Origin of the sequence: Streptomyces sp. NPDC048565, assembly GCF_040650935.1 — a bacterium.
GTDB lineage: Bacteria > Actinomycetota > Actinomycetes > Streptomycetales > Streptomycetaceae > Streptomyces.
The window spans coordinates 102,604-154,424 of record NZ_JBEZIH010000022.1 but is presented as its reverse complement, the minus strand read 5'-3'; the positions used below and the strand labels follow the sequence as shown (position 1 = coordinate 154,424).

Annotated in this window: 48 protein-coding genes and 4 pseudogenes; 19 read left to right on the top strand and 33 right to left on the bottom strand. The window is 68.8% G+C overall.

Annotated elements, in window-relative coordinates; all coding sequences use genetic code 11:
• Positions 1 to 180: 180 nt before the first annotated feature.
• The 8 genes and pseudogenes from AB0C75_RS25425 to AB0C75_RS25390 all read right to left on the bottom strand — a co-directional run bounded on the left by AB0C75_RS25425 (position 181) and on the right by AB0C75_RS25390 (position 7,137).
• On the bottom strand, positions 181 to 1,425 hold the full coding sequence (locus tag AB0C75_RS25425; protein WP_362894004.1) for an MFS transporter: 1,245 nt from the start codon (positions 1,423 to 1,425) through the stop codon (positions 181 to 183).
• A gap of 90 nt (positions 1,426 to 1,515) precedes the next feature.
• Positions 1,516 to 2,118: a TetR/AcrR family transcriptional regulator gene (locus AB0C75_RS25420; protein ID WP_362894009.1), complete on the bottom strand. Its 603-nt coding sequence runs from the start codon at positions 2,116 to 2,118 to the stop codon at positions 1,516 to 1,518.
• A gap of 464 nt (positions 2,119 to 2,582) precedes the next feature.
• Positions 2,583 to 2,945, bottom strand: a complete 363-nt coding sequence (locus tag AB0C75_RS25415) for an ATP-binding protein (protein ID WP_362894003.1) — start codon at positions 2,943 to 2,945, stop codon at positions 2,583 to 2,585.
• Positions 2,946 to 2,992: 47 nt separating this feature from the next.
• Positions 2,993 to 3,310, bottom strand: a pseudogene (locus AB0C75_RS25410) (site-specific integrase); the annotation flags it as partial.
• 273 nt (positions 3,311 to 3,583) lie between these two features.
• The gene (locus AB0C75_RS25405) at positions 3,584 to 4,099 is read right to left on the bottom strand and encodes a hypothetical protein (RefSeq protein ID WP_362894002.1); all 516 of its coding nucleotides are present in this window, start codon (positions 4,097 to 4,099) and stop codon (positions 3,584 to 3,586) included.
• Between the two features lie 43 nt (positions 4,100 to 4,142).
• Entirely contained in the window at positions 4,143 to 5,735 is a 1,593-nt protein-coding gene (locus AB0C75_RS25400) for a hypothetical protein (RefSeq protein ID WP_362894001.1), read from the bottom strand.
• A complete protein-coding gene (locus AB0C75_RS25395; protein WP_030774108.1) occupies positions 5,732 to 6,061 on the bottom strand; it encodes a helix-turn-helix transcriptional regulator in 330 nt (109 codons plus the stop codon). Before AB0C75_RS25395 ends, AB0C75_RS25400 begins: the two co-directional genes overlap by 4 nt.
• Positions 6,058 to 7,137, bottom strand: coding sequence for a site-specific integrase (locus AB0C75_RS25390; RefSeq protein ID WP_362894000.1), 1,080 nt, complete (start codon positions 7,135 to 7,137; stop codon positions 6,058 to 6,060). The genes AB0C75_RS25395 and AB0C75_RS25390 overlap by 4 nt, the downstream gene beginning before the upstream one ends.
• Positions 7,138 to 7,426: 289 nt before the next feature.
• Between AB0C75_RS25390 and AB0C75_RS25385 the strand changes: the two genes are divergently transcribed.
• Positions 7,427 to 7,630, top strand: a complete 204-nt coding sequence (locus AB0C75_RS25385) for a hypothetical protein (protein WP_362893999.1) — start codon at positions 7,427 to 7,429, stop codon at positions 7,628 to 7,630.
• Positions 7,631 to 7,744: 114 nt separating this feature from the next.
• Positions 7,745 to 8,026 carry a hypothetical protein gene (locus tag AB0C75_RS25380; RefSeq protein WP_362893998.1) on the top strand — a complete coding sequence of 94 codons (282 nt, stop codon included), beginning with the start codon at positions 7,745 to 7,747 and terminating at the stop codon, positions 8,024 to 8,026.
• A gap of 25 nt (positions 8,027 to 8,051) precedes the next feature.
• On the opposite strand, the gene AB0C75_RS25375 is transcribed toward AB0C75_RS25380, so the two are convergent.
• Positions 8,052 to 9,242 carry a tyrosine-type recombinase/integrase gene (locus AB0C75_RS25375; protein ID WP_362893997.1) on the bottom strand — a complete coding sequence of 397 codons (1,191 nt, stop codon included), beginning with the start codon at positions 9,240 to 9,242 and terminating at the stop codon, positions 8,052 to 8,054.
• A gap of 714 nt (positions 9,243 to 9,956) precedes the next feature.
• Positions 9,957 to 10,829: a helix-turn-helix transcriptional regulator gene (locus AB0C75_RS25370; RefSeq protein ID WP_362893996.1), complete on the bottom strand. Its 873-nt coding sequence runs from the start codon at positions 10,827 to 10,829 to the stop codon at positions 9,957 to 9,959.
• A 188-nt stretch (positions 10,830 to 11,017) separates the two neighbouring features.
• Here AB0C75_RS25370 and AB0C75_RS25365 point away from each other — a divergent pair, with 188 nt between their 5' ends.
• Positions 11,018 to 11,779: an SDR family NAD(P)-dependent oxidoreductase gene (locus tag AB0C75_RS25365; RefSeq protein WP_362893995.1), complete on the top strand. Its 762-nt coding sequence runs from the start codon at positions 11,018 to 11,020 to the stop codon at positions 11,777 to 11,779.
• A 217-nt stretch (positions 11,780 to 11,996) separates the two neighbouring features.
• Here AB0C75_RS25365 and AB0C75_RS25360 read toward each other — a convergent pair whose 3' ends face one another.
• Positions 11,997 to 12,788, bottom strand: a complete 792-nt coding sequence (locus tag AB0C75_RS25360) for an alpha/beta hydrolase (protein WP_362893994.1) — start codon at positions 12,786 to 12,788, stop codon at positions 11,997 to 11,999.
• A 958-nt stretch (positions 12,789 to 13,746) separates the two neighbouring features.
• Here AB0C75_RS25360 and AB0C75_RS25355 point away from each other — a divergent pair.
• The 4 genes and pseudogenes from AB0C75_RS25355 to AB0C75_RS25340 form a co-directional block, all read left to right on the top strand.
• Positions 13,747 to 14,094: an ArsR family transcriptional regulator gene (locus AB0C75_RS25355; protein ID WP_362893993.1), complete on the top strand. Its 348-nt coding sequence runs from the start codon at positions 13,747 to 13,749 to the stop codon at positions 14,092 to 14,094.
• A gap of 137 nt (positions 14,095 to 14,231) precedes the next feature.
• Complete coding sequence (locus tag AB0C75_RS25350; RefSeq protein WP_362893992.1) at positions 14,232 to 15,239, top strand: zinc-dependent alcohol dehydrogenase family protein; 1,008 nt, start codon at positions 14,232 to 14,234, stop codon at positions 15,237 to 15,239.
• 116 nt (positions 15,240 to 15,355) lie between these two features.
• The gene (locus AB0C75_RS25345) at positions 15,356 to 16,369 is read left to right on the top strand and encodes an NAD(P)-dependent alcohol dehydrogenase (protein ID WP_362893991.1); all 1,014 of its coding nucleotides are present in this window, start codon (positions 15,356 to 15,358) and stop codon (positions 16,367 to 16,369) included.
• Between the two features lie 218 nt (positions 16,370 to 16,587).
• Positions 16,588 to 16,710: pseudogene (locus AB0C75_RS25340) on the top strand (alkene reductase); the annotation flags it as partial.
• Positions 16,711 to 17,389: 679 nt separating this feature from the next.
• Here AB0C75_RS25340 and AB0C75_RS25335 read toward each other — a convergent pair.
• From AB0C75_RS25335 to AB0C75_RS25320, 4 genes are all read right to left on the bottom strand, one after another.
• Complete coding sequence (locus tag AB0C75_RS25335; protein ID WP_362893990.1) at positions 17,390 to 17,920, bottom strand: hypothetical protein; 531 nt, start codon at positions 17,918 to 17,920, stop codon at positions 17,390 to 17,392.
• Between the two features lie 130 nt (positions 17,921 to 18,050).
• On the bottom strand, positions 18,051 to 18,608 hold the full coding sequence (locus AB0C75_RS25330) for a TetR/AcrR family transcriptional regulator (protein WP_362893989.1): 558 nt from the start codon (positions 18,606 to 18,608) through the stop codon (positions 18,051 to 18,053).
• 418 nt (positions 18,609 to 19,026) lie between these two features.
• Positions 19,027 to 19,671, bottom strand: coding sequence for an NAD(P)-binding domain-containing protein (locus tag AB0C75_RS25325; protein ID WP_362893988.1), 645 nt, complete (start codon positions 19,669 to 19,671; stop codon positions 19,027 to 19,029).
• A 47-nt stretch (positions 19,672 to 19,718) separates the two neighbouring features.
• Positions 19,719 to 20,531 carry an inositol monophosphatase family protein gene (locus tag AB0C75_RS25320; protein WP_362893987.1) on the bottom strand — a complete coding sequence of 271 codons (813 nt, stop codon included), beginning with the start codon at positions 20,529 to 20,531 and terminating at the stop codon, positions 19,719 to 19,721.
• 126 nt (positions 20,532 to 20,657) lie between these two features.
• Here AB0C75_RS25320 and AB0C75_RS25315 point away from each other — a divergent pair, with 126 nt between their 5' ends.
• From AB0C75_RS25315 to AB0C75_RS25305, 3 genes and pseudogenes are all read left to right on the top strand, one after another.
• Complete coding sequence (locus AB0C75_RS25315; RefSeq protein WP_362893986.1) at positions 20,658 to 21,602, top strand: LysR family transcriptional regulator; 945 nt, start codon at positions 20,658 to 20,660, stop codon at positions 21,600 to 21,602.
• A 108-nt stretch (positions 21,603 to 21,710) separates the two neighbouring features.
• A pseudogene (locus AB0C75_RS25310) lies at positions 21,711 to 22,723 on the top strand (transposase); the annotation flags it as partial.
• 276 nt (positions 22,724 to 22,999) lie between these two features.
• On the top strand, positions 23,000 to 23,287 hold the full coding sequence (locus tag AB0C75_RS25305) for an antibiotic biosynthesis monooxygenase (protein ID WP_362893985.1): 288 nt from the start codon (positions 23,000 to 23,002) through the stop codon (positions 23,285 to 23,287).
• A 654-nt stretch (positions 23,288 to 23,941) separates the two neighbouring features.
• Here AB0C75_RS25305 and AB0C75_RS25300 read toward each other — a convergent pair.
• Positions 23,942 to 24,793, bottom strand: a complete 852-nt coding sequence (locus tag AB0C75_RS25300; protein WP_362893984.1) for a hypothetical protein — start codon at positions 24,791 to 24,793, stop codon at positions 23,942 to 23,944.
• Between the two features lie 255 nt (positions 24,794 to 25,048).
• On the opposite strand from AB0C75_RS25300, the gene AB0C75_RS25295 reads away from it, so the two are divergent.
• Together AB0C75_RS25295 and AB0C75_RS25290 are read left to right on the top strand one after the other, a co-directional pair.
• Entirely contained in the window at positions 25,049 to 25,408 is a 360-nt protein-coding gene (locus AB0C75_RS25295) for a DUF6204 family protein (protein WP_362893983.1), read from the top strand.
• Positions 25,338 to 26,066: an NmrA family NAD(P)-binding protein gene (locus AB0C75_RS25290; RefSeq protein ID WP_362893982.1), complete on the top strand. Its 729-nt coding sequence runs from the start codon at positions 25,338 to 25,340 to the stop codon at positions 26,064 to 26,066. The genes AB0C75_RS25295 and AB0C75_RS25290 overlap by 71 nt, the downstream gene beginning before the upstream one ends.
• Before the next feature lie 158 nt (positions 26,067 to 26,224).
• Here AB0C75_RS25290 and AB0C75_RS25285 read toward each other — a convergent pair whose 3' ends face one another.
• The 3 genes from AB0C75_RS25285 to abc-f form a co-directional block, all read right to left on the bottom strand.
• Entirely contained in the window at positions 26,225 to 27,421 is a 1,197-nt protein-coding gene (locus AB0C75_RS25285; protein WP_362893981.1) for a macrolide family glycosyltransferase, read from the bottom strand.
• A gap of 61 nt (positions 27,422 to 27,482) precedes the next feature.
• Positions 27,483 to 28,136, bottom strand: a complete 654-nt coding sequence (locus tag AB0C75_RS25280) for a CatB-related O-acetyltransferase (protein ID WP_362893980.1) — start codon at positions 28,134 to 28,136, stop codon at positions 27,483 to 27,485.
• Between the two features lie 48 nt (positions 28,137 to 28,184).
• Entirely contained in the window at positions 28,185 to 29,804 is a 1,620-nt protein-coding gene (gene abc-f, locus AB0C75_RS25275) for a ribosomal protection-like ABC-F family protein (RefSeq protein WP_362893979.1), read from the bottom strand.
• 154 nt (positions 29,805 to 29,958) lie between these two features.
• On the opposite strand from abc-f, the pseudogene AB0C75_RS25270 reads away from it, so the two are divergent.
• A pseudogene (locus AB0C75_RS25270) lies at positions 29,959 to 30,454 on the top strand (TetR/AcrR family transcriptional regulator); the annotation flags it as partial.
• Between the two features lie 268 nt (positions 30,455 to 30,722).
• Here the strand turns inward: AB0C75_RS25270 and AB0C75_RS25265 are convergent.
• On the bottom strand, positions 30,723 to 31,880 hold the full coding sequence (locus AB0C75_RS25265) for an epoxide hydrolase family protein (RefSeq protein ID WP_362893978.1): 1,158 nt from the start codon (positions 31,878 to 31,880) through the stop codon (positions 30,723 to 30,725).
• Positions 31,881 to 32,024: 144 nt separating this feature from the next.
• A complete protein-coding gene (locus AB0C75_RS25260) occupies positions 32,025 to 32,972 on the bottom strand; it encodes an aldo/keto reductase (RefSeq protein WP_362893977.1) in 948 nt (315 codons plus the stop codon).
• Between the two features lie 86 nt (positions 32,973 to 33,058).
• Here AB0C75_RS25260 and AB0C75_RS25255 point away from each other — a divergent pair, with 86 nt between their 5' ends.
• Positions 33,059 to 33,700 (top strand): TetR/AcrR family transcriptional regulator, encoded by a 642-nt coding sequence (locus tag AB0C75_RS25255; RefSeq protein WP_362893976.1) that lies wholly within the window; start codon positions 33,059 to 33,061, stop codon positions 33,698 to 33,700.
• A 530-nt stretch (positions 33,701 to 34,230) separates the two neighbouring features.
• On the opposite strand, the gene AB0C75_RS25250 is transcribed toward AB0C75_RS25255, so the two are convergent.
• Positions 34,231 to 35,682 (bottom strand): amidase, encoded by a 1,452-nt coding sequence (locus tag AB0C75_RS25250; RefSeq protein WP_362893975.1) that lies wholly within the window; start codon positions 35,680 to 35,682, stop codon positions 34,231 to 34,233.
• A 116-nt stretch (positions 35,683 to 35,798) separates the two neighbouring features.
• Between AB0C75_RS25250 and AB0C75_RS25245 the strand changes: the two genes are divergently transcribed.
• Entirely contained in the window at positions 35,799 to 36,422 is a 624-nt protein-coding gene (locus AB0C75_RS25245; protein WP_362893974.1) for a TetR/AcrR family transcriptional regulator, read from the top strand.
• Between the two features lie 253 nt (positions 36,423 to 36,675).
• Here AB0C75_RS25245 and AB0C75_RS25240 read toward each other — a convergent pair whose 3' ends face one another.
• The 8 genes from AB0C75_RS25240 to AB0C75_RS25205 form a co-directional block, all read right to left on the bottom strand.
• Positions 36,676 to 36,990 carry a hypothetical protein gene (locus AB0C75_RS25240; protein WP_362893973.1) on the bottom strand — a complete coding sequence of 105 codons (315 nt, stop codon included), beginning with the start codon at positions 36,988 to 36,990 and terminating at the stop codon, positions 36,676 to 36,678.
• A gap of 343 nt (positions 36,991 to 37,333) precedes the next feature.
• Complete coding sequence (locus AB0C75_RS25235; RefSeq protein ID WP_362893972.1) at positions 37,334 to 37,672, bottom strand: DUF6233 domain-containing protein; 339 nt, start codon at positions 37,670 to 37,672, stop codon at positions 37,334 to 37,336.
• Between the two features lie 3 nt (positions 37,673 to 37,675).
• Positions 37,676 to 38,029 (bottom strand): hypothetical protein, encoded by a 354-nt coding sequence (locus tag AB0C75_RS25230; protein WP_362893971.1) that lies wholly within the window; start codon positions 38,027 to 38,029, stop codon positions 37,676 to 37,678.
• 184 nt (positions 38,030 to 38,213) lie between these two features.
• Positions 38,214 to 42,431, bottom strand: a complete 4,218-nt coding sequence (locus AB0C75_RS25225; RefSeq protein WP_362893970.1) for a trypsin-like peptidase domain-containing protein — start codon at positions 42,429 to 42,431, stop codon at positions 38,214 to 38,216.
• Between the two features lie 61 nt (positions 42,432 to 42,492).
• Entirely contained in the window at positions 42,493 to 42,834 is a 342-nt protein-coding gene (locus AB0C75_RS25220; protein WP_362893969.1) for a CU044_2847 family protein, read from the bottom strand.
• Between the two features lie 238 nt (positions 42,835 to 43,072).
• Positions 43,073 to 43,645: a hypothetical protein gene (locus AB0C75_RS25215; protein ID WP_362893968.1), complete on the bottom strand. Its 573-nt coding sequence runs from the start codon at positions 43,643 to 43,645 to the stop codon at positions 43,073 to 43,075.
• Positions 43,627 to 43,866: a hypothetical protein gene (locus AB0C75_RS25210; protein WP_362893967.1), complete on the bottom strand. Its 240-nt coding sequence runs from the start codon at positions 43,864 to 43,866 to the stop codon at positions 43,627 to 43,629. Before AB0C75_RS25210 ends, AB0C75_RS25215 begins: the two co-directional genes overlap by 19 nt.
• Positions 43,867 to 43,868: 2 nt before the next feature.
• Positions 43,869 to 44,909, bottom strand: coding sequence for an NADP-dependent oxidoreductase (locus tag AB0C75_RS25205; RefSeq protein ID WP_362893966.1), 1,041 nt, complete (start codon positions 44,907 to 44,909; stop codon positions 43,869 to 43,871).
• A 115-nt stretch (positions 44,910 to 45,024) separates the two neighbouring features.
• Between AB0C75_RS25205 and AB0C75_RS25200 the strand changes: the two genes are divergently transcribed.
• Entirely contained in the window at positions 45,025 to 45,915 is an 891-nt protein-coding gene (locus tag AB0C75_RS25200; RefSeq protein ID WP_362893965.1) for a LysR substrate-binding domain-containing protein, read from the top strand.
• Positions 45,916 to 46,117: 202 nt separating this feature from the next.
• Here the strand turns inward: AB0C75_RS25200 and AB0C75_RS25195 are convergent, their stop codons facing one another.
• From AB0C75_RS25195 to AB0C75_RS25185, 3 genes are all read right to left on the bottom strand, one after another.
• Positions 46,118 to 46,498, bottom strand: coding sequence for a DUF6009 family protein (locus AB0C75_RS25195; protein ID WP_362893964.1), 381 nt, complete (start codon positions 46,496 to 46,498; stop codon positions 46,118 to 46,120).
• Positions 46,499 to 46,628: 130 nt separating this feature from the next.
• Positions 46,629 to 48,176, bottom strand: a complete 1,548-nt coding sequence (locus AB0C75_RS25190; RefSeq protein ID WP_362893963.1) for a phage/plasmid primase, P4 family — start codon at positions 48,174 to 48,176, stop codon at positions 46,629 to 46,631.
• A complete protein-coding gene (locus AB0C75_RS25185; protein WP_362894008.1) occupies positions 48,173 to 49,192 on the bottom strand; it encodes a bifunctional DNA primase/polymerase in 1,020 nt (339 codons plus the stop codon). Before AB0C75_RS25185 ends, AB0C75_RS25190 begins: the two co-directional genes overlap by 4 nt.
• 825 nt (positions 49,193 to 50,017) lie before the next feature.
• On the opposite strand from AB0C75_RS25185, the gene AB0C75_RS25180 reads away from it, so the two are divergent.
• From AB0C75_RS25180 to AB0C75_RS25170, 3 genes are all read left to right on the top strand, one after another.
• Entirely contained in the window at positions 50,018 to 50,536 is a 519-nt protein-coding gene (locus AB0C75_RS25180; protein WP_362893962.1) for a hypothetical protein, read from the top strand.
• Positions 50,537 to 50,710: 174 nt separating this feature from the next.
• Positions 50,711 to 51,280: a SigE family RNA polymerase sigma factor gene (locus tag AB0C75_RS25175; RefSeq protein WP_362893961.1), complete on the top strand. Its 570-nt coding sequence runs from the start codon at positions 50,711 to 50,713 to the stop codon at positions 51,278 to 51,280.
• Positions 51,277 to 51,774: a PASTA domain-containing protein gene (locus AB0C75_RS25170; protein ID WP_362893960.1), complete on the top strand. Its 498-nt coding sequence runs from the start codon at positions 51,277 to 51,279 to the stop codon at positions 51,772 to 51,774. The genes AB0C75_RS25175 and AB0C75_RS25170 overlap by 4 nt, the downstream gene beginning before the upstream one ends.
• The last annotated feature ends 47 nt before the right edge of the window (positions 51,775 to 51,821 follow it).

Sequence of the window (51,821 nt, the reverse complement as noted above, 5' to 3'; positions counted from 1 at the left end):
GGCGTGAACGAACGACGAGGGCGGCGAGGCTTCTTCTTCCCCATGCTCTCCATGATGGACATCCTCCCGGGGCTGAACCCCAGATCTCGAATGTCCGTCAAAGCGGAACAAGCTCAGGCAAGGCAGGCTCCGGTTCGGAAACCACCCCGCGGAAGAACGGCGGACGGCGGCAGCGACGCGTTACGGCGCGTTCGACGCAGAAGGAAGCTCAGCCTCTCGTACTGAAATCCCGTCCGCCTGCGCCTCGACGCTCCGCCCCCTGCCCGCTTCCGACGTGGAGACCTTACCGCGGCGATTCACCTGAAAGGCGAGCGCTACCGCGGCCAGCAGCGCAAACGCGCTGCCGGTCCACATGGCGACTGCGGGGTCGTCTCCGAAGCTACTGATCGCAAATGCGCTCACTGCGGTCCCGACCGTAATGCCCAGGGTGATGACCGAAGTGTGAAGGGTGTTTACGAGGTTCCCTGTGCCCCCGACTTCTACGACACGAGTCACCAGCGGCGGGTTCATCGTGACCCCTGCGAGCCCCACAACAAGCACCATGGTGAGGACCAAGAGCTGAACCGTGCCCGCGAGCGCGAGCACGCCCAGAGAGACGAAGAGCAAGGCATGCCCGAATCGCAGCACCCCAACAGCATGCTTGTCCGTCAGCTTTCCGACTATCAGGTTGCCGACGAGTGAGCAAAGTCCGTACGCGAGAAGGATCAGCGTCGTGGCGTCAGCCGTGAATCCCGCACTCCCTTCCAGGAGCGGCGTGAAGTAGGAGAACGCCGAATACGCGGCACCAATGGTCAGGAAGCTCACAAGGTAGCGCGACCACAGTCGGGGAAGACGCAGGTTTCGCAAGTCCTGTGCATTGTCGCCAGCAGTGGCTGCCTCTCTCGGAGGGAGGGCAAGGAGACTTACCACGAACACAACCAGCGCTGCGACGCCGAGAATGTAGAACGTGGCTTGCCAGTTCCAGCGGCCGGCGATGAAGTGAGAAACAGGAAGCCCTATGACCGTGCCGACCATGATGCCGCTGAGCACAATTGACACGGCCTCGCCGATCTTGCCCGTGCTCGGTGCGAGCCTGGTGGCGTAGACGATCGACAGCCCCACGGCCGCTCCCGCGAGGCAACCGGTCAGGATACGCATCAACAGCACCCACCAGTACTCGTGCACGACAGGCGCAAGCATCTCGGGGAGCGCGTACGCGGCGACCACGGCAAGCAGCGCCTGCTTGGGCGGGCGGCGCCTCAGCGCGTAGGCAATCGCGGGCCCGCCGAGAGCCATGCCCAGGGCGAAGATCGAGACGAGCAACCCGATCTTCTTTGTGTCCACCCCGAGGTCCTGAGCCATCTCCGGCATCATCGCCGGCACCTGGAGCTCACTCGAGACCACGATGATCATGGTCAACATCAATAGGTACAGGTGTTTTTTCATCAGACTTCCTTCGGTGAGCGAAGATTCATTCTGTATTCTGAAGTACAAAAATAATCCAAAAAGCGGGACCAGTGGACCCCAGCGCCCACATCACGCCCTCAACGAGTCGAGACTGAGCTTCGCAATCCCGTGCAGCCCGGAAGGCGCGGTGCCCGCCTGGGCGAGAACGCGTATCCCGAAGATCGCCGACACGATCATGAGGGAGGCTTCATGCGGCGAGACGTCCGCTCGCAGGGTGCCGTCAAGGCGCCCAGCTCTCACCGCACCGGCAATGAGAGATAGCTGATCATCAAGGAAGCGGTCGAGGATCCTCTGCACACGGGGCTCGCGAGCCCCGATGTCGGGCGCCATGCGCGAAGCCGCGATCATGCACCCCGCAGCGTGCCCCTCATTCCTGGCCTCGATCTCCTCGTCCAGGATGAGGGCGAAAAGGGCCGCGAGGCGCTCCTTCCCTGACAGGTCCGGGTCGGTCAGGACCGCCCCCTGATGCTCCCGGGCGACTGAAACGCTCCGGTCCAGCGAGCGAACGAACAGTTCATCCTTCGAGACGAAGGTGTTGTACAGGCTGCTCCGGCGCACCCCTGCCGCCTCACACAACTGCTCGGTCGTGGTGTCCGCGAGCCCGTGCACACGAAACAGCTTGACGGACGCATCGAGGACCGCGACCTCGTCGAACCCTCTCGGTCTACCCATGATCGTCACTGTAGCGGATTATGTATTTCATTGTCCAGAAAGGGGGTCAGGCTGTGCCGACCAGCAGAGTTTGCGTACGAGTCGTAGCCGCGGTGGGCGAGGAGCGCCTCTTGCCGGGTTCCGGGTCGGCCATCGACGCCGGTCATGGCCGGGACCTGTACGGCACGGGCGGGAGCGGGTGTGAAGTCGTTGCGGTTTCCGCCGGTCAGCGACACGGTGAGTGGGATGGTCTGGGGGCGAGCTCCCGCTGGTGCTTCTCGGCCGGTGGTACGTCGTCAGCGCCGTTCCGACGTCGTCGAGCAGGGCGTCCGCGTCGAACGGCTCCCACACGCGCATCATCCGCAGGACGCGTCGCAACTCCGTGGGGTCGAGCGGTGGGAACCACGCTTCCGGTGACTCTCCGTCCGGAAGGGCCGGTGACGGCGGCAGGCAGCGGGCGCGCGGGACCGCGTGAGCGGTGGCGATCATGGCTGCTCCTCCGGCACACTCAGACGGCACCAGGTGCCTGTGCCGTCCTCGGTGACGCCCCACGATCCGGCGACTGCGTCGACCAGGGCCAGGCCGCGGCCGCGCTCGTCGTCGGAGCCGGCAACGCTGAGGACAGGCCTGTCGGGAGAGCCGTCCGTCACCTCGATGAAGAGGTTCGAGGCGGCCCGGTACAGCCGTACGCCCACGACAGGCCCTCGGCCGTACCGCATGGCGTTGGTGACCAGTTCGCTCAGGCACAGCTCGACCGGCTCGCACAGGCTGTCCAGCCTCCATTTGCGGAGCTGCGCGCGGCCGATACGGCGGACACGTCCCGGCCAGGGGCTGTCGCTCTCGGACATCTCGCCGGCGCCGTCGAGGCCCGGGGGAGAGGAACGCGGGATGCAGAGCTCCACGCCTCGGTCGGCGGCGCCGGGCCGTCATACCCGCGCTCACCGCACCAGCCCAGCCACGAGAGCACCGACGCCCGCCGGGCATTCCATGTGTTCACCGCGGAGCTGCCCCACAGCAGTTCCAGGGCCTCACCGATCTCGTCGTCCGCGACGGCCGCCAGTGGCCGGCCCTCGCCGAGCCGCTCGGCGGTCTTGCCCACCCCGATCCCGTAGTTGCGGACCGTGTTCGGGTTGCCGAGCGAGTCGAGGAAGACGTCGGCCGCCGCGCGGACGGTCAGCGCCTTCCCGGCGGGCAGTTGTACGACGGCGGACACCACTTCCCCCTTGCCGCAGATAACAGGCCCGCTTCATGTACGGCCTGACGGCCGTTCCCGCAGGTCGCGATCAGCCTTCCCACAGATAATAGGGCGTTATCTGCGGAACGACTTCAGACCGATCCCGCGACCGACGCTCCGTCAGCCGCCCACCAGGGCCGACTGAGCCTTAGCGCCGGTTTTCGTTCCGATGTTCCTCAACCCCCTAGAGCCCCGTGGGTTCAGGGAAACTGAAGCTTGTTCAGTGGGAACTCGCGGGTCGGTCCGTGTGCATCAGGTGGGGACGTCCGTGGGTTCGGCGGGAACGCGGGGGTGGACTGCGGCGAGGCGGCGGGCTTCGGCTATGACCTCAGCATCGATCTGAGCCACTGCTTCGTCGCCGCCGTATTCGAGGAAGGCGTACTCGTCATCGAGTTCGGCGAGTCGTGCTGTCAGGGGCAGCTCATGCCCGTAACGCTGGTTGATCCGGAAGGTGAGCTCCCAAGGTTTCAGCTCGCCGGCCAGCATGCGTCGTGCGAGCGCTCGCGCGGCGGCTTCTTGGCCGGCCTCACTGGCGGCCGGATAGAGAATAAGGCCGAGCTCATCGAACGCTTCGGGGAGCAAGTCGTGCACGTCGTAGTCCGCCTCGGCACGTGTGCAGGCTGCCAGCACCCGAAGTCCGGGGCTGTCCAGGCCGGCGACGAGCGCGTCACAGGCCGCGCTGACGACATCGCTCGCGGGGATCTCGCCCGCGCTCCAGAGAGTGGCGCGGTCCTGTAGTTCGCTGGCTGCTGCTTCGGTCGACGGCATCCGCCCATGTTCGCTTCAATCTCGGGTCCCGGTCGAACAGGTTTCACTGGTGCTTCTGCTCGGCAGCTTGCTCCAGCAGGGCCCGCGCGGAGTCTGCGTAACGCATTGCGGTCTTTTCATCCAGCCCGAACACCTGGGCGAGGTGAAGCGGATCGGGCCCGTGGGTGAGGGCCTCTTCGAGTTGCCGGTCGACGCGGAGACGCTCCAGGGTCGCGTCCGGCCCGCGCATCGCGGTGCTGATCCAGTGGTTGCTGGCGCGGCCAGTCTTCGTTGCGGTCTGGTTGTTGATCAGTAAGTGGAGATTCGCCGTGTTGGGCCACCGGCTGCGTCTGTGCTCCAGCCAGTCCAGCAGCAGTTTCAGGGTGAGGTCGTCGAGCGGGCGTGCTCGTCCGGCGATCGTCAGCCGGCGGTTGCCGATGTCGAGGTCGTCGAGCATGAGGGTGCCGATCTGGGCGACCCGGGCGGCGTGAACCGCGGCGAGGGCGACAATCAGTCGCGCGGCCAGGGTGGTGGCTGCCGCGACGGAGCGGTCGATCTGGGCGGGCGCGAGTGGTTGGAGCACGCCGTACTCGTTCTGGCCGACCTTGATGCGGCTCGTGGGGTTGCGGAAGATCAGGCCGGTCCGCTTGGCCCAGGTGAACAGGGAACGCAGGGCGCCGAGCTGGTCTCGGCGGTGGTGGCCGTGCAGGGTCTTGAGGTGGGTGAGGACGTCCTCGCGGGTCACCTCCCGCAGGTGGTCGTAGCGGTCCGACCAGCAAAGCAGTGCCGGACGGGCCCCGTTGAGGTAGAGCCAGACCGTGCTCTGCTGCCGGGGAAGGCTGCGGGGGCCGCCGTCATGCAGAACCCGGGTCCAGCGCTCAGCCTCCGCACCGATGCCGAGGGCGAGGCCCTCCAGGCGCTCGACAAGCCAGCGTTCGAAGGAGGGCTCGCTGTCGTCCAGGAAGATCCCCATCTCCTCAAGGACCGTGGCGGTGTGTCCGAACCGGAGATCGAGGGCCCTGAGCGGGGTGAAGATCTCGCTGTGGCGGATGACGTCGCCCTCGACGTACTCGGTGAGCACGATGGCCAGGCCGCGGTTGACGGCGAAGCGGACGCCCCGTCCCCAGCCCCGTGCCTCGGCGAGCTGGTAGGCGAGGTACTTCGCCCAGGCCAGCCAGGGGCTGGCCAGATCGACGGCGGCCGGGTCGAGACGGCCGTAGTCACGCGGGACCTGCCCGAACAGCGGTAGCTGTCTCCAGCCGGCACTCGGCCGCCAGGCCGGCGCGGGTGGCGGCTTCCGGACGGATCCCCGCCGTCCTCCGCGGCGCGGGGCGGTTGGGGCCGATCCTCTGCGGTAGTGCAGGCCCATGAAGAACAGCTGGTGGTGCCGGACGGCGTTGAGCCGGGCCCTCACCTCCGCTTCGGCGGGCGGCTGGCCGACGGTGGTCTTGGCGTGGAGCCGGGCCTGGCACCAGCACAGACGGCAGTAGTCCCACTTCAGCGGCTGGACGCGGCGGCAGCCGACGCAGGTGGCTGTCTCGTGACTTCGGCCGAACATGTAGCAGGCAGGGCAGAGGCGTCCGCTGAAGTCGCCCCAGGCCAGGCAGCTGTCGCAGGAGTCGGTGGGCTTGCGGTAGCCCTTCGGATACCGGCTCATGCCGGAGGCAGCGACCGGCCATCGCGGCGCTTGGGCACTACCGCCGGGGCAGTGGTGCCGGAGCCGACCGCGACTCGACCGGTCTCCTCCTGACCAGGGCGGTTGACCTTGCCCGGCTCCGGGATCAGCAGGTCTCCAATCTCGCAGCCGAGGACGACGCAGATGACGTCCAGGTCCTCCAGCTTGAGTGAGACCGGCTGCCCGGACCACAGCCCGGACATCTTCCCGGCCGAGATCACCAGGCCGTGCTCCGCGAGGTTTCGCTGAAGCTCGGACGCCTTCCAGATGCCCTTGTTCGCGGCGGTCAGCCGCAGGTTCCACCTCATCGGACCAGTCCTTCCAGCCGCTTCGCGGCCCGTTCCATCCCGGTGACCCAGGCGTCCTCGACCCGGGTCTGCTGAACGTGGATATAGCGCATCGTCGTGGCGATCCAGGAGTGTCCCAAGACCTCCTGGATCGCGAGCAAGTCCAGCCCGTTCGCATAGAGTTGGGATGCGCAGAAGTGCCGAAGGACGTGCGGCGTCAGCTTCTCGCCCCACCCCGGTAGATGCGCTTTGGCCGCGTTCTTGAGGCCGTCACGTAGAGCGTCGTCGCCGGCCCGGCGCGAAGAGCCGTCGGTGTTCTTGCGCTCGGAGGGAAACAGCGGGGCGCCGGGACGGGTGTGGTCGTCGTCGAACTGGCCCCAGACGTCCTCGATGAACCACCGAAGTGTCCGATCGGAGCCGTTGATCAGCGGCACCATCCGCTCGCGCGGACCCGAGCCGCGGGCGCCCTTGCCGTGGCGGACGTGGAGCTTGCCGAAGCGGCCCAGGTCCCACTTGATGTCGTCCAGGTCGAGCCCGCACGCCTCGCTCACCCGCAGGCCGACTTCGGACAACAGCTTCGAGGCGGTGTAGTTCCTGGCGGTAGGGGCGAACTTGCGGCAGGTCGCCAGCTCACCGCCCCAGCCGGTGAACAGCGTCCCGACCTCCGGCTCGCTCGGCGGAATCCGCAGCTGGGCGTCCTTGGCCCCACGCGGCTTGTTCATCTCGTCGATCGGGCACTCGACGACCCGGCCCGTCATCCGATGAAGCTCGACCTTGTGCCGCAACTCCAGGAACATGAAGTACGTGGTCAGCGCCTGCGACCGGCCCAGCCGAGTCCCGCTCGGCGAACCCCGCAGCACCTTCCCGAAGTACGCGTCAGCGTCGGCCGGCTCCATGTCCCACAGCGGTCGACCGAACCAGGTCCTGATCTGGTCCAGATGCCCGACGTCCCCGCGGATTGTGCCGTCCGCCAGCCCTGCCGAGGCCCGCGCGAGGACGAACCCGGACAGCACGTCGGTCTCGAACCGCTCCAGCTCCTCAACCGATGCCGGCGCCCAGTGCTCACGCAGGTCCCGTACGACTGCCAGTGCCGCCAACCCGAGCCTCCTCGCCTTCAGCCCGACTGCTGATCAGTCGGACGAGGTGAGAACGCTTCAGGAATCCCGAAGTTACGTCACCGGACCACAGAGCGCTCGAAGGAGGAGGAACCCCCTGGCCACAAGGGAAAGGACTCAGCAGAGCTCAGGAGAACTCACGGGATGTCGCACACATGCTGGGCGGGACCGGTCGCGACGCGCCCACTATCCGGGGAGATGCCGGGGCCGCCCGTTCCGGGAGTGGTCCAATGAGCCTGTTCCTCAATGGAGTCGACCCGAGGATGACCTCATGAAGCATGCTTTCCAGGCGTTCGCGCTGTGCGCCGCGATTGTCGCCGTCGCGTTCGGTGGGGCAGGACTCGCCCAGGCAGATTCGTACATCTCGTCCCAGACGTGCATCGACGGGGGCGGCACGGTCCAGCAGATCGAACATGGTCTGGGTATCTGCATCGGCGGGGCTTACGACGGCGTCGAGATCCAGAACCACCCCTGAGACGCCCTCCCCTGGGCATGAGGTGGCCCCGGCGCTATGTGGCTGATTCTGCTGATCCCCGCAACACCCTGGAGTTTCAGGGAGTTGCGGGGATCGTGGATTCTGAGCTGCTGAGTGCCAGTCCTGGCCGCCGCTCATTACTCCGGCCTCACTGTCTTCTACTCAATCCCCTCCATCTACCTCGGCGAACGCGCGGCAGCCACCGGGATAGCCCTTGTCACCTCCATGGGATCCTTCGCCGCGGCCGCGTCGCCGTCCTTGCTCGGGCTCATCCAGGAGCGCACCGGCAGCCTGTCACTCGGCCTACAGATCAGTGCCGGAATCGTGCTGCTCGCAGTTATCCTGCTGCTGGTCGGGGTCAAGGCGAAAGATCTGCGGGAACGGCGCCCGTCCTGATGCTCCGAAGGCACGGGGGACCGGGTCACGTCGGCTTCCCACGACGCTTCGCCTGCACCTTGAGCCACGGATTCTCCGCTTTGGACTGCGCACGGTCCAGGTACTCCCGCTTCACGACCGCCGAGCCCGGCTTCCACCGGCCCTGTTTCGTCGGGTCCCCGCCGGCCTCCGCGATGGCCTGCGCGCCGCCACGCCGTAGCCCGTGGGCGGTGACCTGCTGCCAGTTCTTCGCGCCGGCCCTGTGGGCGCGGCCGCGGACCCAGTCGTTGATGGCGTCCCCGGTGACGTAGTCGCCGCGTTCCTTCGCGACGGCCCGGTTCTGGAGGGTGCCACGGGAGGTGAGGGCCCGGAAGAACGCGCCCTCGCGGACGCCGAGGTGGTGCAGGGCGGTGAGCCAGTCCCGTACGGCAGCGACGGGGTCGAGGAGCGGGTCGTCGTCGGCGGGGATGTCGGTGTGCTCACCCCTGGCTTCCTGGTCGGTCTTGGAGGACCGGATGTGCAGGGTGACGAAGTCGTCGTCGACCGCGACGTCGGCGATGGACAGGTCGGCGAGCTCGATCCTGCGGTTGAGGGCGCCCCGGCCGAGGAGGAGCATGCACCGGTCGCGGCGCCCCGCGATGGTCCGCAGGTCGCAGGTGGCGACCATGGCCCGCAGCAGTTCATCCGTGATCGGAGGCGCCTTGCGGACGGCGGTGCGCTTCGCCCATGTCTTCTTGTACTCGTTCAGCATGCCCCGGGCCTGCTTCGTGCCGGGCTTCTGGTCCTCGGGCATCCAGGTGCGGATGGCGGACATGGCGGCGTTGATGGCGTTCGGGGAGCGGCCCAGCTCGATGAGGTGCGCGACGTACTCGACGTAGGTGGCGGTGGTGCACGGCCGGGCGACACGGCTCTCGTCGGCGCACCAGTCGGCGAACTTGTTGCGCTGGGACAGGTAGTTGGCGCTGGTGTTCTTCGGCGCGGACTGGTTCTCCAGCCGCTCGGCGGTCTGCTCGGAGACGTACAGGTCGCGCTCGGTGTACGTCGGCTGGTCGGCCTCGGTGGGGAGCCCCTGGCCCGGGTAGAGAATGGTGTGCCGGTCAACCACCGGGCGGGCCACCGGGCGCGGCTGGATGGCGGCGGGGAGATGGCTGTCGACCGTCGGCTCCGCATCGACCACCAGCTCCGCATTGACGACCTCGGCGTCCACCACTTGCATGTCGGCCTCGTGCTCCGTCATGCCGCCACCCGTTCCCATCGTGTGCTGCCCACTTCGACGGCAGCAGAAGCGGGAGCAGCGGACGCCTTATCCCCCATGTTGCCCACGATCCCTCCCAGCGAAGCACCCACGTACAAGGGAAATTATACGTGGGTGCTTGTGGAATGGCCGCTGGATGCTGGGCCAGAGGTGGCTTCCTGAGGGGGAGTCAGGGGATACGGTCAGTCGTTCGATTCTGCTGTGAGAGCGATCCTAAGGTTGGGGCAGCTTTCGCGATCGAAGGGCCTTTCTGTGATTGGGCGCCGCAGACGGCCCTTGGGCGTTCTGGGTGTTCCGGGAGAACGGTCTACCGGTTCGCGGCTTCGCGAGAGGCGATCCGGTTCGTGCGACCGACCGCGCGGCCCACCGCGAGGCCCGGCCGGGTGCGGGGACGAGATCGACTACGGCAACCGCAAGGGCATCCGACTACGACGCGCGGACATCGAGAAGAGGTTTCCCGGGCTGCTCGCCCTCCTGGGAACAGAGCCCCAGGGCGGTACCGCTCCTCGCTGAGCGCACCGGAGGGGAGTCCGAGCCGGCCCTGAGCCGCGAGCTCGACCAGATCCAGCGTGCGCCCGGCTCGCAGGTGGCCGGGCACGACGCGGGCACGAAGAATGCTCCTGGTGGACAGGTTCACGACAGCGGGGTCGAGTGCCCTGCGCGGCCGGACATCCGCAGCAGGCCGGCCGGTGTCCGTCAGGGCGTCTTCGGGTGCGGGGCGTCTGCTGACCTGCTGTGTGCCGTGTCGGTGGGTTCGCTCTGTGAGAGTGCGGCGAGGAGTTGCAGCTTCTCGTCGCTGTCGCTGTCCTTGTCGGGGTAGTAGACAACGAGGATGACGTCGTCGACGGGGAGTTTGTCGCGGTGGAGCCGCAGTTCACCGACGATGGGGTGGTGGACCGTGGTGGTGCCCCCGTCGAGGTTGCGGACGTCGTGCCGGGCCCACAGGGTGCGGAACCGCTGACTGGACAGTGCGAGTTCTCCGACGAGTTCGACGAACCGGGGGTCGTCGTTGTCGTCCCCGATGGTGGTGCGAAGAGCGGCGACGAAGCTGCCGGCGGCTTTGGCCCAGTCCTGCTGAAAGGCTTGCTCCTCGGGATCGAGGAAGAGGGAACGAAGCCGGTTCTGGCCCGGCCGCAGGCGCGGGGAGAGCGCGACGGCCATGGGGTTGGAGGCCAGGACGTCGAACGCGCGCCCTTCGACGAACGCGGGAATCTGAAGGTGGGCGAGGAGCTGGTGCACCCGTGCCGGTACGTGCTCGGGTCGCCTGCGGCGCGGAGCCCTGGGGCGTGCTGCCGTGAGGCCGAGCAGATACGTCCGCTCGACGTCGTCGAGGCGCAGGACACGCGCGAGTGATTCGAGGACCTGAGGTGAGGGGTTCTTGTCGCGGCCGCGTTCCAGCCGCAGGTAGTAGTCGGGGCTGATACCGGCGAGCAGGGCGACTTCCTCACGGCGCAGGCCGGGCACGCGGCGGTTGTCGCCGGGCGGGATTCCTGCCTGTGCCGGTGAGATCAGGTCGCGCCGGGCGCGCAGGTAGCTGCCGAGCCGGTTGCCGGATTCCTCATCCTTCATACCGACACCGTAGTGCGGTGTGCGTGACCCGGAGGGGGCCCTGAAAGGACCAGGGAAGACGGGGGCACTGTCACACCCGGCGGATGCCGCCAAGACTGCAACAGCACTGTTCGAGAAGGACAGGGAACCTCATTGAACGCGCCGTGGGCCTGAACGCCGTCGGCGTCCTGGACTGAAGGGAAGATCTCGTGGATCTCTCCAATCGCACCGTTCTCATCGTCGGCGGGACCTCGGGCATCGGGCGGGAGCTGGCCCGCCGGTTCGCCGAAGCGGGCAGCACCGTGGCCGTCGGCGGACGCAGTCCGGAGGCACTCTCGGAACTCGCCGGAGAAGGCTTCGGCACCGTCAGGATCGACGTCACCGACAGTGCCTCCGTCGCATCTGCCCGTGACGCCGTGCTCGCCCGGTACCCCGAGCTGGACACCGTGGTGACGATGCCTGGCGTCATGCTCCTGGAGGACCTGCGCGACCCCGCACACTTCGAGGCGGCGAAGACGACGATCGACACCAACCTGGTCGGCACCATCCGGGTGATCGACGCCTTCACCCCACATCTGGTCCAACGCGGCGAGGGCACCTTCATCACCGTCACCTCCGGTATCGCCTTCCTGCCTTTCCCGCCCATGCCCACCTATGCCGCATCGAAGGCCGCGGTGCACGCCTACTCCGAGGCACTGCGCGCGCAACTCGACGGCACCGGCGTCAGCGTCGTCGAACTCGTCCCGCCGGCCGTCGCCACAGCAGGCCAGGAAAAGGTGAACCCGCACGCGCTGCCGCTCGACGGCTTCGCCACCGAGGTCATGCAACTGCTCTCGGAGGAGCCCACGCCCCGCGAAATCCTGGTGAAGGGAGTCCTCATGCACCGCTGGGCCGAGCGCGACGGTACCTACGACGACCTCGTCGCACAGCGTTCCGGGGCCCTGGCCATGCTCCCCAACCGCGAAGGCTGATCCCTTTCTTCTCAGCAGGGGTCGTACGCTTCACCGCCCCCGGGCGCCGGTGAAGCGTACGACCCGAAGCTGGATGGGGCCGGCCAGGGAGCAGCGAACGCTTCCTTACTCCTTACTCCTTACGGAAGAGGCACGGCGGGCCGCCGATGAGAGTGTGGACGGGCCCGGGCCGGCTTTCGGACGACGCCCGCGTCAAGGTGAAGGGCGCGTCGCGTTTCTACGGCTGGCGCGTGGTTGCGGTGAGGAAATCCAGGACCAGGGGGCCGGCGTGGGCGCGGGCTTCCTCGAAGTAGGCATGGCGGGCGGCGGGGATCAGGTGGAGCCGGGCGTCGGGGATGCGGTCGGCGAGCAGGGGGGCGTTGGCGGTGGGGTTGAGCAGGTCGTCGGTTCCGTGGAGGACCAGGGTGGGTGCGCTGATGTGGGGCAGGAGGTCCCAGGCGTTGTGCTGACTGCTGGCGGTGAGGTGCCGGCGGCGGGAGTGGGCGGGCATGCCGGGGTCGCCGAGGGTGTGGTGCGGGCCGGGGTGGTCGGCGAGCCAGCGGGGTGTGTACATGAGTTCCAGCAGGGCTTGCCGTGCGGCTCCGGGGCGAGACTGGGCCAGGGCTCGGCGGACGTCGTTGCCGCGTTCGATGCCCTGCGGGCCGCCGGGCGAGGTGCAGCCGAGGACCAGGGCGCTGACTCGGTGCGGGTGCCGGGCGGCGAGTTGCTGGGCTACACGGCCGCCCATGGACGTGCCGTAGATGTCGGCCCGGTCGATGCCGAGGTCGTCGAGGACGGCGATGACGTCCTGGGCGAACAGTTCGGTGCTGTGCGGGGTGTCAGGTTTGTCGCTGTCGCCGGTGCCGCGGTAGTCGAGGGTGAGGGTGCTGCGGGCGGGTTGGAAGTCGGCGCGGACCGAATCCCACCAGTGGTGGTTGTTGGCCTGGCCCGCCAGCAGGACGAGTGGCGCTCCGTCGCCTTGGAGCTGGTAGGCGATGCGGGTCCCGTCGGGTGTCGTCGTGTACGTCATCGGCTGGTTCCTCAACTCCGTTGTCGGCGGCCACGGTACCCGGTTCGGGGCTTGCGCGGCCGTGGGCTGCGGGGAGGTCACGGGCGCGGGGAAAGCCGTAGGCAGGAGACCGCTGTCGCTCATCTTGCGGGCGTGTGGGGGTAGCGCCCAGGTAAGCCCAAAAGCCGCCGTTACTTGATCTTGACGGGTGCAGTGCTCGGTCGGCTCAACGCAGGCTGGCGGCCGGAAGTGCGCTGACACGGTTCTCGTACTCGCGGCGGGTCTTGCGCTGGCAGGAACAGCTGGGACGCCCTGGCCGTCTTCGAGTGGCTGGCATCGGTTGAGGAGCTGGCGGTGTGGTCGGGCAGGAGGTCGGCGACGGCTGTGCGGATCGCGCTGAGGCCGGCCGGCTGTTCCACCCCCGAGTGGCCGGCGCCGGGACGTGGTGTTGGGGCACCGGACCTCCGGCCGCAACACAGAGCCGAACCACGGATGTGCGACATTCCGTGAGTTCGGCTGAGCCCCGCTGAGTCCCTGCCTCCGTGGCCAGGGGGGGGCGATCGTTCCGTCGCCGCGACCACTACGCCGGCCGCCCGGCTCATTCTCGCCCTCGCGGCGGTGCACGCGGCCCGGGGCGCTCAGATCGGCAGCCTCATGCTCGACGACGTCGACATCGGGAACCGCCGTCTGACCATCGCCGGGCGAGTCCGTCCGCTCGACGAGCTCACGCTGAAGCTGCTGCTCGACTGGCTGGAGCACCGCCGGAAGCGGTGGCCGAACACTGCCAACCTCCACCTGCTCATCAACAACCGGACCGCCACGGGCATCGGCCGCGCCGGCAACCACTGGATCAATGCGCCCCTACGCGGTCAGGACGCGACCGGTCCTGCTGGAGCAGGCTGCCGAGCAGCAGCACCGTGCTTCGATGGTGGTCGTAGTATGGGACGGCCGTATTCATCAGCCACCTCAAGGAGCCACCGTGGCCCGTCCCCGTACCGCCCCCCGGACGGTGGAGCACCCTGACCTGTCACAGGTCTCTCTGCAGCAGGTTCTGGAGGCGCTGGTGGACCCGGTGCGCCGGTCAGTGGTGGCCCAGCTGGCTGGTGCGGGTGCGGACCTGAGCTGCGGGACCTTCGTCGCGTCAGTGTCGCTGTCGACGCTGACGCATCACTTCAACGTGCTGCGCGAGGCGGGTGTGATCCGCCAGTACTACGTGGGGACGACGAAGATGAACGCGCTGCGCACCGACGAGATGGACGAGAGGTTCCCGGGGCTGCTGCCCGCTGTACTGGACGCCCTGACCGCAGAGGCGGCAAACGCCGTCTGAGCCTGCCGGGGGCAGTGCACCAGGTACATACTTTGACGTTCATCGTAATTTGACCGTGGTCAAAGCTTGGGGCAGAGTGGAGAGCACGCCGGGATCATCCGGTGTTCTCCCGTTTTCTACCCCGGGGCTGGTGCGCCATGGCAAAGCTCGTGCAGTTCGACCGGATCGGCGGACCCGAGGTCCTCGCCCTCCGCGATGTCGCCTCCCGCGCTCCGGGCGCGGGAGAGGTGCGCATCCGGGTCGACGCAATCGGCCTGAACCGGGCCGAGATCATGTACCGGGAAGGCGCCTACTTCTACCAGCCGGTCTTCCCCTCCACGCTGGGCTACGAGGCCGCGGGCGTCATCGAGGCAGTCGGCGAAGGCGTGAGCGAGTTCTCCGCGGGCGACCCGGTGGCCGTCGTGCCCGCATTCCTGCAGAGCGAGTACGGCACCTACGGCGACAGCGTCGTCCTGCCGGCCGCAGCCGTCGTCCCCCGCCCCGCACAGGTGGACGCCGTCACCGCGGCGGCTGTGTGGATGGCCTACATCACCGCCTACGGCCCCCTCGCCGAGAGCGGCAGGGTACGTCCGGGCGACCACGTGCTCATCACCGCCGCCTCCAGCAGCGTCGGCCTGGCCGCCATCCAGATCGCCCGCCACATCGGCGCGATCCCGATCGCCACCACCCGCGGCGCGAACAAGAAACAGCGCCTCCTGGACGCCGGCGCGGCCGACGTCATCGTCACCGACGACGAGGACCTGCCCGCGCGCATCGAGGAGATCACCGGCGGCACGGGTGTGCGCCTGGCCTTCGATCCGATCGCGGGCCCCGGCGTCGAAACCCTCGCGAAGGGCATCGCCCCCGGCGGACACCTGGTCGTCTACGGCGCTCTCGACCCGCGCACCACCCCGCTGCCCAACGCGCAGTCCTTCCCCGCGCTGAACACCAGCACCTACACCCTCTTCGAGATCACAGGCGACCCCGAGCGGCTGCGCCGCGCGGTCGCGTTCGTCAACGCCGGACTCGCCTCGGGCTCGTTCACTCCCGTCGTCGACAAGACCTTCGACCTGACCGACATCGCCGAGGCCCACCGCTACATGGCGGCCAACGGCCAGGTCGGCAAGATCGTCGTCACCGTCACCCACGACGCCACCACCTCCTGAGCCCGGCCGCGCCGCAGCAGCGAGACACCGCGCTCGCACCACCGGCGCAGTCCCGCACCCCGGTCACACCAGCTGGCCTCCCCCTCCCCCAGATGCAAGAGAAAGGAGCACGTGTCATGCGTGCCTGGCAGCTCGAAGACTTCGGCCTGGACAACCTCCGCCTCGCGGAGCGCTCCACCCCCAAGCCCGGTCCCGGCGAGATCCTCGTCAAGGTCTCCGCCGTCTCCCTGAACTTCCGCGACAAGGCGATCGTCGACGGCGTCTACAACCCGGAGAAGATGCCGAAGAACCTCATCCCGGTCAACGACACGGCCGGTGTGGTCGCCGAGGTCGGCTCCGGCGTGACCCAGTGGCAGGTCGGCGACCGCGTGATGTCGCACTTCTACTCGCACTGGCTCGACGGCGCCCCCGCCCGGGACGAACCCGACTGGCAGCTCGGCGGCCCAATCGACGGGGGACTTGCCGAGTACATGATCCTCGAAGCCAACTCGGCCGTGCCGACCCCGGCCAACCTCACCGACGAGCAGGCCGCCACCCTGCCCATCGCCGCGCTGACCGCCTGGTTCTCCCTGGTCGAGTACGGCAACCTGAAGCCCGGCCAGTCCGTCCTGGTCCAGGGCACCGGCGGCGTCTCCCTGTTCGCCATCCAGATCGCCACCGCGCTCGGCGCCCGCGTCATCGCCACCTCCAGCAGCGACGACAAGCTCCAGAAGGCCGCCGCCCTGGGCGCCACCGACCTCATCAACTACCGCACCACCCCCGACTGGGCCGAGAAGGTACGTGAGCTGACCGACGGCGAGGGCGTGGACCAGGTCATCGAGGTCGTCGGCGGCGACAACCTCAACCAGTCCGTCCACGCCACCCGGGCCGCCGGCCACATCGCCCTGGTCGGCTTCCTCGGCGGCATGACCGCCCCACTGGACGTCCTGCCTCTGCTCTACAGCCAGGCCGCCATCCGCGGCATCGCCGTCGGCCACCGGCGCGCCTTCCTCGACATGAACGCCTGGATCGAGAAGAACGGCCTGGACCCCGTCATCGACACCGTCTACGCCTTCGAAGACGCGATCAAGGCATACGAACACCTCGCCCGCGGCGCCTTCGGCAAGATCGTCATCCGCATCGCTGACTGACACCGCGCTCACCATCGCAAGGACGGCACCGCCGTGCCTGTCGTCAAACGATGGCACCCTCAAGCTGGAGGCCGCACAACAGGCCCTGTCCCGGTTCCCACGGTGCAGGGCCAGGGAACGCACCCGCAATCATCGGCGGGCGGCGGAGAAGGTGGGATCCCTGCACGGAAAGGTGCGGCGCCGGCGGCTCGACCACGCACACAGGACCGCCCTGAGGCGTGTTCCTCGCCGACCCCGACCTGCCCGCCCGCCTGGCCGCCCGAGGCCCCTACAACACACCGCACCCCGCCACCTTCTACGGCGGCGACCACCACGGCTACACCGACTACCCCCACCTGTAGGACACGCCCTCACCGCGGGACGGACTCTCACTCCGGTCGGGCGTGTCCAGGAACACGGGGTGCCGGTAAGAACGCTGTCACCAGCCGCAAACGGCTGTGGTCAGTTCTCTGACCTGGGGGGCCGGGGCAGTCCCGCCGTGTTGGTCGCCTCAGCGAGCGCGAGGCGACCACTCTTGAGTTCGGGCACGTAGTTCATGATCGGGGTGCCAGCAGCCCAGCGGGGCGTTGTCCGTACCGGCACCCGGCTGCCCCGTACGAGCCCGCTGCCTGGTTCTGGTCTGAGTACCTGCTTGCAAGCCTTCGGTCGGCGTTAGCCCAGGTCAAGATTCGAACAGAGCTGGGCTGGGCCGTCACCGTCCCGCCATGGCTTCTACATCTGACCGCACTGCCCGCGCGGTGCGTCTCGGCGAGCTCGGCGAAGGCCCGCTGGTAGGGGGGCGCCGTACGCGCCTGTGCTGTCGGTCAGCAACCGGTCCAGATGCTGCCTGCTCACAATGATCTCGCCCATGGCCCGCTCCCGGGCCCGCAGAGGCCCGGCCGGTCCAGGCCCTCACCCACGCCCCGACAAGCATGCGCCACGCCATGCCAGGACAACGTCTCCGGACACAGAACGACCGCCAGCCGAAGCTGACGGTCAGTCACGAAGGATCAAGGCCAGGCGTAGGCTGGGCAGAGCGGATCATGCAGCCGGGCCGGCGGACGGTTGGCCGCCGGTCGGCTCTGCGGCGCTCGTTCGCCAGCCGTACCAGCCACGGCACAACACGTAGGCCGCCGCGACGACCACCACGAGACCCAAATCGGTCAGACCGGACTGGCGCGCCTCATTCACATCGCCCACCACCGCAGCGATGACAACGAGCGCGGTCTTCTGGCCGATGATTAGCTCCCACAGCCCTCGGTGTGCACGCGGCGCTGCGGCGAGAATGGCGAATAGTCCCGCGAAGACCAGGTAGGCGGACGTGCGCCAGCCCTCCACCCAAATCCGGGAATCGGGCGCGTCCATCATGAGCGCGATGCCGTAGAAGAACGCGCCGACGGTCGAGAGCGTCGCAAGGACGAGCAGCCACCGACCAATCTTGTCTGCCCGAACCGTGGGCCCACGGTCGTTGAGCGCGGTGTCTGCAACCTTCATGACAACCTGCCCGGCCGGACCGGAGACGGTCGAGCGGTTGTCGACCTCGTCGGTGGTGCGGCCTGTGGGCTTCCTCATGGGTTTCTCCTTCAGTACGGGTGAGAGGTGACGAGCGAAGAGAGAGTGGTTGAACACTCACTTCGGAGCCCAGCGAGGCAGGCGAGCCACTGAGGTCCGTGGGCGCGTGGCCGCCTGCCGGTGCGTGGTGTCAGTAGTGCATGATCCCGGCCGTCAGAGTGCGGGTCCAGGGTGCGGAAATGGCCTCGGCGTCGATGGAGACCAGCAGGTGACAGAGCATGCCGGTGGCGAAGAACTGCTGCACCTGCTCCTCGCCGCCTCCCGAGGCGCTTCGGACGTATTCGACGGTTCGGGCGTACCCGGAGCGCACCGCCTCCCTGACCGCCGGCTCAGAGACCGCCGCTGCCTGGGCGTGCAGCTGGACCAGCATGAGGTCGTTGTCACTGATCAGGCGGGCGTAGGCGTCACCCATCGAGGTGAGCACGGCTTCGGGGGCGCTGCTCTCGGCCTTCGCCGCGCCGGCTTCAAGGGCTGCGCGCACCCGGACGAAGCAGTGCTCGACGACCGCGGTGAACAGGACTTCCTTATTGGGGAAGAGGCGGTAGACGTATGCCTGGGAGATGCCGGCGGCCTTCGCTACCTCGGTGGTCGTGGTGCCGAAATACCCCCGGGCCGCGAAGGCCCCGATGGCGGTGCGCAGCACCGTCTCCCGGCGCTCATCGGCTGTGGACAGCTGACGTCGTTCCATCTGCATGTGAGTAGTCAATCACTCATCCTGGGGAGCGTCAACCGTGAAGGCTCCAACGCGTGGCGTGTGGCACGTCGCCGTCGCACCGCCGCGAGCAGTAGACGGCGTTCGAACGCCGATCCACTCCGGCCACCCACTGCTTGCCGCACTCCGGGTACTGAGCCCGGCCGGCCTCGCTGAGTTCGGCAGCCACCCGCTTCCGCAGCCGACAGTCCACCCGTCGCTGCCTGGCGCGACACGCCGTCGAGCAGCACACGGCATCGGGCCGCGCTGTCGACCTCGGCCGACTGACCACCGCAGCCCCTGTACTTCCGCTCTCCGGTCCGCCCGGCACCCTCGGACACCACGCCAGCGTAGAGCTCAAGACTACCCAAAGTGGAGGTTCAAACACAGCCAGTGAACCCCGGTCTTGGTGGGGTCAGCGGGCGAGGGAGACGGCGAAGGGCTTGAAGCCGTGTCGGCGCAGGATGTGGGGCACGACCAGGATCATGGCCTCGGTGGCTCGGGCCGTGCTGATGCCTCCAAGGTCTTCGATCCATGCGGGCTGCCAGCCCAGGTCGGCGAGCAGGCCGGTGACGGCCTTCTTCGCGTTCTCGTCGTCGCCCGAGACATAGACGGTCGGCGGGGTGGCCAGGGTTTCGGGAGCGGTCATGACCATGAACAGCATGGTGTTGAGGGTTTTGACCACATGGGTGTCGGGGAGCGCGCGCTGGAGTTTCTCGGCGAGGCTGCTGCCGGGATAGCACAGGTCGCCGGGCAGGCCGTCGTCGGCGTCGCGGGTGGCGTTGGAGACATCGATGAGGATTTTTCCCGCGAGCTCGGTGCGCAGGTCGGTGAGGCGGTCAAGGGCGCTGTCGCCGGGTGTCGCGTTGATCACGATGTCCGCGGTGCGGGCGGTGGTGCGCTGGTCGGCGAAGGCGATCTGCGGGGCGACCCCGGCGGCGCGGGCGGCGGGGTCTCCCGGGCCCCGGCTGCCGAGAGTGACGTGGTGTCCCGCGGCGACGAGCTTGTTGGCGAGGTTGGCCCCGACGCGGCCGGCGCCCAGGATGCCGATGTTGGTCATGAGATGAAGCTCCTTGCGGTATCAGGTGGGAAGTGCGGGGTGTCCGGTCAGGCGATCGGCGACAGGACCTTGAGGGCGGCGGCGTGGAGGCCGGGGGCTGCGGCCAGGAAGTCGCGGCTGCCCGTGTTCCAGGCTTCGCCCGCCAGGTCGGTGACGGTTCCTCCGGCCTCGGAGACCAGCAGGGCGCCGGCGACCAGGCCGGAGCGGACGTCGGAGAACTGCCAGAACGCGTCCATGCGTCCGGCGGCGACGTGGATGAGCTGCATGGTGGCGGGCACGGACACGCGCACGACCAGGCCGTTGATGAGCATGGCGGTGACGGAGTCACCGATCCGCCGGAAGGTCCGCTCGTCCTCGCCGGGCTTGGCCTGACCGGTGCCGATGAGCGCGGCGCCCAGATCGGTCTTGGCGGACACCTTCAGGGGCTGGCCGTTGAGGCGGGCACCGCCGCCGGCGACGGCGGTGTAGGTGTCGCCGGTCAGCGACAGGTGGACAACGGTGAGCACCGGCCGGTTGTCGCGGACCAGGGTGGCGGTGACGGCCCAGTCATCCATGCCGTGGACGTGGTTGATGTTGCCCTCGGCGGGATCGACGACCCACCACTCCCCGGGCGGGAGCGCACCGCCGGCCAGCTCGTCCTCGGCCCACTGCGACCCCTGCCGGGCCCGCAGAAGCGGCTCGCGCAGCACCTCCAGCACCGCGTCGTCGTTGGCGTGGATCTCATCGACGACCTCGTCAAGACTCACGCCTCGGGCGTGGGAGGTGAAGCGGCCGCGCAGCGTGACGCCGGCGGCCTCCACCGCTGCGGTCACCTCGGACATGAGCGTCGCGTCGGCGTCGAAAGGCATGACTGTGCTCATGGTGGGCTCCCTGGGGGATTGGCAGAAGCGGGGTGAAGCAGGGCGGTTACCCCGCCCCGCACCTCGAAGGTAGGGCGCCCAATCATTAACAACAAGTGCATGCTTTTCACTTGTAGAGTTACTGTCATGCAACTGGATTTGAATCTGCTCACGGCCCTGGACGCCCTGCTGGAGGAGGGCAGTGTCGCCGGCGCGGCAGCACGCCTCCACGTCACCTCACCGGCGATGAGCCGCTCCCTGGGCCGCATCCGCAAGGCCACCGGTGACCAGATCCTGGTCCGCACCGGCCGCAGCATGCTCCCCACCACCCGCGCGCTGGCCATGCGCGCCGAGGTCCACGCCCTCGTGCAGCAGGCACAACACCTTCTGTCCGCGGAGCAAGAACTCGACCTGCCAGCTCTGGACCGGGTTTTCACCGTGCGCTGGCACGACGCCCTGACCGCCGCCTGCGGCACCGCCCTGACTACGGCCGTCCACCACCAGGCCCCCGGCGTCCGGCTGCGCCTGCCCGCCGAACCCGGCACGGACGACGCCGAGCTGCGCCGGGGCGAGATCGACCTCGAATCCAGCTCCAGCCGGCCGACACTCCCCGACCTCCGCCACCGCCTCGTCGGCAGGGACCGGCTGGTCGTCGCCGTCCGCCCGGGGCACCCGCTCACCGCAGGCTCGCTGAGCCTCGAGCGTTACGCGGCCGCCGAACACCTCACCGTCTCGCGGCGCGGACGCCTGCGTGACCCGATCGACGAAGCCCTGACCAAGCGCGGCCTCGAACGACGCGTCGTCGCTGCCGGGCCCACCGCCGCCTTCGCGCTGCAACTCGCCCTCGGCACCGATCTGGTCGTCACCCTTCCCGACGCGGTCACCCGCGCGGCCCGTGACCAACTCGGCCTGACCACACTGGCGCCGCCACTGCCGCTGCCCGATGTCCCGCTGTATCTGCTGTGGCACCAGCGCTACGACGACGACCGCGCCCACACCTGGCTGCGAGACCTGGCCACCGAAACCGTCCAGGCACTATTCACACCGTCGACCGCCTCTCAACAGCCCCTCACCAACCGGTCCGGGCAGTGACGGATGCGCCCGGGGGAAGGCCCGCGGCAGCTGACTCCCGCTCTCATGAACACCGCCTGTTCGCGCGAGCGTGCGACTCCCAATGTCGCGTCAAAAAACGAGGTTCTGGCAGGCAGTGTCGCGGCCTGGCTGGCCGATCACCCGGGGATCGAGGTCCTCTGCCGCGACCGCGCCCCCTACTTCGCCGAGGGTGCCAGGACCGGGGCACCCACCGCGGTCCAGGTCGCTGACCGATTCCACCTCTGGCGCAACCTCGGCGAAGCGGCCGAGCGGTGCGTCTCCCGCCACCGCGCGTGCCTCCGTGCGACCTCCGCCGAGTCGGCGCCGGAGAAGGCTCCGGAACTGGCCGAGAGCGGGCCGCCATGGCCCACCGGGCATCGGTTCGCCGACCGCACCCGAGCCAAGCACGCCACCGTCCACACGCTGCTGGCCGCCGGCCACAGCCGACGCGCGATTCAGCGACAGCTCGGCATGACCTACCGCACCGTCCAACGACTGGCCGACGCCGCAAGGCCGGAAGACGTGTTCCAGGGACAGTGGCAGAGCCGCAGGACCAAGCTCGACGACTTCAAGCCCTACCTGCACGGGCGATGGGCCGAGGGCTGCACGAACGCCTGGACCCTCTGGGAAGAGATGAAGACGCACGGCTACACCGACGGCTACGGAGCCGTCCGCGCCCACCTCCAGCCGTTCCGGACATCCCCGACCGCGCCTGCAGCCCGTCCGCCGTCCCCACGCACGGTCACCAGCTGGATATCCTGACTCACCCCGACACCCTGCCGGAGAGCGAGCGTCTGAAGCTCAAATCCGTTCTCGCCGGCTGCCCTGAACTCGATGCCCTCACCGGGCACGTCCACGCGTTCGGGAAGATGCTCACCCAGCTCCAGGGCGACCAGCTCCCGCAATGGATCAAGGCGGTCCGTGCCGGCGACCTGCCCACCCTCCACACCTTCGTCAACGGTCTCGAACGGGATCTCGCCGCTGTCACCGCCGGCCTGACACTGCCCTGGAACTCCGGCATCGTCGAAGGCCACGTCAACCGGATCAAAATGATCAAACGCCAGATGTACGGCCGGGCCGGCTTCAGCCTCCTGCGGAAACGAGTCCTGTTGGCATCCTGACGGGACAGTCGAGCTCTGCTGGAGTCGCTCGACAGCCTGAGCGGGGGTGTCGTAGCAGCCAGGCCGTGCCGGCGGGACCGAGCTGAATGACAGCGGCCAGCAGGAATTCCCCAAGTACGGCCAGTTGACTCAGTCACCGTCCGCAGCCAATGGTTGAGTTGGCCCCAGCGCAGCGGGCGTGGACCGGGGGTTCCCGTTCTGCGCGCACCGATGAGTCCGGCCCCGGTCGACGGTCATATTTGGCGACGGCCGGTCGGACCCAGCAAGGAGCAGCACATGGTGATCGTCGCAGGGCACATCGTTGTCGACCCTCAACTGCGTGAGTCCTATCTTGCAGGCTGTGTGAGCGTTGTGGAACTGGCCCGCCGCACATCGGGATGCCTCGACTTCGCTATCGCTGCGGACCTGGTGGATTCCGGGCGCATCAACATCTTCGAGCGGTGGGAGTCGCAGGCTGCCGTCGAGGCGTTCCGAGGCGATGGTCCCGACGACGGGCAGGGCGCCGCGATGCTCGCCGCCGCGGTGGCCGAATACGATGTCGCGGAGGTGCGCTCACTGACGTGAGCGGAGCACGGGTGCCAGTTGGACGGCCGGGCGGCCTGACCAGGATCCCTTGTCCGCTGCCCCCACGAATGTAACTACAGAACGTGAGGACCGTGGCCAGATATCCTCCCCGTAACTGGCCGTCAGCGGGAAAATCAACTGCCACCAACACGAGTCCAACGCGGTATTGGCCGCGTGTCGAGTCATACCGATCCGCAACGGGCCAACGCCGTTTGGTGGGGCGAGGTCGAATCCATGTGGGCATGATCCCGAACAGGTCTGTCCGCGAGTGACGAAGGGGCATCATCGAGTCCCGGCAGGTTACAGAGTGTGAGAGCTCCACAGAAGTTGGATCTGAACCATTCGTCATCGACATGAGCGAGCGAGACGGTCACCAATTGCCTCCGGAACCGGTCGACAAACGCTGTTCCTGGAGATCAACGAAGCCAGACGCGCGAGGGCGGTAGCTCCTCAGCCCCAGGGGCTTGCGGTGCCCCCGCAGGACTTGGTGAAGCACCGCGGGCGACTGCTGCTGAGACGGGGCCGGGAGACGAGGAAGAGTGGCTGAGCATCTGCCTGGTGCCGCGCACGAGGTGGAACGTCTCGGAGATGTGCGCGGTGTCGCCCGGCCGCGTGTGCGTGCGGAGCTCGGGGTGCGGGGCGCGGCCATCCCCGTCAGGGGCGGGGCAGCAGCAGTGCCCCGGGCCGCAGGGGCGCGCCGAAGACCTGCAGGACGAGGTTGCGGTGGGCGGAGTGCAGGGTGCGTACGGCTGCCCTCGTCAGTCCGGGCTTGGGCGGTTCCTCGCCGCCGCGGGGCCGGCCGGGTTTCGTGGGGATCCACAGGTAGCCCGGGTCGCTGCCTTCGAGCTGCCGGGTGATGCCGGCGCGGATGTCGAGCCAGCGGCGCAGGATGTCGGCGGTGTCCTTGTCGAGCGGGTGGGGGCCGGTGTCCAGCGTGATCCGAGGAACCGGCCGGTGCTCCAGGTCGAGGTCGGCGACGTCCAGGCGGTGCAGGTCGGGCACGGAGCGGCCGGTGGCGGCGACGAGGGCGGCGACCGCGGCGGTACGGATCGCGGTGGCCGCGTTGGAGCCGACGGGGCGTTTCACGGCGAGGGTGCGCAGCAGTTTGTGGGATTCCTCGGGTTCCAGCCAGTCGCCGTGCGCGGCCGGGGGCATCTCCAGGCGCAGGGGCAGGCCGAGGTGTTCGGCGAAGGAGTTCCAGGTCTGGATGCGGGCGCGCTGGGTGTTGCCGGCCGCGACGGCGTCCGGGCCGGTGAGGGTGTTGCGGCTGCGGGTCTGGCCTGCGGCCGCGGCCGCGAGCCAGGCCTCGGCTCGGGTGAGTTCCATCAGCTCGTCGACGGGGAGGGTGGTGGCCCGCTCCGTGCCGAGCGCGTGCTCCAGGTACTCGTCGAGGAAGCGGGCGCGCAGCCGTCGCGTCTCGTACACGTACCCGCGGGCTTCGAGCGCGTCGAGGAAGTGGCCGATCGCGGTGGAGGCGTCGGCCGGGCGAATGCGGGTGTGCGGCATGCGCCCCAGCGTACGGATCCCGGTCTCAATGTTCTGGATAACAGCAAGAAGCAGGACAGAGCATTCTCCCGTCCTGCTGCGGCTTTCGTATCGGTCCGTGTCGAACCGAATCGCAACATCCCGGTCCGGTACGGTCATCACGCCCCACTCAGGCCTCCCCCTGGCAGGGCGAACGACTGAAGAACTTCCCCTTGCTTCTTGCTGTTATCTGGTGACCGGCGGAGCTGCACCGACCGCGCTGGTTAGGGTTCTGGGATGAGTACTCATCCCTTCCGTATCACCGTCCGCGGTGTCTTCGACGGACTCAGCACTGATCAGCGGGCAGAGCTCCTGGCCCGCGCTGCGGAGCATGACGTCCTGCGGGCGGCCTTCACCTCCGAGGGGCACCTCAGCTACGACCTGGCCGCGCGATCCGCCTTCACCTTCCGCTTCCTGGACTCCGGGGAGGAAGAAGAGGACATCCTGGAAGCGACGGAACGCGCTGAAGAGGCGGCAAAGACGTGGCTGGCCGAACGTGGCTACGGCTACAAGAACCTCAGGAGCAGTGCCGAGGACCTCTCCCAGGCACCGTTGGGCAAACGGCAGCGCCGCGCCGCAGCCCAGAAGAACGTCTGATCCTGCAGCACTGGCGAACAGCCTCGAAGAGGTCGAGGCGGAGATCCGCATCGGTACCGCGCTCGTCGACGCGGCGGTCGAGGCGGGCGTCCCGCACGTCGTGTTCAACTCGGTCTTCGGGGCGGACCGGGAATCGGGCGTGCCGCACCACGACTCGAAGTACTGGATCGAGGAGCACCTGAGGAAGTCCGGCCTGAGGGCCACGATGGTTCGCGCGACCGCCTTCATGGAGAACTTCGCGAGCGTGATGGCACCGAGCCTGGAGCATGGGGAGATCGTGCTGAGGCTGCCGCTGCCGGAGGACGTCGCCCTGAAGATGATCTCGGTCAGGGACATCGGCCGGGTCGTCGCCGCGCTCCTGCTCGACACCGCGGAGGCGCCCGGCGGAGCCGTCGAGCTCGTCGGCGACGAGCTGACGGGCCCCCAGATCGCCGCGGCGTTCGGCGCGCGCGTCGGGCTCCCGGCACGGTACGAGACCCTCCCGTTGAGCGTGCTTCCCAACGACCTGGACAAGGTGATGTTCCGCCAGTTCGCGAAGGCGGCGGAATACCCTTCGGACCTCGCGGTGGTGCGCTCGATCGAGCCGGCCACCCTGGACCTGGTCGAGTGGATCCGAGCTACCGGCTGGACCGCGCCCGCAAACGTGGCTGGTTCCTGAGCCTCCGGCCGCGATGAACGCCCCGCGATCGACTACGAGCGCGAACCGGCCCAACTTGACGGACCGGGGCCACCGGCCGCTGCGGACCGTGGACACGGACGACCCCGGAGCCGGGCTGCAGAACAGCAGTCGGCCCCCGCTTGCAGCCACAGCGCCAGTCAGCCCGCCGGTCCGTCACCGATGGCCAGCATGTTCTCAATGAGGTTGGCGGCGCGCGGGGTGCCGCCCTCGGCCCGGGCGTTGGCGCGCAACTGTGCCGATCGGCGGGCGACTTCCGTGTCGGTGACCAGTTCGTTCAGGGCCGCTCTCAGTGTCTTGGCAGTAGCGTCCGGGGTGTCGATGCGGCGGGCAACGCCCAGCTCCACGAGCTGGTCCGCGTTCACGAACTGTTCGGCGCCCTGCGGCACGGCGATCATCGGGACGCCCGCGAGGAGTCCTTCGCCGCAGCCGCCCATTCCGGCGTGGGTGACGAAGGCGTCCGCCTGCTCCAGGATCGCCCTCTGCGGGACCCAGGAATGCACCTCGACGTTGGGTGGGATGTCGCCGATTTCGTGCGGGTCGGTGTACTTGCCGATCTGGAGCACGATGTGCCAGCCGGGCAGGTTTCCATACGCCGCGACGCACTGGCGGTAGAACTCCGGTTGGCGCGTGTACGCCGAGCCCAGGGAGATCAACAGTACGTTCTCCGCGTCCGCCGGCCGTGTCCAGCTGCCCGCGTCCTCACGTGCGTCGAAGCAGGGCCCGACGAAAGTCACCGAGTCGGTGTCGACCTTGTCGGCGTACGGCTGCATCGCCCGAGAGATGAGGGCCAGGGCGCGTGAGGGAGGACCGGAGAAGGCGTCCACGTCCGTGGTGGTCGCCCCGCAGTCGGCGAGCCAGTGTGCGAACCTTGCTCGGTACGCGTCGGCACCCGGCAACTTCCACAGGTGCGCCGCGATCTCCTCTTCATAGCCGTCCCAGGCTACGAACGTCGGGGACAACTGCATGAGGGGCCGGCCCTGCCCTTCGGCGAGGGCGCGCGCGGCGTAGGCGCCGATGTCGTACAGGTACAGGTCCGCCGGGGCGTGGTCGTAGACGGCGCGCAGCTGAGGGAGTGCCTGGATGGCGTCGTCGAGGAAAAGGTTCGCCGCGGCGATGGGGTCGTCGGGCCAGTTGTTGTCGGCAACCGGCAGCACGGAGGTGCAGGGCACCAGTTCGGCTCCGGTATCCGCGATCCGGTCCGCCACGGCTGGGTCGTTGGCGTAGGTGACCCGGTGGCCGCGGGCCACCAGCTCGCGAATGATCTCCAGGCTCGGCAGGACGTGGCTGACGGCCGGGATACCGACCATCGCGATGTGGGCACGGTGACGGGACATGGCGATCACTCGTTTCGGGTGCGGGGTGGGCATCGGCGGGATCGAGGTGCATCCGTCGGTGTCACGGATGACGAGTGCGCGGGGCGGCTGCCGCCAGCTCGGCGACCGAGCCCGACATGATCGTCCGTACGTGCTCGGTGATGTGATCCGCGGGCCAGTCCCACCAGGCGGCGGCGAGGAGGCGGGCGACGTCCTCGGCGTCGTAGCGGGTGCGGATGAGTCGGGCAGGGTTGCCGCCGACAATGCCGTAGTCGGGTACGTCGCCTGTGACCACGGCGCCGGAGGCGATGACCGCGCCGTGGCCGATCCGAACGCCGGGCATGACCGTCGCGCTGTGGCCGAACCAGACGTCGTTGCCGACGACGGTGTCGCCCCGGCTGGGCAGGTTGGTGAGCAGGTCGAAGTGGTCGGCCCAGGAGCCGCCCATGGTGGGGAAGGGGAAGGTCGAGGGGCCGTCCATACGGTGGTTGGCGCCGTTCATGATGAACCGTGTTCCGGTGCCCAGCGCGCAGAATTTACCGATGACGAGTCTCTCGGGGCCGTAGTGGTGGAGGACGTTGTGCGTCTCGAACGCAGTCGGGTCGTTTGGGTCGTCGTAGTAGGAGTACTCGCCGACTTCGATCAGTGGCGACTTCACCAGCGGCTTGAGCAGCACCACCCGCTGCTGTTCGGGCATCGGGTGCAGGACGGTGGGGTCGGCGGGAGCAGTCGGCATCGTGAGTCGATTCCTCTCTGGAACGGGCGTAAGGGTCGGACAGGAACCTCAGCCTCTGATCACAGGCACTCGGGCGGCGCGCAGAGCCAGGTGGGTCCCTCTCCAGCGTCGCCGAAGCAACCGGTCGTGGCTGACGAGGACGACGGTGCCGGCGAAACCGGCCAGGGCGGTCTCCAGTTCCTCGGCAAGGGCTGGAGACAGGTGGTTGGTGGGCTCGTCGAGCAGCAGGATGTCCGCAGGCTGGCTGACCAACCGCGCCAGGGCGAGCCGCTGCCGCTGGCCGGTGGAGAGCCGCGTGACCGGCACCGCCAGCCGGGACCGGTCGAACAGCCCGAGGGCCAGAAGCCGTTCGGCGTGGTCGTCGGCTTCCCCCGCCCGCCCACGGGCGTAGGCGGCCAGGAGGGTCTCGTCCGCCGAACCGGGGCCCGGGTCCTGCGGGAGGTACCCGATGCGGCCGCACCTGTCGACGTGCCCGCGGCTGGGGACCAGGTCGCCGGCCAGGACGCGCAGCAGGGTGCTCTTGCCCGCGCCGTTCTCGCCCGTGATCAGCAGGCGCTCGCCCGCCCGGACTGTCAGATCGACCGGGTCGAGTCTGCCGGCGACGGCGACCCCGACGGCGTCGAGCACGGCGCCGTGCAGCTGTCCGGCGCGCATCACAGGCGAGAAGTTCAAAGGCTCCGGCGGGGCCGGGACCGGGTCGGCCAACAGGCGGCGCAGCCGTTCCTCGGCGTTGCGGACGCGGCTGGCCAGGGACTGCTGCACACGGGCACCGGCCTGGTTGTAGGCCAGTTTGTTGCCGTCCTTCATCGCCCGGCCGGGGGCCACCCGGCGGGCGGTACCCGAAGCCGAGTCGCGCACTCGGTCGACCTCGGCACGCCACCGGTCGTGGTGCTGGGCCCAGCGCCGCCGCGCCGCCGCCTTCTCCGCGAGGTAGCCGGCGTAGCCGTTGCCGTACCGGACGACGCTGCGTCGGTCCCCGTCCACCTCCAGCAGGCTTGTAGCGACGTGTTCGAGGAAGCCCCGATCGTGGGAAACAACCACTGTGGTGCCCCGCCGACTGTGCAGGTGCTCCTCCAGCCATACCAGGGCGGCCTCGTCCAGATGGTTGGTCGGCTCGTCCAGCAGCAGCGTCTCCGGGGCAGCTGCCAACACCGCTGCCAGACGCAGCCGGACCTGTTCGCCGCCGGAGAGACTGCCCATGGTCGAGTCACGGCCCACCTGACTCAGGCCGAGGCCGTGCAGGGCACGTTCCAGCCGGGCATCGGCGTCGTAGCCGCCGCGCAGCTCGAAGGCCGAGACGGCCTCGCCGTACGCGTCGAGCGCCGACTCGTCACCGTCGGCCATCGCTGACTCCAGGCGGCGCATCCGCGCTTCGATCGCACGAAGATCGCCCAGTGCCTGGTCGATGACCTGCTGGGCCGTCACGTCTTCTGGCAGGCCCCCGTCTTGGGCGAGATAGCCGACGCCACCGTCGGCCTGCAGGATGATCTCCCCCTGGTCGGGGCGCTCCCGCTTGGCGAGCAGTCGCAGCAGGGTGGTCTTGCCGGACCCGTTCTCGCCGACGATCCCGGTGCACTCACCCTTCGCGAGCGAACAGGTCACCGAGTCGAGAACGGGCTTGCCGTCGAAGAACTTGCTGACTGCGAGCGCGGTGATTTGTGTGGGCATACGAGCAGCTCCGAAGCTGTCGGGGACGAAACGGTCGCCTGGGACCGCAGGGCCGGAAGAACGCTTCGGAAGAGCATCGGCAACTCCACTAGTGCGACAACTGTCACTTTAAGATGCTGTCATGATCTAGTCCCGCCGGGCAACCGGATTCCCGATGACAGACCCACCGGACAACCCGCCGGAACGTGCCCGCCCCACCGCACCGCCCGATCGCAGACCGGGCGGCCGCACCGCCCGCATCCGTGCCCAAGTACCCGACGCGGTGCGCGCCGAACTCGGTGAGCACGGTTACGAGGGGCTCACGTTTACGAGGGGCTCACGTTTACGAGGGGCTCACGGTGGAGGGCGTCGCGGCCCGCGCCGGCGTGCACCGCACCGCGGTCTACCGGCGCTGGCAGGATGTCGGTGGCTTGCTCGCCGACGTCCTCGACGCAGCTGACGAGGACGACTGGCAGCCTCCGAACACCGGTTCCCTGCACCGCGATCCGACAGCCCTCAACGACGAGATCCAGGAGTCCTTGGTCGCACAACCGTCGATCCCCGAAGCCCTGATGGCTGCCTCGTTCCGCTCCGCGCAAGCCGCCCACGCCCAGCAGCAGCTATGGGAGGACCGGTACGCGCGCTGCGAGCTCCTCGTCGAGCGCGCCGTCGAAACAGCATCAGCCAGCAGACTCACCCTCACGGCCTTCGTCCTGGTCACGTGCACCCTGGTCGGAGCACAGGATCAGACGAAGGCCGCCCCCAAGTCCGGCGAATCCCAGGTGAGCGACCCAGTACGAGACACCGTTCGAGGCCGGAAGAAAAGGAACAAGCTCAGTGCCTGTGTCTGAACCTCGGACGGGACTGTAGAACGTACGTTTTACAGTCCCGACGGTGGGTGTCGTTCACGAGGCGGGCCGCAAGACGCGGCCCCCGCCGTCACGCCGGAGCGTGGGCGAATGCCGCACGGGTCTCCGCGCAGAAGGCTTCGGGCACTTCGAGCATCGGGAAGTGGCCCCCGCGCTCGGCCACGCTCCAGTAGCGCAGGTCGCGGTAGCGTTCCTCGACCCATGAGCGGGGCAGCTTCTGAAGGTCGCGCGGGAAGACCGTCACGGCAGCCGGCACCGTCACGGGAATGTTCTGGTCCGGCATGCCGAGACCGCGGAAGCTCTCCCAGTACAGCCGGGCCGCGGACGCACCGGTGCGGGTGAACCAGTACAGCGAGACGTCGTCGAGGATGCGGTCCCGGGACACCGCCTCCTCGGGGTTGGTCTCCGAGTCGGAGAACTCGAAGAACTTCTCCGCGATCCAGGCGAGCTGGGCGGTCGGCGAGTCGACCAGCGCGTATCCGATCGTCTGCGGGCTTGTGGACTGCTGGAGCGCGTGGGCGCGCCCCGAGCGCCCGAACTCGGCGTACTCCTCGAGCCAGCGCCGCTCGGTCGGCGTGAGGGTGGTGTCGTCGAATCCGTCGGGGCGCGGAGCCCACGGCACAAGGGTGTGCATCATAGAAACCCGCTCGGGGTGGCGCACGGCGATCGTGATCGTGACCATGGCGCCCCAGTCGCCGCCCTGAACGAGGAAACGGTCGTGGCCGAGCCGGGCCATCAGCGCGACCCAGGCGTCGGCGATGCGCTCGATGCCCCACCCCGCATCGGCCGGCTTCTCGGAGTGACCGAATCCGGGCAGGGACGGGATGACGAGGTGGAAGGCGGGCTCGCCGTCGCCCGGCTCGGTGAGCGCGTCGATCACGTCGAGGGTCTCGACGACCGAGCCCGGCCAACCGTGCGTGATCAGCAGCGGACGAGCATCCGGTCGTGAGGACCGGACATGGAGGAAGTGGATGCCGAGGCCGTCGACGACCGTGTGCGACTGTCCGCGCGAGGCCAGCTCGCCCTCCAGGCGCCGCCAGTCGTACTCGTCGCGCCAGTAGCGGATGAGCTCGGTGAGGTAGTCGAGGGGGACGCCCTGCGCCCAGCCGGGCGCCGTCTCCTGTTCAGGGAGCCGGGCTCGGCTGAGGCGTTCTCTCAGGTCGTTGATCTCGTGATCCGGTACCACGGGCCGGAACGGGGTGATCTCCGCAATCCGTCGGTCGGTCATGGGATTCTCCTTCCACGCGCACGTTTGCAGGACGGAAAAGGCATCCCATCGGGCTCGCATCATTGCGCGACAGGTTATGGGCAAGGTGGAGGATGACTTCCGGTGCGGAGGCCGCTGCGTTCTTGATCCAGCTGCTGTCCCGGGTCAGCCGATCGGCAAGTCCGCGGAGCGCGAGGGGACGGCGTCGAGCGCGGCCAGTGTCGCGTCGTCGAAGGTGATCGCGCCCAGCGCGACGTTCGCCTCGAGGTGGCCGGCGTCCGCGGTGCCGGGAATGAGGAGCGTGTTCGGGGCGTGGTGGAGCAGCCAGGCGAGGCCGATCTGTGACGGTGTGCTGTCGAGGGCCTGTGCCGCGGTGTGGACGGCCGGCTCCTCGGTCACCTTCGGGATGCCGGGGAACGTACCGCCGAGCGGGAAGTACGGCACCCAGGCGATCCCCTCGGCGACGCAGAGCGTGAGCAGGTCCTCGTCGGCGCGCGAGACGAGGCTGTAGGCGTTCTGCACGCAGACGATGCCCGCAGGGAGCGCATGGCGCAGTCTGTCGAGGGTCACGCTGCTCAGCCCGATGGCGCCGATCTTTCCCTCGTCGCGCATCGAGGTCATCACCGCGAGCTGGTCGTCGATGTCGACCACCTGGTCACCCTCGGCCCGGAGTCCGGGCCCCGTGTCGGCGCGGCGCAGGTTCACGACGGGGAGATGGTCGATACCGAGGCCGATGAGGTTGTCCTCGACGCTCGCCCGGAGCTCCTCGGGCCGCTGTGCGAGACGAAGCGGGAGGCGGCCGCCGCTGGAGTCGGGGGTGGCACCGACCTTACTGACGACGAGGACGCCGTCCTCCGGTCGGATCGCCTCGCGGATCAACCCGTTGACGAGACCGGCGCCGTAGAAATGGGCGGTGTCGATGTGATCCACGCCGAGCTCGACCGCGCGGCGCAGGACCGCGATGGCGGTGTCGCGGTCGCCGTGCAGCCGCTCGAGCTGCATCGCCCCGTATCCGACACGGGAGACGGGGCGCCCCGCGAGCAGGCCCGCGCCTCCCGGACGGGGGACGCCGGTGGCCGTGACCTCGGGGGAGGGTGTGCTGCTGGATGTCATATGAAAATGCCGTCCTCGTGCGATGATGAGGAAAGCGGAGGAGCCTCCGCCTAGTCGACTGTAGCACTACCGGAGGGTCCTCCGCTTTGATTTCGCCCGAACCGACACCCACTGGCGCTCCCGCCGACCCGTCCGGCGGAGCGGCGCGCCCGGTCCGCGCCGACGCGCGGCGTAACCGGGAGAAGCTGATCACTGTCGCCCGGGCCGCCTTCGCGGCCGCTGACGGCGCTGTCGCGCTCGAGAACATCGCCCGCGAGGCCGGGTTCGGGATCGGCACGCTGTACCGCCACTTCCCGACCCGCGAGGCACTGGTCGAGGCGGTGTACGGCGCGGAACTCGATGACGTCACCGCGAGCGCCCCCGTCGTGCTCGCCGAGTTCCCGCCCGAGGTCGCGCTCCGTGCGTGGCTTGACCGCTACGCGGCGTTCGTCGCGACGAAGCGCGGGATGCTCGACACGCTGCATGCGGGCTGGGCGTCGGGGCGGATCGCGACACCGACCACCCGGGAGCGCATCACCGCCGCGATCGGGGCGATCCTCGCGGAGGGGGTGCGAGCGGGTTCGCTCCGTGCGGATGTCGACCCCGACGACGTCACCATGATGCTTCTCGGCATCTTCTCCACGGCGGCCAGTAACACTCCGGAGCAGACCGGCCGGCTGCTCGACCTCGTCGTCGACGCACTGCGCCCGAGAAGTGCGGCAGGGGACCTCCCCGACCTGAAGGTCTGACAACCCTCGTTGCACTGGTCCCGCTCCGGATCGCCACCTCCCTGGGCCCAGGGCCTTGTCGAGGCCCTGGGCCCAGGGCCTTGTCGAGCTCGGGACGCCGAGCGTGCTTGCCGACGCCGCCCTGGCGCTGGTCGCGAGCTTTTCCGACATCAGAGCCGCCCGGATCAGGCGCTTTCCTCCGGCTGACTGCCCGACAATTCATAGACCGGAGCAGGTCCCCTGTTCACCGAGGTTGAACGGCAAGCTCAGGCCGGGAAGGCAGCGTGTCCAGATTCTCGGCCGCCACACCGTCACCTCGATCGCCAAGCTCCTCGGCGTCTCCCGCGACACCATCCACAACCACGTGCCCGAACTCAGGGGTGGGGCACCCCGGGTCGTCCGGAGCCACTGCGACCTTCCTCGTGGGCGGCGTCGCGCCCGTGCCTCGCGCCGCTCCGCGAGCCGCGGGCAGGCGCATGCGCATGCGCGGGAGGATCCTCCGAAGGCCGGGTCACCTTTGATGTCTCTCTGCAGCGCGCCAGGAGCGTTCTTCAGCGGCCCGGGTGGTTCCCAGCCCATACCGTGGGTGTTCGGCCTGACCACGGACGTGCCTCTTCGAGTTGGCCGGCGAGGCGGAAGAGCCGGCTTTCAAGGCCGTATCCGGCGGCGAACTGCATACCTACCGGAAGCCCCGTCCCGGCGTCGGCCGTCACAGGTACGGACATGGCGGGCGTGCCCGCCACGTTGAACGGCATGGTGAACGGCGACAGGTCAATGATGCGCTCGATCCAGCCGAGGCCGTCCAGTGTCTCCGCACCCTCGGTATGAGTGCCCAGAAGCAAGGGGGGCTCCGGCAGGGTCGGCGTGAGGAGGATGTCGTACGCGTCGAAGTGCCGCGCCAGGCTTCGGGCCACCCGGTTCCGCATCGCGAGAGCGGTGAGGAATTGCGCGCCGCCGACCCGCTGCCCGTAGTGGTAGCCGGCGAGCGTCGCCGGCTCAAGGGTCGAGGAGTCGACGGGACGGCCGAAGGCGGCGGCCAACCCGTCGACCAGGGTGGTGAGGTTCACCGTCATGAGCCGGGCGTTGGCCAGGACGAATTCCTCCCAGTCGGCGCCGAGGTCGACCTCGACCTCCTCCACCTGGTGACCGAGGGATTCGAGCAACCGCACGGTGCGGGAGAGGGCGTCGGTCACCGGTGCGGTGGTGCGGCGTCCGCCCCATGCCTGGGCGAGGACACCGATTCGCAACGAGCCCGGATGACGGGTGACTTCCTCCGCGTACGGGCGTGACGGCTGCTGGGCGAAGTAGGGGTCGCCCGATTCCGGGCCGCGTATCCGGTCGAGCAGTAGCGCACTGTCGCGTACGGTGCGGCTGACGCTGCCGTGCACGGCCAGGCCACTGAAGACCTCGTCGACGCCGGGCCCCATGGACACCCGGCCGCGGGTGGGCTTGATCCCGAAGAGGCCGTTGTAGGCGGCGGGGACACGGAGCGATCCGGCGGCATCGGTGCCATGGGCGACGGGGACCACCCCGGCGGCGACAGCGGCTGCCGCGCCTCCACTGGATCCGCCCGCGCTCCGCTCCAGGTCCCACGGGTTGCGGGTCGCGCCGTACAACGCTGATTCCGTCGAGATGCCGTAGGCCATCTCCGGTGTCGCGGTGCGCCCGAACGTCACGAGGCCGGCGCGACGGAAGCGCAGCATCAGTGAGGAGTCGGAGCCGGCGACGTTACCGGCCGCCAGACGGCTTCCCAGCTCCATCCGCCTGCCGGCCATGGCCACCGCGATGTCCTTGATCAGAAAAGGGACGCCGGCCAGGGGTGCGCTGCCGGGGGCAGGTTCGTCGTCGGACGGCCAGGTCTCCACGACGGCGTTGATCCGCGGATCGACTGCCTCTACAGCCTCTCGTGCGGCTGCCTCCAGTTCGGCGGGGAGCACCTCGCCCTTGGCCACCAGCTCCGCCAGCCCGACCGCGTCGAAGCTCACGTATTCAGAAACTTTCACTGTCACTCCCTGACAGACCGATACCGTGAAGTGCCGAACGATACCGCACGGTATCGAAAGGGTCTGACTGGTACCGTGGGGGTCGCGAACCCCACGATCGGAGTGACGGAGCAGTCATGGCATCGACCCTCAGCAGGCCGAGCAGAGTGGCGAAGCTGCCGCCTCGTGAGCGCATCCTCGACGCGGCCGAAGAGCTCTTCCAGGGAGAAGGGATCCGGCAGGTGGGGGTCCAGACGATCGCCGACAGGGCCGAGACCACCAAAATGGCGATCTACCGGCACTTCGAGACCAAGGACGCGCTGGTCGCGGAGTGGCTGCGGATCGTCGCCGCCGATTACCAGGCGGCCTTCGACCGCGTGGAAACCGAATACCCCGACCGGCCCGAGGAGCAGATTCTGGGCCTGGCCCGCTTCATCGCCGAGGGGCTGCCGGCGATCTCGTACAGGGGCTGCCCGTTCATCAACTCCCTCGCCGAGCTGCCCGACCGCCTTCATCCGGCGCGGCAGGTGATCGAGGACCACAAGGCTCACCAGACCCGCAGGCTGATCGGCATGTGCACCAGAGCCCAGATGCCCGACCCCGAACAGGCCGCGGCCGAGATCACCTTCGTACTCGAAGGGGCACAGGTCAGCACACAGAACGGAAGCATCGATCAGACGGGAGACCGCCTGATGAGGATCGTCGAGGGAATCGTGGACCGGCACCGCTCCCACCTCGGCGCATACAGGGCGGCCGACTGACCGCCCGTGCCGCCCGCGCGGCCACCGCTCGACGTGGGCATGCGCGTGGGGACCTGGCGCGCCCGCTCATCTGAAGGCGTCTTCGACCGGAGCGGGAACAGGGGCCTGGACGATCACGCCGGGTGCCTCCGGCCGGCTCGGGGACGAAAGACCGGCCCGTCAAGAAGGCCGAGGGGGCCCGGAGCCCGCTCACGCGGATCCGGGACACCCCGCCCCCCTTGGACATCGACGAACGACGAACCGTACAGACGGGCTACTTGGCCGACTTGGCCTCGTCAGTGGCACCGCCCTCGGCGAGGGGCTTGGTCGGCTTGGCGCCGTCCATGTTCTCCAGCTCCTCCTTGGTGAGCTTGCGGACCTTCATCCCGTCCTTGGTGCGCTGGACGGCGACACCCTCGGGCATGGCGGCGTCCTTGCCTTCGGTCGCGGTGCTGCCGGACTGCTTGGCCGGCTTCGCGGAGCCGGCCTCACCGCCCGAGAACACGCCTGCCGCACTGGCCACGCCGGACGTCAGGCCGACAGCCACGATCGCCGCCGCCACAAAGCCGATGACCCGGTTCTTACGCATGGAATCCTCCTGATGGAAATGACTGGATCGACGAAAGACTCGTCGTCCGGTGAAAGAACCTGCACGGCGCCCGCCGTGCTCGGTGTGTTCTCATTCCATCCCGCCGGGGTGTTCAGCTCGGTAAGCGTGCGGGGGCAGTTGCTCACCGGATCCTTATCCTCTCGGCACACGCGCGGGGCCGGTCCCGGGGCCTGGACTGCCCGGTCCTGTCAGGCGAAGCGGACCGTGACCTGAGGCCGTCGTCAGGGCCAGGTTCGGCGTGCGGATCGGTGCCGTGTGCACGGGCTATGGACCGGACGACGGCCCGCCCGAGGCCATGACCCGTGGTGCCGGCGGTGCGGCCCTACCCGGTCAGGCCTGTGTCCGGGCGGCAGATGTCGCACGGCTGGATGTCCGGCTCCGCCAACGCGATCATCGCGTCCTCGCGGCTGATGTACCCGGCGTTGGTCGGGTACAGCGTGCAGTTCCCGCGGTGCAGCAGAGCCAGCGCGTTCGAGCGCTGCGGCTGGATTTTCCACCGCAGCGCGGCATGCGCTGCGTCCCGGCGCCGCTGCTCCCGCTCCTCCTGGACTTCGAGCTCCCGGACGCGGTTCCTCACCTGCCGCAGCTGGTATTCCAGCCACTCGGCCAGAGCCCTGTTCTTCTCCAGCGGGGTCGGCTCCCGGTCGGCCGGCGACGACACTGGCTACGCCCCGTCGGCCGGCTCGTGTGCGTGCTTCAGCGCCGCGCGCGCCGCGACCAGGTCGCGCTCCACCGTGTCCCAGAAGGGGTGGGTCATCACGACGACGGAGAGGTCCAGCAGCTCCTTGCGGAACCGGGCGACCTCGGAGTGCTGCTCGTCCGTGTATCCGGGGCTGTCGGCCTTTCCGGGACGGCATCCCGAGTGGAGCTGCTTGTCCCCCTCCCACCCGGGCGTCGGCTCGGCCGACCACGGCAGGGAGCGGGCGTACTCGTCGTACGCGGAACGCATCTTGTGGAGAGCGAGCTGGGCGTCGCGAAGGTCCTGGGGGAAGTCGAAGGCAGGGGCTGTCTTGGGCACAACCATAATGCTACGTCTGTTCGATTTCGGGATGCGAATGCCACACCGGACGCCAAGCCGAGTGACGCACGGTCGCCGCCGCCCTGGCCCACTGCGTGACGTCCAGGGTGGGGAACCACGCGACCGTCCACAGCCGGGGCCGCGAAGCCCGGCCGCCGAGCCCTGGGTGATCCTGTTTTCCGGGTCAGCAGGTCCTGCGGTAGGGGGCGTCGGGGATGTGGGCTTCCCATTCCCGCTCGGTGAGGGAGCCGCTCCTGGTGCAGAGGTCCCGGATCAACTTCGCAGGTGACACGGTGTGTGTGAGGAATCTGCCGTCCTGGTCCACGCTGGTCAGCGTCGAACCGTCGGGTGCGAAGGTGACCGCGATGACCGAGCCCAAGGGGTCCAGGGTGCCCGTGAGCGGAGGGCCGAGCCGACTGTGTGTGCGGCTGTCCCACACGGTGATCCGTGGCTGCTCACCCGCGTCTTGGTGCACCGTGGCGAACAGACGGCCGTCGGGCGAGACGGCGATGGTCTGACCGGACCAGACGAACACCTCCCCGGTGCGCAGGTCTTCCCCTGTGGGCAGCAGGGTTCGGGCGTCCAGGGTCCTGAGGTACGGCTGGTAACCCTGCGGATAGGAGTAGACCGTCGAGCCGTCGTCGCTGATGGCGTTCATCTGCAGGTTCCCGGCGCTCTTGGTGATGATGCGGCCGGACGGGAACGCGACCCGCCCGAAGTTGGGTGCGGCGATCACGGACGTGCCGCTGGGGTCGAAGAGGACGGCTGCTCCGTTGCCGTCGTAACCGAGCTTCGTGCGTATGTCCCGGATCCGGTGCATGGTGGTCAGGTCCCAGAAGCTGAGCGCGTTGGTCCCGTCGGGCATGACGACCTGGGCTGCGAACGACCGATTGTCGGGTGAGAAGGCAAATTCCTGCTGCGCCCCGCTCCTCTGATCCCAGTCGAGCGGAGTGGGGAGAGTGCCGAGCTTCTTCTTCTTGGCCAGATCCCAGATCTCGACTTCGGGGATGCTGCTCTGGACGGCAAGGAGGCGTCCGTCGGAGCTGAGGGTGGGGTTGTCCGCCGTCGCGTCCGGGCTGGGGATGGTGGCCCGCTTGGTGTGCGTCAGTGGGGACCAGATCTCGATGTCGCTGCTGTTGAGGAGCACAAGAGTGCGCCGGTCGTCACTGACCGCGCTGTCCGTGTAGAACGCGCCTGTGCCCTTGGGCGCTTTGGTGACCGTGGTGGTGTCGAGTGAACGGACGGCACCGTCGATGCCGACACATCGCAGTTCCGAGCCGTCGGCTGTGAAGCGCAGGCCGTTGTCGCTGAAGCACTCGCTGTCAGTGGTCGAGTAGTGCATGAGGGGCTTCGTCTGGCCCGGAGAGACCGTCTCCCAGATGACACCGCCTTGCGCGAGGTACCGGCTGTCCCGGCTGAAGTGGAGGGGGTACAGCGAGGGGTCGTCGCCCCCGGTGAGCTCCGTGTCCCAGTAGCCCTCAGCACGGTGGTACACGCGGACCTCCCCGCCCTTCGCACTCAGGGCGGCGAGTTTGCCGTCCGGGCTGAAGACGACCGGGCCGGGAACATCCTTGGTGCTGAGCTTGAAGTCAGGAACGGGGATCTTCTTCTTCGTCCGGGTGTCGTACCAAGTGAACGGCTGCCCCTTGCCGTTGGGATAGGGGAGGGAAAGTATGCCTTCGTCCGGTGAGAACGAGGTGTGCCAGACGGGAAAGCTGCCTCCGGTCGTGGTGATGATCTTCTTGGCCGTGCGGGTGTCCCAGATCGCCATGGTGGGCTGCGTATCGGCGTCGACTCCCTCGGTCCGCAGATAGGTGCCGTGAGGGCTGAGCGCCACTCTCGGCTGGTTCACGTCCCTGCCGCTGGGGTAGGTGTGCGTGCCCAGGGGGTGCGCGTCGGTGGCATCGAGCAAGCGGGTCTTGCCGTCCTCGGTGCTCACGGCGGCCGTCCTGCCGTCGGCGGACAGCGTGACGTAGCGAACCTTCGACCGGGCGTCGTAGCGTCCGGTTTGTCGGCGGGTGTCTACGTTCCAGATACCGACGCGGGTGCCGCCGGCGGCGATGAGGGTGTGCCCGGTCTCGTCGAGGGCGGAGGTCGACACGACATGGCCGGGAAGCTTGAGGACCTCGTCCTCAAGCTGATTGTTCAGGGTGAACAGTGCGGACCGTGACTCGGGTGTATCGCCGAGGCGGGCGGAGGCCACTGCCAATCGGCGGGCGAGCTGGGGGTCGGTGCGGCGGAGCGACTCGGCGGTGCCGGCCACCTGGGCGGAGGCCGCGCGGTCGCGCTGACCGACGACTGTCTGTCGCTGTTGGACGGCGACGCCGGCGGCGATCAGGGCGAGGGTCAGTGCCGTGGCGAGGAAGACGTTGATGCGTTTGGTGCGGCGCAACTGTGAGCGCTGATGCTGCCGGCTGGTTTCCAGCAGCACGGTGATTTCCTCCGGGAGCGGGCGCTGATCCGCCCATTCCTCTCCCTCCGCGAGGAGGGAGCCGTTCAGCAGGTCTCCGGGAAGCTCGCTCCGCGCGTGGCTGGCCTGCTGGTCGGTGGCGCGCTGCAGCCAGACATGGAACTGCCGGTCCTCGGCGACCCAGTCACGCAGGTCTGCCCAGCCGTGAATCAGCGCGTCATGGATGAGTTCCGCCGCCGGCTCCCCAGGGGGCTCGCCGACGGGCGTCGTGGTGCCATCGGTGGTGATGATGCGGTAGCGGGTAAGTGCCGCGACGGCGTCGTCGAAGACGTCGTCGGTGTCGGAGCCGGGACGTCTCGGTTCGGCGGCCAGGGCACGCAAGCGCGTGAGGGCGACTCGCCGGCGGGTCGCAGGGATGCCGCCGGTCTCGTCGGCCGGCCGCACCAGTGCGGTGAGGATCCGGCGGGCGGTGGACTGCTGGTCCGCGGGCAGTCGGTCGAGGGCATGGTTGCAGGAGCGCGAAAGGCTGCCCGTGACCTTGCCCATCTGCTTGTAGGCCTCGTGGGTGAGGCGGCCGTCGTTGTCGCGGCGTGACCACAGCTGGCGCAGAGTCAGTTGCAGAGGCGGGAGCAGCGTGACCGGTGCCTGCCGTGCCACCGGGTCGATCTCCAGGATGTCGTCGACGATCCGGTCCGCGAGGTCGGGCGCGAGAGGCAGACCGACAGCGGCGGCGGGCCGCGTGATGATCTCTTGCAGGTCGCGGCGATTCAGCGTCTCGGGGACGTTGCACAGTCCGGGCAGGGCGACGGTCATCAGGTCGGGGGCGAGGGTACTGAGGGGAGCGTAGAAGTCATTGCGCATGACCAGGAGCACGGTCACGGCTGCGTGGGACCTGCTCAGCTCCACGAGCTGGTCGATGGCTCGCAGACGCCGGTCCTCGGGGTGTGTCTGCGAAGGGCCCGCCGACTGGGTGAGGAGTTCCTCGAACTGGTCGATGACCAGGAGCAGATGGTCGTGGTCCGGCTCGCGGTCGAGGCGGGCCCGCACCGCGCTCGTCAGACCTTCGGCCACCGCGCCGGGCAGCCCGGAGTCCTCCAGCTCGGTGAGGAGGTCCTGGCCGGGACGGGTCCGCAGGGCCAGCCAGCGGTCACTGCCCGGAATTTCCCCCTTGGCCAGGGCAGGCAGCACGCCCGCGTTGACCAGTGAGGACTTTCCCGCCCCTGAGGGGCCGAGCAGCATCAGTAGCCGCCGGTTTCCCCTCAGGGTCGCAAGTACGCGCTCCACCGCGGCCTCGCGACCGTGGAACCAGTCGGCCTGCTTGTCGGTGAACGGCTCCAGTCCCAGATACGGACACGCCGTGTCCTCGGCCAACTCGGGCCGGACGTCCCGCAGCACCTCGGCCGGGGTCGCGAAGGCGGTGCCGAGCCCTTTCAGATGCCGGTCAGGGGAGGCGATGGAGGTGACCATGCCGATCGTCAGCCCGGTCAACTCGTCCACGACCGGTCCGCCGCTGAATCCGGTGGTGAGGTCGTTGGCCTTCGTCAACTGGAGCAGCCCTCCCGTGGCGCCGCCCCCGGGTAACAGGCCGCCGGCCTCCCCGTACCCGAAGCGGCCGCCCGGCGGCGCCTGGGAGGGAAATCCGTACGAGAAGACCCGGTGTCCGTGGGAGCCCGCGCTCGCGCCCACGGGCATGCCCTGGGCCCCGGGCGGCACTGACCGGAGGCGGAGGACGGCGACGTCCTCGGCCTCCGGCGCCCGCCATTGCTCGGCGACCACCGACGCCATGACCCGCGGTGCGTCCGGCAGGAGTGGAAAGAGCACCTCCACCTGCCGTCCGGGGTGCTGCCCCGCGGCATCGACGACATGCGCGCAGGTGAAGCCAGTCCTGTCCTCGGTCAGGAAGCCCGCCCCGGCGATGCCTCCGTCCGGCGCGAGAACCTGGAAGACGCCGTTGTGAATGGCTGGTTCACCTGAACCGGCAAGGCTGTTCACGTCCTCCCGGGAGGTCATCGGGCGGCCGCTTCGCTCCTGTGCCGACGCGGTCCCCGCTTCTTCACGGTGCGTCCTGCCCGGAGTCGCCGCGCTCCCACACCATGCGGACCTTGAGGTGGAGGGCCGCCTCCCCTGCCGTGATGACCGCACCGGCCTTTGCCGACAGGTTCACCCCGAACTCCACCTCCACCTCCTGGGGCCCCGCCTGCCTCAGCTGGTCCAGCACCGCCCGTGCCGTCTCGCGTACGGGGACCAGCGTCTCGTGCAGGGTCCTGGGCAGTTCGCGCACCGCGTCACCGACCCGCCCCGCTTTGACCGGCCCGTCGAACTCCGGTGCGCCTTCCACCTCTTCCAGCAGAATCGCCCCGCCGCCTTCCAACGGCATCCGCGCAAGAGCGGGCACTGTCTACCTCCTTGGGACCTCCACAACGGATCTGATCCATTTAACCGGAAACGTCTCCCGTCGGCCGCCGGTCTCTCCGCTTCCCCGGAGACCGCCACATACGGATCAGGCGGTTCCGTGAGCTGGTTCGTGGGTCGGAGGGTCTGCCCAGCGCACCCCGTCCGCCCTGGGCCGAGGCGGTCCAGATCCCAGAAGGGCTTGACCTGATGCCCAGCGAGGGGCCGGGCGGTGCAGCGGCTCACCCCGTGAGTTGTCCGCGTACCTTCTGCAGCTGCTCCACGCTGACCGTGCCGGCGTCCGGAAGACCCGCGCTCTCCCATACGCCCTGGGCGCGCGCCACCACACCGTCGGCGTCGTCCAGGACGACCTTCTTCGCCATGTTCACCGAGATCGCCCCGTCGCCGAGGTCCACGAGGTGGGCGAGCATGCGCACGTTGTGCTGCCGGTTGCCGGTCTTCTCCTCGTTGTACCGGTAGATCAGCACCCACCGTCCGACAAGGGAGCGAGCCCGCTCGATCAGCTGACGGCCGCGGTCGGTCTCCTCCTGCTCGGTGCGGATGTTCTCCGCGTCGCCGGACGGCGGCCGCAGCGTGAGCAGGCCGCGGCGGCTGGTCTCCTCGACCTCGACCTTCTCCAGGAAGGCGACGAACGTCTTGGCGCTCTCCAGCCGGTCGACGTCCTGCGCCGCCTGCTTGGCAATCATGTGCAGGTCCACCGTGAGGGTCTGTACGCGGCGGCCCCAGGCAGCTTCCTCGCCGGGCTGACACGGTCCGGCGGCCTGGGCGGCGGCGATCACAAGGCTGTAGTCCACGCGCCCATCATCGCGCGCGGCACCGACATCTCCGCGGACGGCCAGGCCCGGCCCTTCGCCCGGCCTCGCAACACCGCCGCAGCACCACTGGGCAGCATGAACGGTGCCTTGGCGTGGATGTTGAACGCGGCGTCGAACATCTCTTCCGGGGTGGACTCGGTCGGCGCGAAGCCCACGCCGCACCCGAAGGGGAGGTCCCCGCGTTCTCGCCCATTGTTCACTCTCAGAGCTCCACCAGGACCGCTCCCACGTGGTGGCCCTCGACCAGTTCACGCAGTGCCCTGGGGGCGTTGTCGAGGCCATGCAGCCGGGAGTGCGGGAAGGTCAGCGTACCGTCGCGCAGTCCGGCGCCGAACTGCTCGTGCCACTCGGGGATCAGGTCGAGGTGGTCCGCGTGGAGGACGTTGCCGCGCAGCGTGATGCCCCGGGTCAGCAGAGAGAAGGTGTCGATGGCCGTCGTCGGGGTGCCGGAGTCCGCGAGCTGGGCGCCCAGCGCCCCGACGAGGCCGATACGGGCACCCCTGTTCGCCACGGCGATCGACGCCTGGAGCTGATCGCCGCCGACCGTGTCGATCACCGCGTCGACGCCCTCCGGAGCGGCAGCGCGGAGTTGCTCCTCGATCGGTCCCGCGCCGCGGAGGACCACGGCGTCGTAACCGAGTTTCTCGCGCAGGATGTCCGCCTTGCGCTGCGAGCCGGCGCTGCCGATGACCCGCCGGGCCCCGCGGAGCCGGGCGGCCTGTCCGGCGAGGGACCCGACACCGCCCGCGGCGCCGGTGACGAAGACGGTGTCCCCTGGGCGTACCTCGGCTCCGCGGGTGACGGCCATCCAGGCGGTGGGGCCCTGAGACAGGTAGGCGGCCGGGTCGGGCAGCAGGCCGGGATCGACGCGCTGTGCGGCGGTGGCGTCCAGAAGGGCGAACTCGCGCCAGCCCAGATCGTGTTGCACAAGGTCCCCGGGGGCGAAACCGGTGCCGGGAGCGGACACGACCTCGCCGATTGCGGGGCCGTACAGCGGACCACCGAGTGCGAAGGGGCGCATCGGCACGTCGGTCGTCTCGTCCATGAGCGTCCGCATCACGGCGGCCACGCTCATGACCCGGGTGCGTACGAGGAGTTGGCCAGGCTGTGGGGAGGGGATCGGGACCTCGACGCTCTCGAAGAAGCTGTCCGTGAGCGGTGCCCCCGGCGCGGGGCGGGCCGCCAGCCGGATCTCGCGGTGGGTGCGTGGGGTGTGGCAACGGTCGGACGGTGCGGTGCTCATGGCGGTCGGGCTCCTGAAGAAGTGGGCTCGTGCGCCTTCCACGATCCGTCTCCCGATAGATCACGTCCAACGAATGATTTTGCTCGCAACCATCACCCTGAGAGATAGTAAAGGGATGGAACTGCGCCAGTTGGAGTGCTTTGTCGCGGTAGCCGAGGAGTCGAGCTTCACGCGCGCCGCCGCCCGGCTGCACGTCGTGCAGTCGGCGGTGTCAGCGACGATCGCGGCCCTGGAAGGTGAACTGCACACCAGACTGCTGGAGCGCACGTCCAGGCGGGTCAGCCTCTCGGACGCGGGGCGCGCGTTGCTGCCGAAGGCCCGGGCTGCCCTCGATGCCGTCCGGGACGCGCGTGACGCTGTCGACGACGTCAACGGTGGCGTCGGCGGCACCCTGCGCGTCGGGACGCTGAGTTCTCTCGGGGTGATCGACCTGCCGGCGTTGCTGGGCCGCTTCCACCGCGAGCATCCCGCTGTCTCCGTGCGCCTGGCCACCGCAGCGTCGGACGGCGGCTCCCCCGGACTCCTCGACGCGCTCTCCGAGGGCAGGCTCGACCTCGCGTTCGTGTCGATCCCTGGCTCGCCGCCGCCCGGCGCGCAGTGGAGAGAACTCACCGTCACGCCGTTGGACCTCGTCGTTCCCGCGGGCCACCGGCTTGCCGCCCGGAGCCGGGTGGCGCTCGGGGAGTTGGCCGGTGAGGCGTTCATCGACTTCCCCTCCGGTTACGGCAACCGCGCCGTGACGGATCGCGCGTTCACCACGGCCGGACTTCGACGCCACGTCACCATCGAGATCACCGCCATCTTGGCCGGTGCCGACTTCGTGCGCCACGGCCTGGGTGTCGCTCTGCTGCCCCGGGGCAGTACCGAGCCCGGCGCCGACCTCGTCTCGCTGCCCGTCACCGGCGCGGACCTCAACTGGCCGATCTCCCTGGCCACGCCCGGCAACCGTGCCCCCAGCGCGGCGGCCCGCGCCTTCGAGCGCTTGATCGACCTGCATGTGCGGTGACGCGGCCGCCTCGTACGGGGAGCCGAGCCCTCCGCGTGCCCGAGGGCTTTCGCCTCGCGTGGAAGAACCGCAGGTCAAAGAGGTCCAGCCCGTTTCCGTGTGGCGACGGGCTCCGCGCCCCCGATGGTTCCCGAGGCCGTGAGCGCCAGGAGTCACCGGAAGTCCCCTCGAGCCGGCCGGCGTCCCGACGGGCCGAGCCGCGTCAGGAAGGCACTATCTCGTTTCTGCGTTTCCCCTGCGAACGGGGGGTCTTCTCCCCCACCCGGCGCGGCTCGATCGTCCGCGGGTCGACCGCCTCGCCCGGGGCGCCCTCCTTGTAGAGGCCCTCGGGGTCGTTCGGTCTGTCGTGCGGCAGAAGGAAGAAGGTACGGCGCTGAAAGAGGCCGCTGTCGGGGTTGGCGTCGGCACCCTTGTCCAGCTCCGCGTAACCGACCATGCGCCCGTCGCGGGCGTAGCGGGGCTTCCCGGCGCGGCGGGCGCTCTTGTCGAGCGCCTGACGGACGTAGTCCAGGTCGTCGAGGTCCTCCAGCCACACCACGTTCGCTTCGTGTGCGAGCTGGCTTTCATGCAGCAGCGAGCTCATGGACGCAGCTCCTTGTCGGTGATGTGGTGATGTAGGTGCGTGCCGCCGGTCCGTGCGGACCGGGCGTTACGACGGCCTGGAACATTCCTATGGTAGGACGCCGGCCAGGTTCTGGGCAGATTGCCTGGGCTCATGGGCGTCCACCTGCCGGCCCGTCAGGCCGGACGACGTCGTCCGGCATCAACGCCAGGGCGGGGTAGTACTTCTTGCCGCTGGACTTCAGCATCTCGGCGGGGGACGCGAGTCCGATCTCCTGCCGGATGCGGCCGGCGAAGGCCCGGGCGGTGTCGGCCCGGATGCCCTCCGAGCTGCACCAGCTGGTGTACGTCGCGTACAGCAGGCCCTGCTCGACGCGCAGGTCCCCGGTGTCGGGGCCCTGGCGGGTGCAGCACTCCCCCAGGAAACGCCCGATGTGGTCCTCGGTGGTCTCGTACGCGGCGGTGGCCAGGCGTACGGAGGACGGACCGCTCAGCGGGTCGCGGCTGGTGAGATAGCGGATCGCGCCCTGGATCAGCCAGTGCAGGATCCCGGGGCCTTCCTCCTGGACGAGTTCGCCGGCCAGGTTGTCGATCTTGCGGTCGGCTGCGACGACGCGTTCGAAGGGAATCAGCCGGATACGGCGCCAGAACGCGTGCCCGCCGGTCCCGACCTCCGGCTGGTGGTTGCCCAGCAGCCAGAGCTTGTGGGTCGGGGTGAAGCTGAAGTAGTCCTGCCGCATACGGCGGGCCTTGATCTTGTCCCCGCCGGTGAGGAGCTTGACCCGGGCCTCGTCGAACTTGTCGTTGGGCTTGAGCTCGCTGCAGACGAAGATGCGGCGGCCGTGAAGCTCCGTCAGTTCCGTGGAGTGCTCGGCGAAGTTGCCCTTGTCCATCAGGAAGCCGGGCGGTGCCGCGTCGGCGTAGTCCCCCATGACCTGGATCATGACGTCCAGGAGGACCGACTTCCCGTTCGCGCCCTTGCCCCAGAGGAAGGGCAGGACCTGCGCGCCGACATCGCCGGTGATGGAGTAACCGAGCAGCAGGTGCAGGAAGTCGATCATCTCCTGGCCCTTGGCGTCGGCGCCGAAGGTGTCGTCCAGGAAGGCGTGCCAGCGGGGCGTCGGCATCGCCTGGGGAGCCACCTGGGTGGCCCGCGAGTGGAGGTCCCGCATCGGATCGGGCTTGTGCAGGCGGCCGTTACGCAGATCGACGACACCCGCGGGCGTGCACAGGGAGTAGGCATCGCCGTCGAGGACGTCGGGGTCGAGGCTGAGCACGGGCGCGGCCTTGGCCTGGTGGAGCAGCGCCTTCATGCCGCTCGTGGACATGGTGCGCCGACGGTGCTGGGCGATCTCACGGTCACTGAACGTCCCGCGGGGGTCGGTCGGGGACATCTGCTCGGCCATGTCGCCCGCGGCCCACAGAGCGGCCTTCTCGCCGCCCACGCGCTTCCATCTGAACTGGTCCCAGCAGTACCAGCCGAGGCCTTCCACGTGACGGAACTGGTCGCCGTAGAGCTGGGCGAAGAGCTTCGCGTTACCGCGGTCGGTGAGCATGGGCGGCAGCAGAACCGGTGCGTCGGCCGCGGCAGGCGCCTGTACCTGCTGGGGAGGAACCCACGCGGGGGCAGCAGCCTCGAGGTCGAGCATCTGCTGAGCGGCGGCGGCCGCATCGAAGCGGCTGCTCTCGGCGCTACTCATGCGAGTCCTTTGGGGTGGAACGGGCGGCTGGCGCCTGCGGAAAGGGCTGCGTCGATGATCGTCTCATTACGGCGGTTCTGGTGGGGACGAGCATAATGAGCGGCTTCTGCCAGCTCTTGCCGGGCTTGGGCCTGATTCAGGTGCCCCGCTCCGGCAAGCCCTCCTGCCGTGTACGCCGCCCGGTTGAGCTTCTCCGTGAAGCCCGTGCCCTCCGCGTGGACGGCACATTCACGAACGGTCTCGATGAGCGGCTGCAAGAGCGCCTGCACGGCGCCGGTCCGTGAGTGCCGTGTCCCCCTGCTGTGCGGCCGCGGACCGGGAACCGGCGACACGGGCGCCACGTGCCCCGTACGCGTCAGTTCAGCGGCCAGCCAGGGCGGGAGCGGTGCAGGGTCCCGTACGGCGCCCAGAGGCGCGTAGAGGCCCGCTGACGTACGGGTGGTGGGGGCCACGATGTATCCCCCGTGCGCTCGTACGTCGACCTGCCAGGCGAGCGCGGTCCTCGGGCTGGAACCCGTGGAGGAGCGATAGCGGACAGCGGGCTCGGAGTTGACGTACCAGATGTGCAGTCCCCCGGACGGCGTGCGGACGCGCAGGGTCGTCTCGTCGTCGGCCGGGTTCGGCTCCTGCCGGTAGGCGGCGAGGAGGGCCAGCGTGTCGAATCCCGAGGCCAGCCCGGCGAGATCCACCTGCTCGGGGATCCTGATGCCCGGCAGGAGCCGGTCACGGGCGGGTACCTGCGCGGCGTGGGCATCGACGTCCAGGACGACGAGATGGGCCGGGCCGCACGACACACCTACGCCTGCACGGGGCTCCCGGCTCCACCAGGCATCGATCAGAGCAGGGTCGGTGGTCGCGCTGTGGAAGCCGTGGCACCACAGGCCTCGTTCATGACAAGGGCAGCGTGAGGGTTCGTGGCTGCGGCCACGGCACTGCTCACAGTTGGCAGCCGGCGTCTTACGTCCCGGCGTGAGCGGGTGGACCGGCCACTGACGGCCTGCGAGCCACCTGGCCACGTCCGCGGGCCGCGGCTGCTGCGCGACTCCGGAGGAGGCGGTGTCGGCGGGGCGCTGCACTGTTCGTCGGTCCGTTCCTCTTGTATGGCCAGGATGGGGGTCCTCGGCTGAGTCCCTGGCGTTTTACCTGTTCAGGTGGGGTGCAGCAAGGAGCGGAGGGACTCAAGGGACTGACTTTCCCTTATAGCGGACCGAGCCTAGCGCACGGGGATGCCGCTCCGTGGGAGGCGTGAGCACTTATTGCGAAATCAGTCCCTTCGGTCCCTCGGGCCAGAGCTGTACGCGGAGACGCCGTGGATCTTCCTGCCGGGCGGGCGGCTGACCCCTCTGCGGAGGGACTGAAGGCCTGCAAGGGGCGAGGGACTCAACGGTCCCCTTTCAGTCTCTGCCCTATTTTCGCAGGTCAGAGCACTTATGGCCTGGAGGGGAGGGACTGAAGGGACCCATTTTCCTAGTTATCAGCGCATCAGAGATATGTAAGGGTCAGTCTTACGTACGCGCGTATACACGCGCCTGCACGCAGCTGGAACAGGGAGTTTCGGTCCCTTCGGTCCCTTCAGTCCCGAGCAGATCGCTCTGACCTCGGCTTTTGCGGAGGGACCGAACGAGGCAGGGACTGAACGAGCTCGGTCCCTGCTGCTCCGGGGAGCAGCGAGCACTCTCCGCAGGCGCAGAGAAGTGTCCAGCCCCCTCCCCCATGGCGCGCCCCGCAGGCGTCTTTTGTCTTTTTGTCTGTACGGAAGCAACGGCCGGCTGCTGTGGGCCAAGGGGCAGCTGCCTGTGGTCCGTTGTCTGGCGGGCCCGCCGCCTCGTTACGGTCTGGGCATGACGAATGACGGTGTTGTCGTGGATGAAGCGATCCGTGCCGCGTGGGACTCGTACCGGGTGTTGGAGAAGCGCACGTCCGCCGAGGACCGGCAGAAGGCCCAGGAGCGGGTGCAGGCTGCGGTGGACGCCTACGGGCACGAGGAGGTGTCCAGGGGCACGGTCTTTCTGGTGGGTGTGCTGACGGGGTACCTGATCGCCGAACAGGGGGTCGGCGCCGACCGTCCGGACCCGCTCAGCGATCTCATCCCTGCTGTGATCCGCCGACTTCCCACGTTCGAGATGGCTGACCCCGTTCAGGTGCCGATGGTCACGGGTGTGCTCATGGCTGCGGCGATGGGGATGGACACGGTGGCGTGGCGCGACCAGTTCGGACGGGTCCCGCAGGAGGAGGCCTTGGTGCACAGCTTCGTTCTGTGGCTGCTCGCTGACCTTTTCGACTCCATGGCCGAACAGCCGGGCACCATCGACCGGCTGATGCGGGAGACCTTCGACTCGATGGCGGCCGAAGGAAGCTGACGTGCCGCCGGTGCCCGGCTACCGCACTGCGTTCGGCGTGGGCCCTGGGCGGGCTGCTGCTCTTGATCGCCCCCGCTGCCGGCGATCGCACAACGTGACCCAGGTCACTCCATGGCCGTGCAGCAGTTTCGTGGGCTTCCCCGTCAAGGAGGGGTGACAGGAAGGGAGGAGCGTGTGGATCTGGCAGCCAAGTGGGCAGTGGGCGCAGAGCGCGGCGGGGTCGAGTCGGTCGAGGGAGACTTCCACGGATTCGTCGCCGCCCGGTCGGCCGCGCTGTTCCGGGGAGCATTCGTCCTGACGGGCAACCGAGACGTGGCGGAGGACCTGGTGCAGGAGACCTTGGAGCGGGCGTGCCGTAAGTGGCGCACCATCAGCGCCAAGGACGCCCCGGACGCGTACGTACGGCGGATCATGGTCAATCTCGCCAACGACCGCTGGCGAAGATTCCGGCGTACGGCTCAGCACCCGGTCGACGGCGATCAGGCCGCGCCGGGCGACGAGTACGGACGGGTCGACAGCCGGGACCAACTGGTCCGTGCTCTCCAGCAACTGCCCATACGGATGCGGACGGTGGTGGTACTGCGGTACTTCCACGATCTGTCCGACGCTGAGATCGCGGCCGACCTGAAGATCTCACCGAGCACCGTCCGTTCCCAACTGGCTCGTGGCATCGACCGGCTCAGAAGCCAGTTCCCCACACCCGCCGCCCCTTCATCGCAGCAGCTCATGGAAGGAACGCGATGAGTACGTACGAACCGTGGCCTTCCGGCTGCACACCATTCGAAGAGGAACTGACCGACGCTATGAACAACTTCGCGGACTCCACCAACGCACCGGCCTTCGACACGGTCGGCATGGTCCACCGCACCCGCCGCAGGCGGACCGGACTCATCGCCGGTTTCGCCGCCGCTCTGATCGTGGCGGGGGGCGGCACGGCGCTGGCCTCCATGACCGGTGCCTCGCAGACATCGGTGACGCCCGCCGCCACCACCGTCGACCATGACAGGACCACCCTCCTGCTGGGCGGCGTCACGAAGGAGCCCATCGCCATCGACCTCACGGGCATGAACCTGGAGATGGCCAAGGCGCCGTTGCTCAAGGCTCAGCTCAAGCTCGGCACGGTCACCGAAGTGAGTATCCCCGGCTGCAAGCCGACCTCGGTCGTCGAGGTCAGTCCCCACAGCCCGAAGATCGTGAGCGAGGGCGACACGGTGAACGTGAAGCTCTGCGCGGGCTGATCGGACAGGTAGCCCGGGTTGCGTGGTTGTTGTCCGCGGACAACAAC

Coding starts and splice junctions, on each gene's coding strand:
- AB0C75_RS25370 (WP_362893996.1), bottom strand. CDS start 10,829: ATGAAGGATGAGGAATCCGGCAACCGGCTCGGCAGCTACCTGCGCGCC.
- AB0C75_RS25345 (WP_362893991.1), top strand. CDS start 15,356: ATGCGTGCCTGGCAGCTCGAAGACTTCGGCCTGGACAACCTCCGCCTC.
- AB0C75_RS25170 (WP_362893960.1), top strand. CDS start 51,277: ATGAGTACGTACGAACCGTGGCCTTCCGGCTGCACACCATTCGAAGAG.
- abc-f (WP_362893979.1), bottom strand. CDS start 29,804: ATGCCCACACAAATCACCGCGCTCGCAGTCAGCAAGTTCTTCGACGGC.
- AB0C75_RS25205 (WP_362893966.1), bottom strand. CDS start 44,909: ATGAGCACCGCACCGTCCGACCGTTGCCACACCCCACGCACCCACCGC.
- AB0C75_RS25420 (WP_362894009.1), bottom strand. CDS start 2,118: ATGGGTAGACCGAGAGGGTTCGACGAGGTCGCGGTCCTCGATGCGTCC.
- AB0C75_RS25280 (WP_362893980.1), bottom strand. CDS start 28,136: ATGCCGACTGCTCCCGCCGACCCCACCGTCCTGCACCCGATGCCCGAA.
- AB0C75_RS25295 (WP_362893983.1), top strand. CDS start 25,049: ATGAGTACTCATCCCTTCCGTATCACCGTCCGCGGTGTCTTCGACGGA.
- AB0C75_RS25315 (WP_362893986.1), top strand. CDS start 20,658: ATGCAACTGGATTTGAATCTGCTCACGGCCCTGGACGCCCTGCTGGAG.
- AB0C75_RS25200 (WP_362893965.1), top strand. CDS start 45,025: ATGGAACTGCGCCAGTTGGAGTGCTTTGTCGCGGTAGCCGAGGAGTCG.
- AB0C75_RS25260 (WP_362893977.1), bottom strand. CDS start 32,972: ATGACATCCAGCAGCACACCCTCCCCCGAGGTCACGGCCACCGGCGTC.
- AB0C75_RS25335 (WP_362893990.1), bottom strand. CDS start 17,920: ATGAGGAAGCCCACAGGCCGCACCACCGACGAGGTCGACAACCGCTCG.
- AB0C75_RS25240 (WP_362893973.1), bottom strand. CDS start 36,990: ATGCGTAAGAACCGGGTCATCGGCTTTGTGGCGGCGGCGATCGTGGCT.
- AB0C75_RS25395 (WP_030774108.1), bottom strand. CDS start 6,061: ATGAGGTGGAACCTGCGGCTGACCGCCGCGAACAAGGGCATCTGGAAG.
- AB0C75_RS25195 (WP_362893964.1), bottom strand. CDS start 46,498: ATGAGCTCGCTGCTGCATGAAAGCCAGCTCGCACACGAAGCGAACGTG.
- AB0C75_RS25180 (WP_362893962.1), top strand. CDS start 50,018: ATGACGAATGACGGTGTTGTCGTGGATGAAGCGATCCGTGCCGCGTGG.
- AB0C75_RS25190 (WP_362893963.1), bottom strand. CDS start 48,176: ATGAGTAGCGCCGAGAGCAGCCGCTTCGATGCGGCCGCCGCCGCTCAG.
- AB0C75_RS25415 (WP_362894003.1), bottom strand. CDS start 2,945: ATGTCCGAGAGCGACAGCCCCTGGCCGGGACGTGTCCGCCGTATCGGC.
- AB0C75_RS25325 (WP_362893988.1), bottom strand. CDS start 19,671: ATGACCAACATCGGCATCCTGGGCGCCGGCCGCGTCGGGGCCAACCTC.
- AB0C75_RS25350 (WP_362893992.1), top strand. CDS start 14,232: ATGGCAAAGCTCGTGCAGTTCGACCGGATCGGCGGACCCGAGGTCCTC.
- AB0C75_RS25360 (WP_362893994.1), bottom strand. CDS start 12,788: ATGACGTACACGACGACACCCGACGGGACCCGCATCGCCTACCAGCTC.
- AB0C75_RS25320 (WP_362893987.1), bottom strand. CDS start 20,531: ATGAGCACAGTCATGCCTTTCGACGCCGACGCGACGCTCATGTCCGAG.
- AB0C75_RS25265 (WP_362893978.1), bottom strand. CDS start 31,880: ATGACCGACCGACGGATTGCGGAGATCACCCCGTTCCGGCCCGTGGTA.
- AB0C75_RS25425 (WP_362894004.1), bottom strand. CDS start 1,425: ATGAAAAAACACCTGTACCTATTGATGTTGACCATGATCATCGTGGTC.
- AB0C75_RS25375 (WP_362893997.1), bottom strand. CDS start 9,242: ATGACGGAGCACGAGGCCGACATGCAAGTGGTGGACGCCGAGGTCGTC.
- AB0C75_RS25285 (WP_362893981.1), bottom strand. CDS start 27,421: ATGTCCCGTCACCGTGCCCACATCGCGATGGTCGGTATCCCGGCCGTC.
- AB0C75_RS25330 (WP_362893989.1), bottom strand. CDS start 18,608: ATGGAACGACGTCAGCTGTCCACAGCCGATGAGCGCCGGGAGACGGTG.
- AB0C75_RS25405 (WP_362894002.1), bottom strand. CDS start 4,099: ATGCCGTCGACCGAAGCAGCAGCCAGCGAACTACAGGACCGCGCCACT.
- AB0C75_RS25300 (WP_362893984.1), bottom strand. CDS start 24,793: ATGCCGCACACCCGCATTCGCCCGGCCGACGCCTCCACCGCGATCGGC.
- AB0C75_RS25385 (WP_362893999.1), top strand. CDS start 7,427: ATGAAGCATGCTTTCCAGGCGTTCGCGCTGTGCGCCGCGATTGTCGCC.
- AB0C75_RS25305 (WP_362893985.1), top strand. CDS start 23,000: ATGGTGATCGTCGCAGGGCACATCGTTGTCGACCCTCAACTGCGTGAG.
- AB0C75_RS25400 (WP_362894001.1), bottom strand. CDS start 5,735: ATGAGCCGGTATCCGAAGGGCTACCGCAAGCCCACCGACTCCTGCGAC.
- AB0C75_RS25245 (WP_362893974.1), top strand. CDS start 35,799: ATGGCATCGACCCTCAGCAGGCCGAGCAGAGTGGCGAAGCTGCCGCCT.